Origin of the sequence: Sphaerisporangium krabiense, from assembly GCF_014200435.1 — a bacterium.
GTDB classification, from domain to species: Bacteria; Actinomycetota; Actinomycetes; order Streptosporangiales; family Streptosporangiaceae; genus Sphaerisporangium; species Sphaerisporangium krabiense.
Genome location: NZ_JACHBR010000002.1, coordinates 1 through 47,500 on the forward strand (window position 1 = coordinate 1; position 47,500 = coordinate 47,500).

Consider the following 47,500-nt stretch of genomic DNA (forward strand, 5'->3'; position numbering starts at 1 on the left):
CCGCCGCCGCCACCACCGGCTGCCCCGGTTCCGCCGGAAGATCCACTCCACGGTGGCCCACGAGCCACGGCTGTGCCGGAGGCGAGAAGCGACGGTGAACCCGTAGCGGGGCGTTGAGGGGCGCCCTCCACCGAGGACGCCGCATCGGTGGAGGATCACCGGCCGGGGAAGCGAGCCCTTTGGTGGGAGGCAGCTCATCGGTGAAGCGATAGGGGACCGCTGGAGGCGGAGATCCAGGTCGTGCAGCGGAGCGGGCCACGGCGGGGCCTGGCGGTCGCGGGGGCGGTGGCCAGGCCGCGACGTGGCCTGCGGTGATCGTGCGTCCGGAAGCCGCAGGTGGTCGGGCCGTCATCACCGTGGCGGGGACGGCGGCCATGGTGACCAAGGACACCACGGCGAGCGGGTTCGGAAAGCGTGGCACAGGAGCACACTGGGCTGGATCGGGTCGTCCGCGGCCGGCCGAGCGAGATTCTGTGCATAACCGTCCTCGGACACGGCGAGAGCGCGCATGTCAGTCGACCGGCCTGTGAAACGGACGTCGCGGGGTCAGGACGGGCGCGCATGGACGAGGGGCGGTGCCGGCGGCATGAGACGTGAGGGCTTGCGAACCGCGGCGGACGTGGTCGAGGAACTGGCGGCCGAGACAGGGCTCCACCTGCCCGCCGTCCAAGTGACAGGCGACGATCCGGTCCTTCCGTCCGCCTTCCGGATCGGAACGGCCGCAGCCGCCTCGATAGGCGCGGTGACGGCGGCCGTCGCTCTCGTCGTGGAGGAGCGTGCCGGACAGGCCGCCCGAACGGCTGCCGTCCACGAGGGCGGGATCGACATGGCGGCCACAGCGGGAGCCGCCGTGGAGGTAAGTGGTCCGGTAGGGCCGGTGGTCGTGGGGATGAGGGAAGCCGCGGTCGCGTTTCGCGACGAGCGGTATCTCCTGGTCGATGGAGAGGCCACGCCCATGTGGGCGCCGTTGTCGGGGGATTACCGCGCCGCCGACGGCTGGGTTCGCCTGCACTGCAACTTCGATCACCATCGGGACGCGGCGTTGCGGGCCCTCGGCCTTGCCCTCGGCTCAGGACGTGAGGATGTGGCGCAGGCGTGTGCCCGTCGTGCGGCGGCCGATGTGGAGCGGGTGGTGATCGACGAGGGAGGTTGCGCGGCGGCCATGCGCTCGCCCGCGGAATGGCGCGCCCACCCGCAGGCCCGCGCGATCGCCGGCACTCCGGTGGTGGGCGTGGCACGCCTGGACGACGGCTCGCCTCCGGGCCGGATCGATGACGGTTCCACAGCGGGCTCGCGGCCCCTTGCGGGGGTTCGGGTGCTGGATCTGACCAGGGTCATCGCGGGGCCGGTGGCGTCGCGGGCGCTCGCCGGGTACGGCGCCGAGGTGCTCAGGGTGGGTGCGGCGCATCTTCCGGAGGTGCCGGGGGCGGTGATCGGGACCGCGTTCGGCAAGAGGTCGTGCGAAGTCGATCTCCGTACGGCTGAGGGGGCCGCGGCGTTCCGTGAACTCGTCGCCGGGGCCGACGTGGTCGTACAGGCTTACCGGCCGGGGGCGCTGGCCGCGCTGGGGTTCGGCACGGCGGATATGGCGGCGATCAGGCCGGGGATCGTCTGTGTTGACATATCCGCCTATGGGGCTAACGGGCCGTGGGCGGGACGACGAGGGTTCGACAGCCTGGTGCAGATGGCCTGCGGCATCGCCTGGGAGGGCGGGGACGGCGAGCGCCCGGTCCCGCTGCCGGCGCAGGTCCTGGACCACGCCACAGGTTGGCTCGCCGCACTGGGCGCCCTGGCCGGGCTCCTGCGCCAGAGAGCCGAGGGGGGCTCCTGGCATGTGGAGCTGTCGCTCGCCCGGACCGCCCGGTGGCTGGACGGGCTGGGCCGCGTCGACGGCCGGGACGTCGTGGAGCCGGACCCGGCGGACTTCCTCGCGGAGATGGACGGGCCGGACGGAAGACTGACCTACGTCCGTCCTCCGGGTCGCATCGGCGACCTCAGACCCTTCTGGTCGTCGCCTCCGCCCCGCAGAGGCGAGCATCCACCGGCCTGGTGAGCCGGGGAGATCGGCCTGGTGACCTCGTGCTGAGGGTGATCTGGCCGGTGGCAGCCGGGGGCAAGGGGGCAAGTTCGGGCCTTCGCGCGAGCCGGGCGGTTCGAAGGCCCGGCGGCCGAGCGGGAGGCGTTGGTCGTGTGGGCGGCGGGTGGCCGGGATCCGGGTACACTTTTTGGTGGCTCGCCAGACGGGCCGACTTCGCACGCCCACAGGCGAATCGTCCTCTCGGTCCGGGTCAGCGACCCGGATAGGACGACTCAGGGCGTCAGGGCGGAGGCCGCAGGCTTCCGCGGACAACCGAGGCACGCGTCTTCACGGCGCTCTAACCAGGAGGACCATACACATGGCCCCCGTCGTCACCATGCGACAGATGCTCGAAAGCGGCGTTCACTTCGGGCACCAGACCCGTCGCTGGAACCCGAAGATGAAGCGCTTCATCCTCACGGAGCGCAACGGCATCTACATCATCGACCTGCAGAAGTCGCTGTCCTACATCGACCGCGCCTATGACTTCGTCAAGGAGACGGTCGCCCACGGCGGCACCATCCTGTTCATCGGCACCAAGAAGCAGGCCCAGGAGGCCATCGCCGAGCAGGCCGCGCGGGTCGGCATGCCGTACGTCAACCAGCGCTGGCTGGGCGGCATGCTCACCAACTTCTCGACCGTGCACAAGAGGCTCCAGCGCCTGAAGGAGCTGGAGGAGCTCGACTTCGACAACGTGGCAGGCTCCGGGCTCACCAAGAAGGAGCTCCTGATGCGCCGCCGCGAGAAGGACAAGCTGGAGCGCACGCTCGGCGGTATCCGCGACATGGCCCGCGTTCCCAGCGCGGTGTGGGTCGTCGACACCAAGAAGGAGCACATCGGGATCAGCGAGGCCCGCAAGCTCGGCATCCCGGTCGTCGCCATCCTCGACACCAACTGCGACCCCGACGAGGTCGACTACCCGATCCCGGGCAACGACGACGCGATCCGCGCCGTCGGCCTGCTGACCCGCGTGATCGCCGACGCCGTGGCCGACGGCCTGATGGCGCGCGCCGGCGCGACCCGCGGTGACGAGAAGCCGTCCGGCGCGGCCGCGGCCGAGCCGCTGGCCGAGTGGGAGCGCGAGCTGCTCGCGCGTTCGGACGAGGAAGCCACCGCTCAGGAGGCCGCGCCCGCCGCCGAGGCTCAGGAGGCCGCGCCCGCCGCCGAAGCCCAGGAGGAGGCTCCGGCTCAGGAGGCCGCCGCCGAGGCCGGCGCCGAGGCCACTTCCGAGACCGCCGAGGGCACCGAGCAGCAGGGCTGAGACGCGTACGGCCGCGCGGTGATCGCCGCGCGGCCGGTGAGGCTCTTTCCGGGTGGGCGTGCCTGAGGCGGCACGCCCACCCGATCCACGACGACACGACGATCCGACGAGGAAAAGACAATGGCTTCCGTGAACATGGCCGACGTCAAGCGGCTTCGTGAGCTCACCGCCGCCGGGATGATGGACTGCAAGAAGGCCCTGGAGGAGTCGGACGGCGACTTCGACAAGGCCGTCGACTACCTCCGCGTCAAGGGCGCCAAGGACGTCGGCAAGCGCGAGACGCGCACCGCCTCCAACGGCCTGGTGGCCGTCAAGCACGACGGCGACGCCCTCGCCGCCCTCCTCGAGCTGAACTGCGAGACCGACTTCGTCGCCAAGGGCGAGCGCTTCCAGGAGCTGGCCGCCGGCGTCGTCGCGCACATCCTCGCGAGCCGCCTGGCCGACGTGCCCGCGCTGCTGGACTCGGAGTTCGACGGCAAGAGCGTCAAGGAGCACCTCGACGAGGCCAACGCCGCGCTCGGCGAGAAGATCGAGGTCCGCCGCTTCGCCGTGCTGGAGGGTGGCTACATCGTCTCTTACATGCACAAGACCGACCCGCAGCTTCCTCCGGCCGTGGGCGTGCTGGTCCAGCTCGACACCCCGAACACCGACGTGGCCAAGGACATCGCCCAGCACACCGCCGCGATGGCCCCGCGCTACCTCAGCCCGAACGCCGTTCCCGCCGACGTGATCGAGAAGGAGCGCACGGTCTTCGAGCAGATGACCCGCGAGGAGGGCAAGCCGGAGGCCGCCATCGGGAAGATCGTGGACGGCCGCATCAACGGCTGGTACAAGGACTTCACCCTGGTCGAGCAGTCCTTCGTCAAGGACTCCAAGAAGACGGTCGGCAAGTACGCGGCCGAGGCGGGCGTGAAGGTGCTGGGCTTCGTCCGCTATAAGGTCGGTCAGGCATAGGCTTAGCCCCTAGAGGGAGCCGACCAGCTGAGAATCGTCACCGAGGAGGCCGCCGCCGTGCAGGAGAACCAACGACCCGCTGCGCCGGCGGCTTCGTCGTACAAGTCATACAGTTTTCCGCTTCGCTGGAAGCGTGTCATGCTGAAGCTGTCCGGTGAGGCGTTCGCGGGCGCCGAGCCACTGGGAATCGATCCCGTCGTGGTGGCCAAGCTGGCCGACTCGATCGCGGAGGCCGTGCGCGAGGGCGTCCAGGTCGCCGTGGTCGTCGGCGGGGGCAACATGTTCCGCGGCGCCGCGCTGTCGGAGCGCGGCATGGAACGCGCCCGCGCCGACTACATGGGCATGCTGGGCACGGTCATCAACTGCCTGGCCCTGCAGGACTTCCTGGAGAAGCGGGGCGTCGAGACCCGTGTCCAGACCGCCATCACGATGCAGCAGGTCGCCGAGCCCTTTCTGCCGCGGCGGGCCATCCGCCACCTGGAGAAGGGCCGTGTGGTGATCTTCGGTGCCGGCCTCGGCTCGCCGTTCTTCTCCACCGACACCTGCGCCGCCCAGCGCGCCCTGGAGATCAGCGCCGAGGCGCTGCTCAAGGGAACCCAGGTCGACGGGGTCTACGACTCCGATCCTCGGAAGAACCCCGACGCCGTCCGCTTCGACCAGCTCGACTACAGCGAGGTCCTCACGCGGGGCCTGGGCGTCATGGATGCCACGGCGATCAGCCTGTGCATGGACAACGGCCTGCCCATCGTGGTCTTCGACCTGATGGGCGAGGGCAATATTCTGCGGGCGGTCCGCGGTGAAAAGATCGGCACGCTGGTGAGTCCGGCAGGGAAATAGGGAGCCGCTGTGATCGACGAAACCCTCCTCGAAGCCGAGGAGAAAATGGACAAGGCGGTCGCGGTCGCCAAGGAGGACTTCGCGGCGATCCGCACCGGCAGGGTCAGCCCCTCCATGTTCAACAAGATCAATGTTGACTACTACGGGTCTCCCACTCCGGTGCAGCAACTGGCCTCGTTCCACGTTCCCGAGGCCCGCATGGTGATCATCCAGCCCTACGACAAGGGCTCGATGGCCGCGATCGAGAAGGCCATCCGCGACAGCGACCTCGGGGTGAACCCCGGCAACGACGGCGCGGTGATCCGCGTGGTGTTCCCCGAGCTTTCCGAGGAGCGCCGCAAGGAGTACATCAAGGTCGCCAGGAACAAGGCCGAGAGCAGCAGGGTCTCGGTGCGCAACATCCGCCGTCACGCCAAGGAGACCCTCGACAAGCTGGTCAAGGACGGCGAGTCGGGCGAGGACGAGGTCCGCCGCGCGGAGAAGGAGCTCGACGACCTCACCCAGAAGCACGTCGCCAAGATCGACGAACTGCTCAAGCACAAGGAAGCCGAGCTGCTCGAAGTCTGAGCGCGCGGCGGTCGCGGTCAGGTCGGGGCGCTGCCACTCCGGTGCTCGCCGTGGGTGGAGCGCCCTCGCCGCGTCAGGGCCCACCACGTCCCCTCCCCGCCGTCTCCGGCGGATCAGGCGAGGTGAGGCGCCCAGGCGCGGCCGGCGGTACGAGAGTGGGAACACAGTGGATGGTACGACGGCGGACGGCACCGGTCCGGCCCGAGGGCGTCGGTCCGGGGAACGTCCGCCCGTGACTCCCGAGCCCCGTCCAGCGGGCACGGACGCGTCCGCGGAGGGCGTCGTCCGCAGTGCGCTCGGCCCCGCGGAGGGGCCGGATCCCCGGCGGGCCAACGGGCGTCACGAGGGCGCCGAGCCGCCGGCGGGCGATGCCGCGCCGGGCGATCCGCGCGGCGTGCCGGGACGGGCCGAGGAACACGCCGAGGCCGGCGCCGCGCCGTCGGACGCCACGAGGAACGGGTCGGGCACGGTGGCCGGCCCGGCCAAGTCGGGGGGCATCCGCACCGGCCGCAACCTCCCGGCCGCGATCGGCGTGGGGCTGGTGCTCGGCGCCGCCGTCATCGGCACGCTCTACACCGTCAAGGCCCTTTTCCTGCTGGTCCTCGCCGCGGCCGTCGGCATCGGCGCGGTCGAGATGGTCCGCGCGCTGGCCGTCCGCGACATCCGGGTGCCGCTGGCGCCGCAGCTCGCCGGGCTGGCCGTCATGATCGCCGGAGCCTACTGGGGCGGCCCGATCTGGCTGCTCGGCGCGTTCACGCTGACCGTTCTGGTCCTGCTCACCACGCGGATGTTCCAGGGCGCGGAGGGGTATGTCAGGGACGCCTCCGCCGGCGTGCTGACCGCGGTGTACCCGTCGCTGATCGCGGGGTTCGTCCCGCTGATGCTGGCCAAGACGGACGGCCCCGACCGGGTGGTGCTGTTCGTCGCCGTCACGGTGTGCAGCGACATCGGCGGCTACTTCGCCGGCATCCTGTTCGGCAGGCACAAGATGTCGGTCATCAGCCCGAAGAAGACCTGGGAGGGCTTCGCCGGGTCGGTGCTGGCCTGCGTGCTGTGCGGCTCGCTCATGATGCGTTTCCTGCTCGACGGCCAGTACTGGCAGGGCGCGGTCATCGGCGTGGTGGCCGCCGTGTGCGCCACGCTCGGCGATCTGGTCGAGTCGGTCATCAAGCGCGATCTCGGCATCAAGGACATGGGTAGCGTGCTCCCGGGGCACGGCGGGCTGATGGACCGGCTGGACTCGCTGCTCGCGACGCTCGTCCCGGTGTGGCTGCTGCTGGCGGCCTTCCTGCCCGGCTGAACGCGCGGATCAGGGGATCCTGCCGGGCAGCGACAGCCCCAGCGCGTCGTGGCCGCGTTCCGCGGCGATCTGGAGCTCGTGGTCGGTCAGCGGGATCAGCCAGAGCCAGCGCACCTCGTCGCCCCCGAACGCGAACCCGGACATGTCCGGCAGCCCTGGCACGGTGTCCAGCATGAGGATCCCCGCGTAGTTCCGGCCGAGCGGGAAGCTGGACGCGTCGCCGTACCAGCGGGCGGTGTGGCCGTGCCCGAGCCAGGTGATCGAGTGCCACGGGTACCGCGCCAGCCACAGGAACAGCTGCGCCGCCTCGGCCGGTTCGTGCCGGGTCGCGACGGCCAGCTCGACGCGGGCGTAGGCGTCGGGCCGGTCGATGTACTGCTCGACGGTGGGCATGCGCTGGCAGCTCATCCCGACCGTGGACAGCACCGTGTACTCGTCGAGCGGCCGCTCGGTGATGCCCACGGTGGGGAGCGTCTCGCCGCCGATGTCCCAGTACCGCCCGGGCGGCCCGACCTTGGTGTCCAGGTGGCTCATCGCGAACTGCTGGAACGACCGCCACGCCCCGTCGCCGCGCCGCCATTCCCAGTACGAGCGCGCCTTGGCGATGCGCGGCGCGAGCCCTTCCAGCGCCTCCTCCAGCGACCAGGCGAACGGTGACTCGCCGATGGCGTCCCGGGCGTACCCGGGCATGCCCTGCTCCAGGTCGGCCCAGCCGGGAATGACCGCCAGGAGATCGCCGTTGCCGTACAGGGCGGCGCCGTCGCCCTCCTCGAACCAGAGCACCTCGAGCTCGTCGGACGTGAACGGCGGCGTGCCCTCGGGGACGCGCGTGTTCGCCCGGGGCATGACGGGGGCCTGGCCGCGGCCGAGCCGGTCGAGATCGACGGAGGAGGGCGCCTGTCCATGGTTGGCGAGCCATACGGCTCCGTGGATCCCGCCGCCGGCGCCGCGAAGGTAAGCTACCGAGGACGCCCCCTCGTACTCGACGGTCACCATGCGACTGCCATAGGGGCTGGTATCGGTGAGGACGACATCGGTGGTGCCCAACGCCTCTCCGCCTTTCCGGTGGACGTCTCCCGTGCGGCCGTGGTCGCAATAGATCACAACGAATGGCTGTCCAGTGCAGCTTCCGGCAAACTGTTAAGAGAAGGACATGTCCGCCGAGCTAACCTTTGTCGCGCCCAGACGTGCGAAACCAGCCCGTCATCTCGCCGACCTCACGATGGCCGAGCGGCGGGCGGCCGTCGCCGAGCTGGGGGAGAAGCCGTTCCGCGCCGAGCAGCTCTCCCGGCACTACTTCGAGCGGCTGACGACCGACGCCGCGCACATGACGGATCTTCCGGCGGCGTCGCGCGAACGCCTGCTGACGCACCTGATGCCCGGCCTGCTCACCTCGGTGCGCGAGATCACCTGTGACGGCGGCACGACCCGCAAGACCCTGTGGCGGCTGTTCGACGGCGCGCTGGTGGAGTCGGTGCTGATGCGCTACCCCGACCGGGTGACCATGTGCGTGTCGTCCCAGGCCGGGTGCGGCATGAACTGCCCGTTCTGCGCCACCGGCCAGGCCGGGCTGACCCGTAACATGTCGACGGCCGAGATCGTCGAGCAGGTCGTCGCCGGGGCCCGCGCGCTGGCCCGCGACGAGGTGCCCGGCGGGCCGGGGCGGGTCAGCAACATCGTCTTCATGGGCATGGGCGAGCCCCTGGCCAACTACAAGGCGGTCATCGGCGCGGTCCGGCGCATCACCGACCCCGCCCCCGAGGGCCTCGGCATCTCGGCGCGCGGCGTCACCGTCTCCACCGTCGGCCTCGTGCCCGCGATCGACAAGCTGGCCGCCGAGGGCCTGCCGGTGACGCTCGCCGTCTCCCTGCACGCCCCCGACGACGAGCTGCGCGACACGCTCGTGCCGGTCAACACCCGCTGGAAGGTGGCCGAGGTCCTGGACGCGGCCTGGCGGTACGCGGCCACCACCAAGCGCCGCGTGTCGATCGAGTACGCGCTGATCAAGGACATCAACGACCACGAGTGGCGGGCCGACCTGCTGGGCCGCCTGCTGAAGGGCCGGCTCGTCCACGTCAACCTGATCCCGCTCAACCCGACGCCGGGCTCCAAGTGGACGGCCTCCCGGCCCGAGGACGAGCGCGCGTTCGTGCGGCGCCTGGAGTCCCACGGCGTGGCGGTCACCGTCCGCGACACCCGCGGCCGGGAGATCGACGGCGCCTGCGGCCAGCTCGCCGCCGCCACCCCGGAGTAGCCCCGCGCGTCAGACCCGGCAGAGGATCTCGCCGTGCAGGACCGCGAACCAGCCGTCCTCGGCCGCGCCCCAGGCGCGCCAGGCGTCCGCGATGCGTTCCAGGTCGGCGCGGGTGGCCAGGCCGTGCGCGATGGCCTGGTCCGCCATGGCGGAGGAGGTGACGCGCTCGGCCCACAGCCCGCTCCACCAGGCGCGCTCCTCCGGGGTGGCGAAGCACCATGACGAGCCGGTCGCGGTGACGTCGGTGAACCCGGCCCGGCGCGCCCACGAGAGCAGCCGGCGGCCGGCGTCGGGTTCGCCGCCGTTGGCGCGCGCCACCCGGTGGTACAGCTCCTGCCACTCGTCCAGGCCGGGGGACGAGGGGTACCACGTGAACGTGGCGTAGTCGGAGTCCCGCGCGGCGACGATCCCGCCGGGGGCGCACACCCGGCGCATCGCGGCCAGCGCCTCCACCGGATCGGCCAGGTGCTGGAGCACCTGGTGGGCGTGCACGACGTCGAAGGACCCGTCGGCGTAGGGCAGCCGGTACACGTCGGCGACCTCGCAGCGCACGTCCGCGAGCCCCCGCTCCGACATCAGCTCCCCGGCTCGCGCCACGACGTCCTGCGCGGTGTCGATCGCCGTGACGGGCCCCGGCGCGACGATCGCGGCGAGGTCCGCCGTGATGGTCCCCGGCCCGCATCCGACGTCGAGCAGCGACATGCCGGACCGCAGGTGCGGCAGCAGGTACGCGGCCGAGTTGTCCGCCGTGCGCCAGGTGTGGGAGCGCAGTACGGACGCGTGATGACCATGGGTGTAAACGGCGGGCGACGACATGGCGACCAACCTCCTCGTGGGGTCAACTACGGGGAAGCCTATTCCGCTGTTCAGTATTTGAGCGAATATGTCTTGAAATGTAAGACGCGGGTAGGCGTAGTGGAGCCCGCAGAAGGAGGGTGGCGGAGGGCCCGGCTACGGCCTCGTGCGGCGCAGGCGCACGTAGACGAGCAGCGCCGCGGCGCACCAGGCGAGGGTGACGGCGGCGAGGCCCGGCAGCGAGGCGGTCAGGAAGGACGGCTCTCCCGCGGCGCGGATCCAGCTGATCAGCGGCACGGTCAGCCAGATCACGGGGGCCAGGCTGATCAGCAGCATCGCGACGTAGACGCCGAGCATGACGAGCGTCGAGGTCGCCTGGTCGCGCAGGATCGGGCGGCTGGACAGCGCGCCGAGCGCGAGCCCGGTGATCAGCGACAGCGCGTGCAGGGCCAGCCCGCCGAGCATGGCCGAACCCCCGGGCATCGCGGCGAAGCCGACGCCGAGCGGCACGAGCACCGCGATGGCGGCGAGCACGACGTTGACCGCGGCCGAGGCGAGCAGGCCGCTCGACACCTCGCGGCCGGGCCGTCCCACGGCCGTCACCGAGATCAGCCGCTGGACGTCCGGCTCGGTGTCGAGCAGGCCGCGCGTCGCCCAGGCGAAGACCGGGACGAGCAGCGCGGCCGAGTCGCCGTAGGAGGAGAGCTCGTGACCGGCCAGGACCCGCGTCGAGTACAGGATGATGAGGATGGCGAGCAGGCCCACGAACGGCTGGACGATCCGGTGCGACCGCAGGTACGCGTTGATCTTGAACCGGACGAGCGACAGGGTCGGCTTCATCACGCTGCTCCGGGGTGGGCGGGGGGTGTCATGGGCGGGTCAGGGGCCTGTCATGGACGCAGGCGCGCGTCGTAGCCGTCGGCGCGGAGCCTGCGCGCCACGGTCTCGGCCTCGCCGGCGTCGACGAGCACCTCGATGACCGTTTTGCCGGACACATCCCCGGACACATTCCCGGACGCGGCCGGCGCCTCCTCCGGCGGTGAGAGGGTCGCCGTCCCCGAGGCGCGCACGGCGTGCTCGCCGAGGCCCGCGGGGTGGGGGAGCGCGGCGTGCCCGCCGGGGCGCGGATCGGGGGAGGCCGTCGGAGGCGTCTCGTCGGCCGAAAGGACTCGGACGGCATTGTGCTCGACGGCCAGCCGGGTCAGCCCGGGATACTCCGCGAGGCCGCTCTGGTGGTCGCTGACCACCACGATGCCCCCGCCCGCCGCGACCTCCTCGATGATGCGCGGCAGCTCGGCGCGGGTCTGGGCGTCAAGGCCGGAGAACGGCTCGTCCATGACCAGCAGCCCCGGCGGGGCCAGCAGGGCCTGGGCCAGCCCCACCTTGTGGGCGCTGCCCTTGGACAGGTCGCCGAGCGGCACGTCCAGCAGCGGCGCCATGCCGAGGCGCTCCGCCCAGGGCGCGATCGCCGAGGCGGGAACGCCCCGGACCGCGGCCATCTGCGACAGATAGGCGCTGACCGTGAACGGCTGTTCGACGGGGAAGATCTCGGGGGCGTACCCGACGACCGGGGGACGGCCGGAGACCGTTCCGCGGGTGGGGCGCGTCGTGCCGGCCAGCAGACGCAGCAGCGTCGACTTCCCGGCGCCGTTGCGGCCCGTGACCTCGGCGACCGTGCCGGGGGGCAGGTCGAGACGCACGTCGTGCAGCACCCAGGGGGCGCGGCGGGCGTAGCGGAAGGAAAGGTTCGCAAGCCGCATAGATCACAGAGCTTACCCCGGTCGGCTTACTTTCTGGATTTCCAGCAGTCATGGCCGGAAAATGGGAAAGACGAGACGGATGCGGGGGCTGTGAACCGGGAGGACGCGGCTTGAACCGCTTTCCACGTGTGCTTGCGGTACGCACCGGATACGACCCGGATCAGGTCGACGCCCTGATCCGCCGTATCGAGGCGACTCTTGGCAGAGGAACGCTGGAGGGTCCGCCGGTGACACCCGACGAGATACGCATGGCGGGCTTCACGGTCAGGCGGGGCGGCTACAACGAGCTGGCGGTCGACTACGCGCTCGACGCCTTCCTGGTGGCCGTGGAGACGCTGCCCGCGCGCCCCGCCGCGCCGGCCGCGGAGCCCTGGCCGACGAGCGGGACGGTGCGTCCTGGGCCCCCTCAGGCCGCCCCCACGCCGCACGGCTTCCCGTACGCCGGGCCGATCGGCGCGAGGGCGGTGGACCCGGCCGAGGAGGACGCGCCCACCCTGCCCGGGATGCCGGCCCAGCGGGTCCCGCCGCCCGGGGCCGCCCCCGAAGGGCCGGCGACATGGCTGGAGGCGCAGGCCGCGCGGGTCGAGCGGGTGCTGTTCCGTGCGGGCAGGCTCGGCGCGGGGTACGACGAGGACCAGGTGGACGTCTTCCTCGACCGCGTGGTGGCGACGCTGCGCGGCACGACCGACCGGCCGCTCACCGGCGACCAGGTGCGGGCGGCGAGGTTCGACACCGTCATGTTCAGGCCCGGCTACGCCGTGGTCGAGGTGGACGCGTTCCTGGCCGAGGTCGCGGGCGTCCTCGACCGTCCGGCCGCGCAGGCTCAGCGCGTACCCCAGGAGTAGGTCTGTTTGCGAAGCTTGAGGTAGACGAACGTCTCGGTGGCGCGGACGGTGGGGATGGCGCGGATCTTGCCGAGGATCTCCAGCAGGTGCGAGTCGCCCTCGCAGACGACCTCGACCATGATGTCCAGCGACCCCGCCGTCAGCACCACGTAGTCGATCTCGGCGATGGACGACAGGTTGTCGGCGACGGTCTCCAGGTCGCCCTCGCACTTGATGCCGATCATCGCCTGGCGGGGGAAGCCGAGCGTGAGCGGGTCGGTGACCGCGACGATCTGCATCACCCCGGTGTCCAGGAGCCGCTGGACGCGCTGGCGCACGGCGGCCTCCGACAGGCCCACCGCCTTGCCGATCGCGGCGTACGGCTTGCGGCCGTCCTCCTGCAGTTCCTCGATGATGCGCTTGGAGATATCGTCCAGCACCACGGGAGCGGACCGGCCGTCCTGGTGGTTGTTGTCCCGTCGCGCTTTCGGCGGCGTGGTCATCTCCGTGCGTCCTCCCTGCCCGCGTCCCGCTACAGCGAGCCGGTTACGGGGCCGTTCCGGCGGTGTTGCCGTTCTGGTGCGACATGCTGTCAGCTTGGCGCGCCCTGTCAAGCGATTTCGTAGCAATTTGATATATTCGCGACGAAATCCCTTGTCGTGGCGACGGGCACCTGTCAGAGTCGCGACAACTCAGCCCACTACGAGGAGGTCAGGGCGTTGACCACCCGTCTGAAGAACTTCGTCAACGGCGAGCTCGTGGACGTCAGGAGCGGCCGCTTCTCCGATGTCGTCGACCCCAGCACCGGTGAGGCCTACCTTGAGGCGCCGGTGTCCGGTCAGGAGGACGTCGACGCGGCCTACGCCGCGGCGGTGGCCGCGTTCGAGTCGTGGGGACAGGCGACGCCGGGCGAGCGGGCCGGGTACCTGCTGAGGATCGCCGACGCCATCGAGGCGCGGGCGGACGAGCTGGTCGAGGCCGAGTGCCGGAACACCGGCAAGCCCCGGGCGCGCATGGCGGAGGACGAGATCCCGCCCGCGGCCGACCACTTCCGCTTCTTCGCCGGCGCCGCCCGCACGCTGGAGGGACCGACCTCGGCGGAGTTCCTCGCCGACCACACCTCGGTCATCCGCCACGAGCCGATCGGCGTCATCGGCCAGGTCACCCCGTGGAACTACCCGCTCATGATGGCGGTGTGGAAGATCGCCCCGGCGCTGGCCGCGGGCAACACGGTGGTGCTCAAGCCGTCCGACACCACGCCGGTCTCGACGCTGAAGATGGCCGAGATCATCGGCGGCGTCCTTCCCCCGGGCGTGTTCAACGTCGTCGCCGGCGACCGCGAGACCGGCGCGCTCGTCGTGGGCCACCCCGCGGCGTCCATGGTGGCGATCACCGGCTCGGTCGGCGCGGGCATGCAGGTCGCGAGGTCCGCGGCCGACGACGTCAAGCGCGTGCACCTGGAGCTCGGCGGCAAGGCCCCGGTCGTGGTCTTCGACGACGTCAAGGACATCGCCGCCGTCGCCGAGGCGATCGCGGGCGCGGGCTACTACAACGCCGGCCAGGACTGCACGGCGGCCTGCCGCGTCCTGGTCCACGAGAGCATCCACGAGCCGTTCGCGGCGGCGCTCGCCGAGGCGGCCGCGGCCACCAGGACCGGCCCCTACGGCGACGAGGACGCCTACTACGGCCCGCTGAACAACGCCGCCCAGCTCGCCCGCGTCGAGGGCTTCCTGGAGCGCACCCCGGGCCACGCGAAGGTCCTCGCCGGCGGCAAGCGCGTCGGAGACAAGGGCTACCTGTTCGAGCCGACCGTCGTGGACGGCCTGCGCCAGGACGACGAGATGATCCAGACCGAGGTGTTCGGCCCGGTCATCACCATCCAGACCTTCAGCGACGAGGCCGACGCCCTCGCCAAGGCGAACGACGTCAAGTACGGCCTGTCGGCGTCGGTGTGGACCTCCGACCACGGCCGGGCGATGCGCCTGTCGCGGCGGCTGGACTTCGGCGTGGTCTGGGTGAACACCCACATCCCGTTCGTGTCGGAGATGCCGCACGGCGGCTTCAAGCACTCCGGGTACGGCAAGGACCTGTCGGTCTTCAGCCTGCACGACTACAGCCGGGTCAAGCACGTCATGCACTACATCGGCGAATGACCGGCGCGTCGTCCACGGCAGCGGCGCGCGGGTGAGAACAGACAGGAACGGCCTGGTATGACCGATACCCAGGCGGGCAAGGAGACGGTCGCCCCGCGCGCCCCCGGCTCCTCCCCGGTGCCCGCCATCGAGCTCGACGGAGTCGTCAAGGAATACACCGCGCACGGTGAGGTGGTGCGGGCGGTCAAGGGCGTGAGCCTGTCGATCGCCCAGGGAGAGTTCTTCTCCATGCTCGGCCCGTCCGGCTGCGGCAAGACCACCACCATGCGCATGATCGCCGGGTTCGAGGAACCGTCCCGGGGAACCGTGCGGCTGCACGGGCAGGACGTCACCGACGTGCCGCCCAACAGGCGCGACGTGAACATGGTCTTCCAGTCCTACGCGCTGTTCCCTCACATGAACGTGTGGGAGAACGTCGCCTTCGGGTTGCGGCGCAAGCGCGTGCCGGAGGAGGAGATCAAGCGGCGCGTCGGCGAGATGCTGGAGATCGTCGACCTCGCCGGCCGCGAGAAGCGGCGGCCCCGGCAGATGTCGGGCGGCCAGCAGCAGCGCGTGGCCCTGGCCCGCGCCCTGGTGAACAACCCGCGGGCGCTGCTGCTGGACGAGCCGCTCGGCGCGCTGGACCTCAAGCTGCGCCAGGCGATGCAGATGGAGCTGAAGCGCATCCAGCGTGAGGTCGGCATCACCTTCGTCTACGTGACCCACGACCAGAACGAGGCGCTCACCATGAGCGACCGCATCGCCGTCATGAACGACGGCCTCGTCGAGCAGCTCGCGGGCCCGCGGGAGATCTACGAGCGGCCCGCGACCACCTTCGTCGCCGGGTTCATCGGGACCTCCAACCTGCTGAGCGGCACGGCCGCCGAGGTCAGCGGCGGCACCGCGGTCCTCAGGGTCGGGGACGGGCAGCGCGTGCTGGTCCCGGTCGACGGCGGCACCCGCGAGGGCGGAACGGTCGAGGTGACCGTCCGGCCGGAGAAGATCAGGATCACCCACGACGAGCCCGGGAGCGACGTCAGCGCCGTGCGGGGCGTGGTGTCGGAGGTCGTCTACCTCGGCACCTACAACAGCTACGCCGTGAACCTGGCGAGCGGCGCCGAGTTCACGGTCTTCGAGCAGAACGCCAGGGACAGCAGCATCACGGCGGAACGCGGCCAGACCGTGTGGCTGTCATGGCAGCCGCAGCACTCGTACGCGATCGGAAGTCGAGCGTCGCATGACCAGCCCTCCGCCTGACCCCGCCTTGCTCCGCGGGCTGACGCGGCCCCGCCTCGGCGGCCCGACCCGGCGGCAGGTCTTCCGCGCGGCGGGCCTGTCCGCCGCGGCCCTCGCCCTGTCCGCCTGCAGCATCCCCGGCCGCAAGGCCGCCGCCACGCCGCAGAAGGACGCCGTCGCGTCCTACTGGGCGGGCAAGAAGCGGAACGGCGTGCTGCGCTGGGCGAACTGGCCGTTGTACATCGACAAGGACGGCAAGCGCTATCCGACCATAGAGGCGTTCACCAAGGACACCGGCATCCAGGTCACCTACCAGGAGGCCATCCAGGAGATGCCCACCTGGTTCGGCAAGATCCAGCCGCAGCTCGGCGCAGGTCAGGACATCGGGTTCGACCTGATGGTGATGACCAACAGCCTGCAGCTCACCAAGGCGATGGAGCTCGGCTACCTCGCTCCGATCGACCACTCCAAACTGCCGAACTTCGCGGCCAACGTGGGCGCGAAGTTCAAGAACCCGGCGTACGACCCGGGCAACGCCTTCACGGTGCCCTGGCAGTCGGGCCTGACCGGCATCGCCTACAACCCCAAGTACGTCGACGGGGAGATCACCAGCATCGAGGAGCTGTGGAACCCCAAGTACAAGGGCAAGGTCGGCATGATGTCCGACTCCCAGGAGCTCGGGAACTTCGGGATGTTCGCCGTCGGCGTCGATCCGGACAAGTCCGGTAAGGCGGACTGGGAGAAGGCCGGGAAGAGGCTCCAGGAGCAGCGCGACGCCGGGCTCGTCCGCAAGTACTACGAGAACGACTACGTGGACGCGCTGGCCCGCGGCGACGTCTGGCTGACCATGGCCTGGTCGGGCGACATCTACCAGCAGATCGCCGAGGGCCGGGACCTGAAGTTCGTCGTCCCCCGCGAGGGCGGCTCGATCTGGACCGACAACATGTGCATCCCCATGACGGCGCGCAACCCGGTCGACGCCCTGGCCCTGATGGACTACGTGTACCGGCCGAAGATCGCCGCCGCGCTCGCCGAGTACATCACCTACATCACCCCCGTGCCCTCGACGCAGGCCATCGTCAGGGAGGAGGCGGCCGCGGCCACCGGCGAGGACAAGGAGGCGCTGGAGCTGATGGCGAACAGCCCGCTGATCTACCCCTCCGACGCCGACCTCGCCAGGACCCGGTCGTTCAAGACCCTCTCGGACGCCGAGGAGAAGGTCTACGAAGGCATCTTCCAGCCGATCTCCCAGGGCTAGGACCATGAGACGCAAGATCGTTCCCTACCTGCTCATCCTTCCCGGCGGGCTGTGGCTGCTCATCTTCCTGGTGGTGCCGCTGGTCTACATGGCCTCGGTCTCCACCATGACGGGCGACGTCGTCAACGGCTTCCTGCAGACCTTCCACTTCGCCAACTACGGCCAGGCGCTGGCCGCGTACAAGACGCAGTTCCTGCGCTCGGTGGGCTACGGCCTGGCCGGCACGATACTGACGATCGTGCTCGCTTATCCCATGGCGTACTGGATCGCGTTCAAGGGCGGCGCGCGCAAGTCGACCTACCTGCTGCTGGTGCTGCTGCCGTTCTTCGTGTCGTTCGTGCTGCGCACGGTCTCGTGGAAGTTCCTGCTCGCCGACGACGGCATCCTGCTGGGGCCGCTCAAGGACCTCGGGGTGCTGCCGCAGGACTTCCACATCCTGGCGACCACCGTGGCGGTGATCGGCGGCCTGACCTACAACTACCTGCCCTTCATGGTGCTGCCGATCTACGTCGCGCTGGAGCGCGTGGACCCGCGCGTCGTGGAGGCGTCCCAGGACCTGTACGCCACGCGGGCCCAGTCGTTCGCCAAGATCGTGTTCCCGCTCTCCCTGCCCGGGGTCTTCGCGGGGGTCCTGATGACGTTCGTGCCCATGACCTCCGACTACGTCAACGCGTCGATCCTCGGCGGCCCGGCGAACACCATGATCGGCAACATCATCCAGACCGAGTACCTCGTGAACAACGACTACCCGGCCGGCGCGGCGCTGTCCTTCACGCTGATGGCCGTGATGCTCATCGGCATCTTCGTCTACGCCAAGGCGCTCGGCACCGAGAACGTCCTGGAGGCGGCGGCGCGATGAGCGGACCTGTGAGCCCGGCGCTCCCCACGCGGGCCGCCGCGGGAGAAGCCACGGAACAAGCCACGCCCGGCGCCCCGCGCCGGCCACGTGCCCGGTGGGGCGACCGCCTGCTGTTCGGCTACACCTGGCTGATCCTGCTGTGGCTGTTCGCCCCGATCCTGGTCATGATCGCGTTCGGCTTCAACGACACCAGGAGCAAGTCCAACGTCACCTGGCAGGGCTTCACACTCAAGTGGTGGGGACGGCTGGGGGAGTACCCGGACCTGACCACCGCGGTGCTGAACTCCATCGGCATCGGCCTGCTCGCCACGCTGATCACCACGGTCCTCGGCACGCTGCTCGGCATCGCCCTCGGCCGGTACCGGTTCCGCGGGCAGGGGCCGACCAACCTGATCATGTTCGCGGCGATCTCCTCGCCCGAGCTGGTCATGGGCGCCTCGCTGCTGTCGCTGTTCGTCAGCCTCGGCGTGCAGACCGGGTACGCGACGATCGTGCTGGCGCACGTGCTGTTCTCGGTGTCGTTCGTCGCGGTGACCGTGCGGGCGCGCGTGGTCGGCATGGACGGGTCGATCGAGGAGGCCGCGCGCGACCTCGGCGCCTCCACCTGGGTCACCTTCTGGCGGGTCACGTTCCCGATGATCCTGCCGGGCGTGGTCTCCGGCGCGCTGCTGGCCTTCGCGCTGTCGATCGACGACTTCGTCATCACGCAGTTCACCAGCGGCGCGACCATCACCTTCCCCCTGTGGATCTACGGGGCCGTCCGCATCGGCGTGCCCCCGCAGGTCAACATCCTCGGCACCCTCATCTTCGCGGTGGGCGTGGTCATCGCGGTCGTCAACACGGTGACCTCGCGCCGCCGCGTCTAAAGACGGGAAACACCCGCCTGGCACCGGGAACACGGCGTTCCCGGCCCAGGGAAAAAACAACGCGTTTCGTTGGGACGTGAAATGTGTGGATCCGCTGAAAGCACTGGCTGACGCGGAGCGTAAGCCGTACTGGTTGGACAGTCCGGACAAACCAGAGCCGCTGCCGCGGCTCTTCGGGGACACCACCGCCGACCTTGCCGTGGTCGGCGGCGGCTTCTCGGGCCTGTGGGCGGCTCTGATGGCCAAGGAGCGCGACCCCTCCCTCGACGTGGTCCTGCTGGAAGGCAGGCGCGTCGGCTGGGCCGCCTCGGGCCGCAACGGCGGCTTCTGCGCCGCCAGCCTCACCCACGGGATCGGCAACGGCCTGAGCCGCTGGCCCCGCGAGATCGCGACGCTCGTCCGCCTCGGCGCGGAGAACCTCGACGAGATCGAGCGGGCGGTGGCGAAGTACTCCATCGACTGCGGCTTCGAGCGCACCGGCGAGCTGCACGTGGCCACCGAGCCGTGGCAGCTCGACGAGATGGCCGAGGAGGCCGGGCTCGCCCGCGAGCTCGGCATGGACACCCGGCTCCTGGACGCCGCGGAGGTCCGTGCCGAGGTCGACTCGCCCACCTATCTCGGCGGGCAGTGGGACCGCGACGGCTGCGCCATGCTCGACCCCGCCCGCCTGGCGTGGGGCCTGCGCGAGGCGTGCCTGTCGCTCGGCGTCCGCGTCCACGAGCGCACCCCGGTCCGCTCGCTGCGCGACGACGGGACGGCGCTGGAGCTGGTCACCCCGCACGGCGTGGTGCGGGCCGGGAAGGTCGCGCTCGGCACGGGCGTGTTCCCGCCGCTGCTCGGGCGGCTGCGCAACTTCCTGGTGCCGGTGTACGACTACGCGCTGATGACCGAGCCGCTCACCGCCGGCCAGCTCGCCTCGGTGGGCTGGAGCAACCGGCAGGGCATCGGCGACAGCGGCAACCAGTTCCACTACTACCGGCTGACCGAGGACGACCGCGTGCTGTGGGGCGGGTACGACGCGGTGTACTTCAACGGCGGGAAGATCAGGCCGGAGTACGACCAGCGGGACGAGACCTTCGCCACGCTGGCCGGCCACTTCTACGCCACCTTCCCCCAGCTCGAAGGGGTGCGGTTCACGCACCGCTGGGGCGGGGTGATCGACACCTGCAGCCGCTTCAGCGCCTTCTACGGCACGGCGCACAAGGGGCGCCTGGCCTACGCGGCCGGGTACACCGGCCTCGGCGTCGGCGCCACCCGGTTCGGCGCGAACGTGATGCTGGACCTGCTCTCGGGCCGGCCGACCGAGCGCACCGAGCTGCAGATGGTGCGCGAGAAGCCGGTGCCGTTCCCGCCCGAGCCGATCCGGTCGGGCGTCATCCAGCTCACCCGGTGGTCGATCGCGCAGGCGGACGCCCACCAGGGGCGGCGCAACCTCTGGCTGCGCACGCTGGACCGGCTGGGGCTCGGCTTCGACTCCTGAGCCCGGGGCCCGCACGGCGCCGCCCGTGCGGGCCCCGGCGCGTCGAACATCACACTTCGAGACTTCTCCCCGACGTGCATCCAGCTGCTTTCTGGGCAGAGGGCCCCGGGAAACACCCCTGGACAAACGGGAGAAGGACGATGGAATGACGGGTCTCACGGAGTCGATCGCCGTAGGCGTCGAAGAGGAGTTCCACGTCGTTGACCTTGAGACCCGGCACCTCGTGCCACGCGCGGGCAACCTGCTCGGGCGGCTGCCGGACGACCGCTTCACCCAGGAGCTGCACCGGTCGGTCGTCGAGTCCAACAGCCGCCCCTACGTGCGACTGGAGGACCTCGGCCACGACCTGGCCGCGCTGCGGCGCACGGTCGTCGAGGCGGCCGACCCCCTCGGGCTCGGCATCGTCGCGGCGGGCACGGTGCCGCTGGTGGACCCGTCCGCGCTGAAGATCTCGCCGGACGCCCGCTACGAGCAGATGCTGGAGGACTACCAGCTCCTCACCCGCGAGCAGCTCATCTGCGGCGCGCAGGTGCACGTGGACGTCGCCGACCGCGACGTCGCCGTCGAGGTCGCCCACCGGGTGGCCCGCGCCCTGCCGCCCCTGCTCGCGCTCAGCGCCAGCTCGCCGTTCTGGAACGGCGCCGACAGCGGGTACGCCAGCTACCGGACGCTGGTGTGGCAGCGCTGGCCCACCACCGGCCCGGTCCGCCGCTTCTCCTCCGCCGCCGAGTACGACCGGATGGTCGACGACCTGGTGCGCTCCGGAGTGATCATGGACCCTGGGATGATCTACTTCGACGTCCGGCCCTCCGCGCACGTCCCCACGGTCGAGCTGCGCATGTGCGACGCCTGCCCCCGGGTCGAGGACGTCGTCCTGCTCGCGGGCCTGTTCCGCGCGGTCGTGCTGCGCGAGCTGCGCGCGGTCGAGAACGAGGAGCCCTTCGACGGGGACGGCCTGGAGATGGTGCGGGCCGCGACCTGGCGCTCGGCCCGCTCGGGCCTGGAGGGCGTCCTGATCGACCCCGAGGAGGGCACGCCGATGCCCGCCGCCGAGGTGGTCAGGCGGTCGATCGCCGGGTTGCGTCCCGAGCTGGAGGCCGGCGGCGACTGGGAACTGGTGTCGGAGCTGGCCGAGGAGTCCCTGGCCCGGGGGAGCTCGGCCGCCCGCCAGCGCCGCGTCATGCGCGGCGGCGGCACCCTGGCCGACGTCGTGGACCACCTCGTCGCCGAGACCCGCGCCGCCGGTCGTTCGGCCGGGTTCGGCGCCCCGGTCGCCGACGCGGTGACCGTCCTGCTCAAGGGCTACGAGGCCGACCGCGACGAGGCCGTGATCGAGGGCACCGTGCGCCGGCCCTACCAGCCGGTGTTCACCGCGCTCGACCGGCTCGGCGCGGACGGGCTGCGCGAGCGCGCGACCGCCCGCGACGACCGGATGCGCGAGATGGGCATGACGTTCCGCCTCGAACGGTCCCCGGAGGGCGAGGAGCGGATGCCCCTGGACCTGGTGCCGAGGCTCGTCGCCGCCGACGACTGGGCCAAGATCCGCGAAGGCATGCCGCAGCGGGTCCGCGCCCTGGAGGCGTTCCTGCGCGACGCCTACGGCAGGCGTGAGGCGATCAAGGACCGGGTGCTGCCCGCCTGGGTCGTGGACGAGTCCCCGGGCAACCGGCCCGCCGGGCGCCGCGTCCGCGGCGGCGTGGTCCGCTGCTCGGTCGCGGGCCTGGACCTGGCCCGCGACGGCGCGGGACGCTGGGTCGTCCTGGAGGACAACCTGCGCGTTCCCTCCGGCATCGCCTACGCGGTCGCCAACCGCCGCGTCGCCGCCCACGCCCTCCCCGAGCTGGACCGCTCGGGCGTCCACGACCCCGAGGGCACCGCCGGCCTGCTGCGCCAGACCCTGCTGCACGCCTCCCCGCACGGCGACCGCCTCGCCGTCGTGACCTCCGGCCCCGCCGACCCCGCCCACTACGAGCACGCCACGCTCGCCGCGGAGATGGGCGTGGTGCTGGCCGAGCCCGGCGACCTTGAGGTCAGGGACGGCGCCGTGTACGCCAAGGGCGAGCGGGTGGACGTGCTGTACCGCAGGATCACCGACGACGACCTGCTGGACGGCCCCCTCGGCGACGCCCTGCTCCAGGCGATGGAGGACGGCGCCGTCACGCTGGCCAACGCGCCGGGCAACGGCCTCGCCGACGACAAGAGCCTGTACCGCTACGTGCCCCGGCTCATCGACTACTACCTGGGAGAACGCCCATTGCTTTCCAACGTCCCCACCTACCTGTGCCGCGACCCCGAAGACCGTGAGCAGGTGCTCGACCGGCTCGGCGAGCTGGTGGTCAAACCGGTGGACGGCTACGGCGGGAAGGGCGTGGTCATCGGGGAGGACGCCTCGTCCCGCGACCTGGACACTCTGCGCGCCGACATCCTCGCCGACCCCGGGCAGTGGGTGGCCCAGGAGACCGTCGGCCTGTCCACCCACCCGACCTTCGACGGCGAGCGCATGCGCCCGCACGTGGTGGACCTGCGCGCCTTCGTCTTCACCGGGAGCCGCGCCGTCGTCCCGCGGGCGGCGCTGACCCGCGTCGCCCCCTACGGCAGCATGATCGTCAACTCCTCCCAGGGCGGCGGCGCCAAGGACACCTGGCTCGCCAAGGAGGCCGGCTGATGTGCGGCCTCAGCGGCGAGATCCGCTTCGACGGCCGCGCCGCCGACGCCGCCGCGGTCGAGCGCATGACGGCGGCCATGGCGGCCAGGGGACCCGACGGCACCGGCCTGTGGTCCCTCGGCCCCGTCGCCCTGGGCCACCGCCGCCTGAAGATCATCGACCTGTCGGAGCGCGGCGCCCAGCCCATAACCGACCCCGAGGCCGGGCTGACGGCCGTGTTCAACGGCTGCCTCTACAACTACCGGGAGCTGCGCGAGGTCCTGCTCGCCGAGGGCCACCGGTTCCACTCCACCTCCGACACCGAGGTCCTGCTCAAGGCGTACCGCCACTGGGGCCCCCGGTGCGTGGCGAGGTTCGCGGGCATGTTCGCCTTCGCCGTCGCCGAGCGCGACACCGGGCGGCTGGTGCTCGGCCGCGACCGGCTCGGCATCAAACCCCTCTACGTCACCCGGGACGCGGCGCGCCTGCGCTTCGCCTCCACCCTGCCCGCGCTGCTGGCCGGCGGCGGCGTGGCCACCGACATCGACCGGGTGGCCCTGCACCACTACATGACGTTCCACTCGGTGGTCCCGCCGCCCCGCACGATCCTGACCGGGGTGGAGAAGCTCCCGCCCGCCACCGTCCGCACGATCGAGGCCGACGGCGCGACCCGCGACGAGCGCTACTGGAGCCCGCCGTTCGCCCGCCCCCGCGACGACACGCCCCTCGCCGGGCAGCTCGACATGCTCCAGACGACGCCGGGGCCGTTCACCGCCGACGACTGGCGCGACGCGGTGCGCGAGGCCCTGCGCGTGGCCGTGCGGCGGCGCATGGTCGCCGACGTCCCCGTCGGGGTCCTGCTGTCCGGCGGCCTGGACTCCAGCCTGATCGTCGCCCTGCTCGCCGAGGAGGGGCAGCGGGACCTTGCCACCTTCAGCGTCGGCTTCCACGCCGCCGGAGGGGAGTCCGGGGACGAGTTCGCCTACTCCGACCTGGTGGCCGGGCACTTCGGCACCGCGCACCACAAGATCATGGTGGACGACGCCCGCCTGCTGCCCGCGCTCGGCGACGCGGTCGCGGCCATGAGCGAGCCCATGGTCAGCCACGACTGCGTCGCCTTCCACCTGCTGTCGCAGGAGGTGTCCCGGCACGTCAAGGTCGTCCAGTCCGGCCAGGGCGCCGACGAGGTGTTCGCCGGCTACGACTGGTACCCGCCGCTCGCGGACGTGCCCCGCGACGGGGCCGCCGAGGCGTACGCCGGGGTGTTCTTCGACCGGCCGCACGAGGACCTGGGCGAGATCCTTGAGCCTGAGTACCTGCTCGGCCACGACGCGAGCGCGGCGTTCGTCCGGGACCACCTGGCCGCGCCGGGGGCCGACACCGCGCTGGACGCCGTGCTGCGCCTGGACACCGGCGTCATGCTCCCCGACGACCCGGTCAAGCGGGTCGACAACATGACCATGGCCTTCGGCCTGGAGGCCCGCACGCCGTTCCTGGACCACGAGCTGGTCGAGCTGGCCGCCATGTGCCCGCCCGAGCTCAAGCTCGCCTCCGGGGGCAAGGGCGTCCTGAAGGCGGCGGCGCGCGGGCTCGTCCCCGACGCGGTCATCGACCGGCCCAAGGGGTACTTCCCGGTGCCCGCGATCCGCCACATCCACGGGCCGTTCCTGGAGATGGTCCGCGACGCGCTGACCGCCCCCGAGGCCCGCGCCCGGGGGTTGTTCCGCCCGGCGATGGTGGAGAAGCTGCTCGCCGCGCCCGACGAACACAGGACCACGCTCGGCGCCAACGCCCTGTGGCAGCTCGGGCTGCTGGAGCTGTGGCTGCAAGCACGAGGAGTACGGCCGTAGACGTCGCATGGACCTGCGGGTCACCCACCCTGTCCCCGGACGGCGCCGCCGTCGCCTACGTCAGCGACCGGGACGGCGTCCCACGCGTCTGGGTCCAGCCCCTGCGCGACGGCGCCGTCCCCCGGGTGCTCGACACCGGCCCCGAGCCGGTCGCCGACGTCCTGTGGTCGCCGGACGGCGCGTGGCTGGCCGTCAAGATCGCGCCCGGCGGCGGTGAGCACACCCAGGTCTGGGCCGTGCGCCCGGACGGGTCCGGCCTCCGCCTGCTCGCCGGGCCGTTGGACGGCCGGGGCTCGGCCGCGTTCGTCCGCTGGACCGGGCACGGCGCCACCCTCCTCCTCGCCGAGCTCGGCCCCTCGGGCACGGCCGAGGCCGTCCTCGCCGACCCGGCGCTCGGCCACCGCGACACGATCGCCAAGGCGCCGCTGCTGTGGCCGGTCGCCGTCAGCCGTGACCACGGCCGCGCCCTGCTGCGCCACGGCCCGCGCGGCGGGCGGTTCATGACCGTCGCCGACCTGCGCGCCGGAGGCGAGCGCCCGCTGCTGCCGCCCACCACCGACCTCGGCGCGCTGTCCCCGGACGGGGAGATCGCCTACGTCCGCTCCGACGCGGGCCGCGACCGGCTCGCCCTGGTCGCGGTGCCCGATGGGGAGGCCCCGCGCGTGGTGGCCGAGCGGCCCGACGCCGACCTCGACCGGTTCTCGGTCAGCCTGGACGGCCGGGTGGCGCTGCTGGCCTGGAACGTCGCCGGACGCTCGGAGCTGGACGTCGTCTCGTTGCCCACCGGCGCCGTCCGCGCCCTGCCCCGGCCGCCAGCCGACGTGGTCACCTCCGTCCGCGTGTCCTACGACGGCACGCGCGCCGTCCTGGCCGCCCAGTCGCCGGACACGCCCTCGCACGTCCTGCTGTGCGACCTCGCCACCGGCGGCTACCGGCGCCTGGCCGGTGACGAACCGCTCGCCGGCGGGGCCGCGGCCGAGCTGGTGCGGTTCACCGCCCGGGACGGCCTGGAGCTGACCGGCTGGCTGCACCGCGCCGGCCCCGGCCCCGGGCCGTGCCTCATCTACCTGCACGGCGGCCCGGAGAGCCAGGAACGCCCGGGCTTCAACCCGCTGTTCCACCGGCTCGTCGCGGCCGGCGTCAGCGTCTTCGCGCCGAACGTCCGCGGGTCCTCCGGCTTCGGGCGAGCCTTCCTGCACGCCGACGACCACGCCCTGCGCTTTCACGCCATCGACGACGTCGCCGACTGCGCCGCCCACATGGTGCGCGCGGGCGTCGCCGACCCGGCACGCCTGGCCTGCATGGGCCGCTCCTACGGCGGCTACCTCACGCTCGCCGCGCTGGTCACCTACCCGGAGCTGTTCCGGGCGGGCGTGGACGTCTGCGGCATGGCCGACTTCGCGACCTTCTACGCGCACACCGAGCCCTGGATCGCCGCCGCCGCCGTCGGCGAGTACGGCGACCCGGTGGCCGACCGCGAGCTGCTGCGGGCCCTGTCGCCCCTGCACTCCTTCGACCGGCTCCGCGCGCCGCTGCTGGTCGTCCACGGCGCCCAGGACACCAACGTCCCGGTCCACGAGGCCGAGCAGGTCGTGGCCGCCGCGACCGCCCGCGGCGTCCCCTGCCGGTACCTGCTGTTCGAGGACGAGGGCCACGAGACCGTCAGGATCGCCAACAAGGTCGTCTTCTGGGACGCCGTCACGGGCTGGCTCGGCGAATGGCTCACGGCATGAGCGCGTCCGGACGCCCGGCGGGCCGTCTATCGTGGCGCAGGTGTCCACGCGCGAGCTCGTCGTCCTCGGTACCTCAAGCCAGACGCCCACCCGGCACCGCAACCACAACGGCTACCTGCTGCGGTGGGACGGCGCCGGGCTGCTGTTCGACCCCGGCGAGGGCACCCAGCGGCAGATGATCCTCGCGGGCGTCGCCGCCACCGACGTCAACCGCATCCTGATCACCCACTTCCACGGCGACCACTGCCTCGGGGTGCCCGGCGTGATCCAGCGCGCCAGCCTGGACCGCGTGCCCCACCCGGTGTACGCGCACTTCCCGGCCTCCGGCGCGGAGTACTTCGCCCGGCTGCGGCACGCCAGCGCCTACCACGAGACCGCCACCGTGATCGCCCAGCCGGTGCGCGGCCCCGGCGTGATCGCGCGGGCCCGCTTCGGCCGCCTGGAGGCGCTGCCGCTGGACCACCCCGTCGAGGCGTACGGCTACCGCCTGGTCGAACCGGACGGACGGCGCATGCTGCCCGAGCGGCTCGCGGCGCACGGCATCGCCGGTCCCCGGGTCGGCGAGCTGCAACAGGCCGGGCGGCTGCGCGTGGGCGGGCGCACGGTCACGATCGAGGAGGTCAGCGAGCCGCGGCGCGGGCAGCGGTTCGCGTTCGTCATGGACACCCGGCTCTGCGACGGCGTCTACGCCCTCGCCGACGGCGCCGACCTGCTGGTCATCGAGTCGACGTTCCTGGAGGAGGACGCCCGCCTGGCCCACGAGTTCGGCCACCTGACCGCGGCGCAGGCCGGTCGTGTGGCCGGGGAGTGCGGCGTGCGGCGTCTGGTGCTCACCCACTTCTCCCAGCGCTACACCGACCCCTCCGCCTTCGCCGCCGAGGCCCGGCGCCACTACGCAGGCGAGATCGTGGTCGCCGAGGATTTGACGCGCGTCCCCGTGCCGCCCCGGCGCCGTCTCGCGGCCGAGACCTGAGCCGCGACCCGGTGACGGAGGCCGCGCGGGCGTCTCAGCGCGATCGGACCGCCGGGCGTACCGGTACGGTCCCGGCCGGGCCGCACCACCGCTCCAGCGCCGCGCGGACCGCGCCGGCCTGCCCGTCCGCGCCGGCGTCATCGCAGGCCCAGGCGATGTAGGCGTCCGGCCGCACCAGCACGGCCCTCCGCGTCGCGCCGCCGGCGACCGCGTGGTCGACGCGATCCTCCCATCCGGCGGTCACGGCGTCCGGGGCCACGGCGTCCGGCGGCGTCACGAGCAGGAACCGTCCGGGACGGAGCGCGTGGTAGAGCGTTCGCGGGGAGCCGCCCGCCAGCGGGATGTCCGGGGCGCGCCGGCCGGCGAGGGGATGGGCTCCCGGCGGCGCCGGGTAGGCGAGGTCGATGCCCGAGACGGCGCCGGCCATGCGCCGCGCGACCGGGCCGACGCGGGCGGCGGCCCGCAGCGCGGCGTCGCGTGCCGCGCGCAGGACGCGTGGGCGCAGCAGGGCGCAGCGCAGGATCACGCCGCTGGTGCGCAGCACCCGCCGTCCGACCGGATACCGCTCGGCGTGGTAGCTGTCGAGCAGCCCTTCCGGCGCCCAGCCGCGCACGGCGGCGGTGAGCTTCCAGGCGAGGTTGACCGCGTCCTGCAGTCCGGTGTTCATGCCCATGCCGCCCGCCGGGGAGTGCGCGTGCGCGGCGTCGCCGGCGAGGAAGACCCGGCCCACGCGGTAGCGGGGCACCTGCCGCTCGTCGCTGTGGAACCGCGAGAGCCAGCGCGGGCCGTGCATCCCGAAGTCCGTGCCCAGCACCCGCCGCGTGATCGCCCGCACCTCCCGCAGCTCCACCGGCGCGGTATCGGCCCGCCGGCGGGCGCGGTCCCAGGCGATCACCCGGTACCAGCCGTCGCCGAACGGCACGACGAAGACGAACCCGTCGGCGGTGGCCCTGGCGGTCACGATGTCCGGGGGCGGTTCGGCGAGCCGCACGTCGCAGAGCATCACCGACCGCACCACCGCGCGGCCGGGGAACGGCAGGCCGAGCTCGCGCCGCACGGTGCTGCGCACGCCGTCCGCGCCGACGACGTACCGCGCGCGCAAAGTGCGCTCGTCACGGCCGCTCTCGCGCACCGTCAGGTCCACGCCGTCGCGGTCCTGGCTCAGGCGGATCAGCTCGGTGCCGGACAGGATCCCGGCGCCGAGATCGCGGGCACGCGCGCCGAGCACGCGTTCGGTCTCGTACTGCGGAACGCCCAGCATGTACGGGAACCGGCTCGGCAGGCGGAAGAACTGGAGCCCGAACGGCGCGAGCCGGGGGATCGGCAGGCCGCGGGCGATCAGGTCGCGGGCGACCCCGCGGGCGTCGAGCAGCTCCAGGGTGCGCGCGTGGACGCCGAAGGCCCGGCTCAGGTCCGACTCCGCGTCCCGGCGTTCGACCACGGCGCAGGAGATCCCGGCGGCGGCCAGGTCACCGGCCAGCATCAGCCCGGTGGGCCCGCCGCCGACGATGAGCACGTCGGCGTCGGCACGCATCAGAGACCCATTATATTTCGGACCGAAAAAGGGGCTCGGCGCGGCCCGCGGACCAGTTTTCGAGCCGCACGCGAGAGGGCGTTCATGAGCCGCATGCGAAAGGCCCGGAACCTTTCGGCTCCGGGCCTTCGACCTGGTAGCGGGGGCAGGATTTGAACCTGCGACCTCTGGGTTATGAGCCCAGCGAGCTACCGAGCTGCTCCACCCCGCGTCGCTTTCTCTACTCTACCGTCTGCCGGGGAGTGGCCGCGCCCGTTCGCCGATTCCGGGGCCCGGCCGATCGGCCCGCGCTCTCGGCGGCGCCGGTTCACCGGACCCCCGGCCGCCCGATCAGCGCCGTCAGGGCGGAGGAGTACTCCAGGCCGGTGCCCGCGACGAACGGCGTCCGGTCGGGCCGGTCGCCGGCCATCCACGGGAACTGCCCGGGGAAGTGCTCGGTGAAGATCGGATGGTCCCCGGGGATGGGCCAGCCGTCGACGTCCTGGCCGGCGTGCTGGACGATCCACACCGGCACGGGCGCGCGCACGGCCAGCAGGCCCCGCTGCAAGGACAGGCGCTCGTCGGACGCCCACTCCTCGCGGCGCACGTGGCGCAGGTCCACGGCGAGGTAGCGCCGCCGCCGGTCCCCGGCGAGCATGGGCCACTCGCTGCGCAGGAACTCGTAGGCGACCAGCGCGTCGCGCAGCTCCCCCGGTCTCGGCTCGGGCAGCCGCCGGAACAGGGCCATGTCGAGGGCGGTCTGTTCGGCGCCGTACCCCCACGGCAGCCGCACGGCGGGCTCGGCGCCCCCCGACAGCGCCTGCAGCTCGCGGAAGACTTCGCGGTAGGCGTCCCAGCCGTCCGGGTGCCCGCCGGGCGCGGGGCCGGGGAAGTGCGCGTCGCCCAGCAGGAACTCGGTGACGAACCGGTTGGTCAGGTCGGCGTCGGCGAGCAGCGTGTTGATCACCCGCAGCGCCGCGCCGGCCCGCAGGATCGCCGTCTGCCACTCCGGCCTGCTCCCCGGCGTCCACACGCGCACGCGCGTCGGCGCGGGACGCCGCGCGGGCGCGTCCGCGGGGGGAGGGGGCGGCGGGTCGTCCCCGCCGGAGGAGTGGACGGCGTCGAGCGCGCCGAGGTCGCGCGGGTCCAGGTCCAGCACCCAGCGCTCGGCGAGGAAGTCGGAGCGCTCGACCAGGTAGCGGGTCAGCTCGTCCTCCCGCAGGCACCAGGCCGACCGCTCGTAGCCGGGGGAGCGCACCCGCACGATCGCGGCCGTCGCGCCGAACAGCCCCCACACCATGCCGGTGTTGGTCTCCCAGGACGGCACGTAGGTGGCGTCGATGGCGCAGCGGCCGGACGACCACAGGTCGGTCATGCTCAACGCGGACTTGGTGTCGCTGGACCGGTGGCTGATGCCGATCACGCGGCGCGGCCAGTCGGGCTTGAGCGCGTTGAACGCGAAGCAGGCCAGGTCGCGCGGCCGCACGTGGGTCCACTCCTCACCGGCGGCGTCCTCCAGCCACGCCATCGCCCGCAGGGTGAGCAGCCAGCGCCGCGCGACCGCCACGGCCGTCATGCCGAGCCGCCGGTCCTCCGAGGCCGCGGTGCTCAGCAGGCCCTCCACCACCGCCGGGCGGCGCATGAGGCGCGCGGCCACCCGCAGCGCCTCGCGCAGGTCGCCGAGGCCGATGTCGCGGCTCAGCCACGTCCAGTGCTCGCGCCAGCCCTCGCCCTGGCCGATCCTCACCCCGGCCGCGTCCGGGAACGCCAGCCGCCCGTCCGGCGCGGTCCGCATGTTGTACAGCAGGTCCAGGTACTTCTCGGAGAACTGGTTCGCCGCCGCCCACGACGCCGGCAGCTTGATCCTGCGCGGGGTCTCCAGCCGGGCGGCGGTGGCCGCGGCCACCGCGCCCGGGTCGGGGTCGGCGCTCAGCAGGACGTCGCGGATCAGCGGCCCGACCGCGCAGCCCAGCCAGGCGCGGACGTGCTGCGCCCGCGCCCGGCCCGCCGCGTCCCGGCCGCCGGGCTCGGCCTGCCCGCGCAGGAACGCCGACTCCGCGCCGCCGGGAACGTTCCCGGGGACCTCCCGCGCCGGCGCCTGCGGACGCGTCCTCTGCGCCGCCGAGGCGAAGGCGGCCACGACGCCGGTGACGTCCGGCGCCGTCCACTCGTCGATGCCGTCCGGCGGCGCCCAGCACGGCGTGATCATCCCGGCCCCCGTGATGCGGGCGCCCCGCGCCAGCCAGGGGTCGGACGTCCAGTCCGTCGGGTAGGCGACGGACTGGTTGCGCGGTTCGCGCATCGTGTCACGCGTGTCGGCCCACGCCTCGGCGACCGGTCCCCGGCCGGGGCGCAGCCCGAGCGCGGCGGCGAGCCAGGTGAAGGAGGCGGAGCTTTCGTTCCGCTCCCGTTCGCTCGCGCGAGAACGGACCATGGGCGCAATTATGGGCGGTATCTCCGTGTGCGGTGGCCGACGCGGCGCGAAACGCCGGTCCGCGCGTCGCCCCGGCCCGCCCGCCGTTGCCGTCCCGGCCGCCGCGGCGGGGTTACGATGGCCGTGCCACGCAGGGGATTCGACTCGGACGGTGGGGTTCATGCGCATCGGATTGCTGCTCGGCGAGCCTTCGGGCCCGGACGCGATCGCCGAACTGGAACGACGCGTCACCGCCGCGGCGGCGGACGGGTTCGCGACGGTCTGGCTCTCCAACGTCTTCGGGCTCGACGCCCTGACCGCCCTCGCCGTCGCCGGACGCCGCGTCCCCGGCATCGAGCTCGGCACGGGGGTCGTGCCGACCTACCCGCGCCACCCCATCACCCTCGCCCAGCAGGCCCTCACCACCGACCTCGCGCTGGACGGCCGCCTCGTGCTCGGCGTCGGCCTGAGCCACCGGGTCGTCATGGAGGACATGTACGGCTACGACTTCGGCCGGCCCGCCCGCCACATGCGCGAGTACCTTGACGTGCTGCTGCCCCTGCTGCGCGGCGAGCGCGCCGACGTGGACGGCGAGACGCTCACGGCGCACATGGAGCTGACCACGCCCCGGGCCGGCGCCGTGCCCGTGCTGCTCGCCGCGCTCGGGCCCCGCATGCTGCGCCTGGCCGGAGAGGTCGCCGACGGCACCATCCTGTGGATGACCGGCCCCAAGACCGTCGCCGGCCACATCGTCCCGGCGATCACCGAGGCCGCCCGCGCGGCGGGCCGGCCGTCCCCCCGCGTGGTGTGCGCGCTGCCGGTCGCGGTCACCGGGGACGAGGCGGGTGTGCGGGCACGCGCCGACCAGGACCTGTCCTTCTACGGGGAGCTCCCGTCCTACCGCGCCATGCTCGACCACGAGGGCGCGGCCGGTCCCGGCGACGTGGCGATCGTCGGCGACGAGGAGCAGGTCCGCGCCCGGATCCAGGCGCTGGCCGACAGCGGGGTCACCGACTTCGCCGCCGCGCCGATCGGCAAGGGCGAGGACGCCGTGCGCACCCGCGAGCTGCTGGCCTCCCTCGTCGCCTAGCGTCCTCGGGCGGCGGTCGCGCCGGTCAGGCGAGGGTGACGGCGCCGCCGGTGCCGTCCACGGTGATCGTGTCGCCGGTGGAGATGCGCGCGGTCGCGCCGGGCACGCCGACGACGGCGGGGATGCCGTACTCGCGGGCCACCACCGCGCCGTGGGAGTTCGCCCCGCCCATCTCCATGACGAGGCCGCCCGCCGTCAGGAACAGCGGCGTCCACCCGGGGTCGGTCGACGGCGCGACCAGGATCTCGCCGGGCGCCAGGCGCGCCCCCACCGGGTCCAGCACGACCCGCGCCACGCCGGTGACCGCGCCCGGCGAGGCGGGCGTGCCGGTCAGCGCGCCCTCGGCGGGCGGCGCGGTCCCGACGGCCTCGGGCTCGGTCCCGTCGGACAGGAGCACCCGCGGCACGTGCCTGCGCCGCAGCTCGCGCTCGTACTCCGCGCGCCGCCGCGCCACGAGCTCCCGCTGATCCGCCCCCGCGAGCGCCGCCCGCGCCTCGTCGAGGCCCAGCATGAACACGTCGTCCGGCGCGCCGATCGTCCCCGCGGCGGCCAGTTCGCGGCCCACCGCCGCCAGGTGCGCGCGCAGCCCGGCGAAGGCGACGATCAGGTTGTACTTCGGCATCTCGCGGTACCCCGCCAGCGCCCGCGCCCGTCCCAGGGCGAAGCGGACGACCGCCCCCCGCACCGGCCCGGCCCTGCGGGCGAGGCGGGCCGCCATCGCCTCGGCCTCCCGGGCGCCCCGGGCGAACTGCGTGTCGGGCGCCAGCGCGGGATCGTCGAGCCGCAGGTAGTTGGCGAGCACGCCGAGCACGTGGGCGGGGTCCTCCGACCAGCGCGGCAGCCCGAGGTCGATCTCGGCGACGGCCCGGTGGCCGTACCGGGCCAGGAACGCGCCGAGTTCCTCGCGCAGCACGGGCGGCAGCGGCTCCGGCGGCGGGATCGCGCCGGCGAGCGCGCGGACCGACGCCTCGTCGGCGCGGATCCTGCGCGCGGCGCGCCACAGCTCCAGGTCCATCTCGGTCGTGACGTTGTTCGGCAGCCCGCGCAGCACGGTCTGCAGCTCGCCGGGCCTCGTCCTGCCGCGCAGCAGGCGCGCGGCGAGCCCCAGCATCAGGAACCCGGCCACCGGCCCCGGCACGATGGACGGGATCACCGGGACGATGCCGGAGCGCAGGCAGCGCTCCACGTGGTCCAGGCGCTGCGCGGCGGTCGCCCCGCCGGGCAGGGCCAGCCGGCGGCGCAGCCTCTCACCGGCCGCGGCGATGTGCCGGGCGGCGGCCTCCGGACGTGCCAGGGCCTGCGCCACGCGCCCGGGGACGCGGTGGGCGAGGGCGAGCCGGACGAGCCGCAGCACGGCCGGCAGGGGAGAGCGCCGCACGACGCCGAAGCGCGGGTCGGCGGCCACGCCGCGCAGCACCACCGCCGAGCGGGCCTCCATGACGTCCAGCATCCGCGGGAGCACCGCGCGGCCGAGTGGGTGGCGCAGGGCCGCGGTCACGTCCACGAACAGCCGCATGCCCGGGGTCGCCGGCCGGCGGACGGACGCCGGGTCCAGCCCGTACAGCCCGGCGGCCGAGGGGATCATCGCCTGGAACGCCGACAGGCCCATGGGGGTGATCGGCCGCTGCAGGCCCTGGGCCAGGCTGCCGCAGAAGTACACCCGGGGGTCGTCGGCGGTGGGCGGGGGCGGCGGGTAGAGGGTGGTGATGGGCCGGGCCTGGGTGAGCCACGGCCTTCCCGAGCCGTCGATCGCCCACTCGGTGTCCTGCGGCGCGCCGTAGTGCGCCTCGACCCGGGCGCCGAGCTCCGCCAGCGCCAGGACCTGGGCGTCCTCCAGGCAGACGGTGTCGTCCCGCGCGCCAGGGACCTGCGTGGTGCCGCCGCCGGGCAGGGGGCGCACGGCCACCGGCTTGTCGCCGGGACGGCGTTCGGTGATCTTCCCGCCGGGGCCGACCACGAACCGGTCGGGGGTCACGGCCCCGGAGACCACGGCCTCGCCGAGGCCGGGCGCGGCGTCGATCACCGTCTCGCGGCGGCGGCCGGTCACGGGGTTCGCGGTGAACATCACCCCGGCGACCTCCGCCTCGACCATGCGCTGGACGACGACGGCCAGATGGACGGCACGGTGGTCGACGCCGTTCGCCGCGCGGTAGGCGACGGCGCGGTCGGTCCACAGCGAGGCCCAGCACCGCCGCACGGCCTCCAGGACCGCCTCTGGGCCGGTCACGTTGAGGTAGGTGTCCTGCTGCCCGGCGAAGCTCGCGTCCGGCAGGTCCTCGGCGGTGGCGGAGGACCGCACGGCCACCGGGCCTCCCGCGGCGGCCGCCCCCTCGCGTACGGCCGCCGCGACGTCCTCGGGGACGGGCGCGGCGAGCACGAGGGCGCGGGCCCGCGCGGCCAGGCCGGCGAGCGCGGCGGAGTCGTCGGGAGCGGCGCCGGCGAGGGCGCCGAGCACCTCCTCCAGGCCTGCGGTCGCGGTCACGCGGCGGTAGGCGCGGGTCGTCACGCAGACGCCGGGCGGCACCGGGAACCCGGCACGGGTCAGGACGCCGAGGTTGGCCGCCTTGCCGCCGACCAGCGGCAGCATCTCCGCCGTGATGTCCTGAAATTTCATGATCAGCGGCTCGGCGGTGGACTCGGTGCCGCGCCGGTCGTCCTGGGACTTGAGCATGAGGCCGTCTCCCTGCGGCGTGCGCCGGGGGGCCTCGTGGGCTCCCCGGCTTCGCGATGTGTGACTCCACCATAAACTCATCGCTTGTTGAAATCCACGCCGATGAATCACCGCGAGGTGACGATCCCGTTGACGGCTCTGTGGACTACCCCTGACGGGGCGCCCCCGCCTCGGCGAGGGCCTCGCGCGGACCGTCCTCGCGGAGGGGGGCCGAGCGGCGGCGGCGCAGGTGGCGGACGACCTCGGTGGTCACGGCGATCGCCATCGCGACGCCGAAGCCGAGCAGCAGCCCCTTCACCGGGTCGTTCTCGAACGCCATGCCCCCGAAGTAGCCGATCAGCGCCGAGTACACCGCCCAGGAGCCCGCGGCCAGCCCGTCGAAGAAGGAGAAGGAGCGCAGCGGGTGCCGCACGGCCCCCATCGTCAGCGTCACGGCCGTGCGCCCGCCCGGGATGTAGCGGGCGATCACCAGCACCATGCCGCCGCGCTCGGCCAGGGCCTTGGACGCCCACGCGAACGCCGCGCCGGCCCGCCTGCCGCGCCGCAGCCGCCCGATCGAGGACCGTCCGATGAGATAGGAGACGTGGTCGCCCGCGAAGGCGCCGAGGGCCGACACGAGGATCACCAGCGCCAGGTTGGGCCGTCCGGTGGCGGCGAACACCCCCGCGGTGATCACGGCCGTCTCGCTCGGCACCGCGGGGAAGAACCCGTCGATCGCGGCGAGCGCGAACAGGGCCAGGTAGACCCAGGGCGAGGTCATGACGTCGTTCAGCAGGTCGAGCAGCGCGTGGGACATGATCCCTACGCTAGGAAGGCCACCCGTCCGCCCGCGTCCTCCAGAAGTCTCGTGAGATCCCTGACTTTCGTCGGGGTCGGTCCCTGGTGCGCCGGTAGGGGAGCGGGCGCCTAGCCTGCGGTGATCGCGCGCGGGTGCGGCATGTCGGCGTGCAGACGGCCGAGGACGCGGCGGAAGGCGTAGACCGAGACGGCGATGGCCACGCCGCTGATCGCCGCGACCACTCCGGTGCGCACCAGCAGGTAGGTGCCGACGGACTGGTGCAGGAGCAGCCAGATGCTGACCGCGGAGTTGGTCAGCAGCACGAACGCCCACAGCAGCGTGATGCGCGCGAAGAACCGCCGCATGCGCTCGTGGCGCAGCACGGCCGAGGGCAGGTGGATGTAGTCGAGCGTGAGCTTCTGGACCAGCGGCCTGTTGAGCCGCACGGAGGCCAGGAACGCCATGCTGATGCAGATCGTGCCGAGCTCGGGTTGCACCAGGTACACCACGGGGCTCCCCGTCCACCAGCCCACCGCCGCCCGCGCCGTGATGGCGATCGCCGCGAGCAGCATGGTGGCGGGCACGGGACGCCTGCGGACCACCCGCCAGAGCACGCCGGCGTACACCCAGGCCACGGCCGCGATCAGCGCGCCGTCGAAGCCGAGCACGGCCAGAGCGGTGTAGAAGACGGCGAGGGGGGCGACGACCCCCTCCAGCAGTTTGGGCACGGCCTGCCTGAGCAGCGCGGTGATCCTGGGAAGGGTGAAGGTCGGGTGGCTCATGGTGCTCCCACGGATGGCGGCTGACAACCGACGCTAAAGCTTCGGCGCCTACCCCGGGAGTCGATTGGCAAAACTGGCAGTTAATGGTGAATCGCTGTCATTGGCGGCTGACCATGCCTAATGCCACCTATTTCGGTCATAAGACGAAAAAGATCAGTGAAATGGATCATCGGGGCCACGCGGGCTTATGTCGAAGGGCCGCGAGGTGGTTGAACTTTGGATAACGGTTCGGGAACGGGGGGTTTCCGGACGAGGTTCGGGCCGCGAGCATTGAAGACATGGCAGTGCTCTCACGCACGCATGTTCGGTCGGCTGCGTGCGTGGCCGATGTCGCCGTCGAGTTGACCCGATGGCCCGACCTGGTCGTCAGCCGTACACGCAAATCCATCAGATTCCACGCGGGAGGCCGCGAGATCATCCGCATGTCGGGCGATCACACCGCGGAGCTCCTTCTGACCACCCCCGTCATCGACCGATGGGCCAAGGTCCTCGCCGGGTCGCACCGCGTCACCGAGGGGCACAACGCCGGATGGATCCGGGTAGAGATCGAGGACCGCACGGACGCCCAGATGTTCCTTTCGCTGGTCAGCGTGGCCTTGAAGGCCAACGAGGAACGCGAGCCCGGCCACCGCTGAGGCGGTGGCCGGCCCGCCGGGCGCTCAGCCCAGGCTCGTCGTGGCGAGCTTGGCCCCGAATCCGACGAAGAGTACGCCCACCCCCGAGGTCAGCCCCGCCGACAGCCTCCTGCGCCGCCGGAACTGGTTCGCGAGATACACGCCGCCGAAAATCAGCGTGGAGAGATACAGCATGCTGAACAGCTGACATATCGCGCCCAGGATCAGGAACGACACCACGGGCGCCCCGTAGTGCGGATCCACGAACTGCACGAAGAACGAGATGAAGAACAGGATGGCCTTCGGGTTCAGCAGGCTGATCGTGAGGGCCTTCCTGAACGGGTCGGCGAGGTCGGCCACCGGCGCGACCTCCCGCACCCGCTCGGCGCCGCCGCGCCGGTTCCCGAGCGCCGAGCGGATCATCCCGAGGCCGATCCAGGCGAGGTACCCCGCGCCGGCGTACTTGACGGCGTTGAACAGCGGCGGCGTCGACTGCAGCAGCGAGGCGACGCCCGCCGCCGAGAGGACCATCAGGACGGTGTCGCCGGCGAAGACCCCGGCGGCCGCGCGATATCCGGCGCGGACGCCGCGCTGGGCGCCGGTGGTGAGCACATAGAGGGAATTGGGGCCGGGGAGAAGGATGATCAGGAAAGCCCCGATCACGTAGGTCCAGATATTGGTGATGCCGAAGAACATGCGGCCTAGCTCCGTAGTCACGAGGGATGTATCACGTTATACACGGACGCATCCCGCTCCCTCGGCGCAGGCCGCGTCCTCCTCCCCGTCGGCCCCCGGCCGCCTCACAAATACCAGAGGCCCCCGTGCGCCTGCTGGTATCCGAGCGTGCGGTACACCGCGTTCACCAGGGACTGCCCCCGCTCGTTCACCCCGAGCCCCGAGCCCTGCAGGTTCATCGAGTAGCCGAACGACAGGCGCGGCACCGGGTCGGCGAAGCCGAGCGAGCCGCCCATGCCGGAGTGCCCGAACGCGTCCTCCGACAGCAGCACCCCCTCGCCGTCGGGACCGGGCAGGTGCCGGTTGTCGCTGCCCTTCATGAAGCCCAGCGTCCAGCGCGTCGGCACGAGCAGCGCCGCGTCCACCTGGGTGGCCGCCGCGACCGAGCCCATCATCGCGAGCTGGTCAGGGGACACCAGCCCGCCGCCCACGGCCAGCGGCCGGTACATGCCCGCCAGCCCCCGGCCGTTGGTGATCCCGCCGACCGCCCCGATCTCGGCGGCGTGCGCGGCCCGCGAGTCCGACTCTCCCGGCGTGAGCACGTAGCCGCCGGTGTTGCCGATCACCAGCGCCTGGAGCGAGGCGGGGTCGGTGAACGCCCGCTGGTAGAAGGTCGGCAGGGACGCGCCGGGCGCGGGCGGGGGAGCCGGGACGGTCGGGGCGACGCGCCGTTCGAACTCCTCGGGAAGCCCGATCCAGAAGTCCAGGCCGAGCGGTCCCGCGATCTCGTCGCGGAAGAACGTGCCGAGCCCGCGCCCGCTGACGCGGCGGACCACCTCGCCGACCAGGAAGCCGAACGTCAGCGCGTGGTACCCCTGCCGGGTGCCCGGTTCCCAGAACGGCTCCTCTCCGGCCAGACGCTCGGCCATGGCGGCGGCGTCGTATAACGCGCCCTCGGGCAGCGGCGCGCGCAGCGCGGGTAAGCCGGCCGTATGCGTCAGCAGGTGCCGGACGAGCACGCCCTCCTTGCCCTTGGCGCCGAACTCCGGCCAGTACTTGACGACGGGCGCGTTGACGTCCAGCTCGCCCCGTGAGGCGAGGACGTGGGCGCACAGCGCCGTGGCGCCCTTCGTGCACGACCACACGTGGCCGATCGTGTCCTGTTTCCATTCCGTGCCGGTCGTGGGATCGGCGGTGCCGCCCCACAGGTCGACCACGGTGTCGCCGTCTATGGTGACGCACACGGAGGCTCCTATCTCTCCGCGTTCCTCGAAATTCCGCTCGAATTCCTCGTGGACCTCGGCATACCGAGGGTCACAGGTGCCGTGAATCGCCATGTAAGCGACTGAACCACTCGTGATCCGCCGCGTCCATCGATCCGTCGTGTCTCACGGCCCATTTGACGGTCTGTACGCCGGGGCGTGGAAGGCCGTCCGGACGGCCGGGGGTGACCGGGGGGTGAGAGGAAGCGGCCACCGCCCCGGACGGGATCTTCGGTCAGGGTTCGTAAAGGACCGTATCTCTCCAGGCGAGCGGCTAGACCAGCCGGTCAGGCTTGTCAGACCCGGTCTGCCATCGTGCAAACCGTGGTGTTTGGGTCTTGTGGCGGCGCTTTCCCGGGGCTACGATCGCGACAACTCTTAGGAAACTTTCCTAAAAGAAGCGACCAACGGAGGCGTCAGTGCCCCGCCCTCCACCCCCCGAATCCCACTGTTGAGCTGCGCATACACGATGGCGTAAGCCGCCGTGCTCGCCACCGCCCTCTCGCGTCCCGACAACGGACGCGTGCGCCCCGCTCTACCCGCCATGGGAGCGATCATGCGACGCACCTTCCCCTTGTTAATACTCACCGCCGTGGTGAGCCTGCTCGTCGCGGTCTTCGCGCCGTTCAGCGCGCAGGCCGCCTCCGTGACGGCCACGTTCGCCAAGGTCGCCACCACGAGCGGGAGCTTCGAAGGGAAGTACACGGTCACCAACGGCACGTCCGCCGCCATCAGCGGCTGGACCGTCGAGTTCGACCTGCCGTCCGGCACCACGGTCGGCGCCTACTGGGACGGCCTGCTCACCCAGTCGAACGGCCACTACAGCGTCAAGAACCGCGAGTACAACGGCTCCCTGCCGCCCGGGGCGAGCGCGACCTTCGGCTTCGTCGGCATCGGTACCGGCGCGCCCCTCAACTGCAAGGTCAACGGCGCCGCCTGCGGAGGCACCGGCCCCGACCCCTCGCCCACTCCCACGCCCCCCACCTCGCCGAGCCCCTCGCCGACCACCACGCCCCCGCCCACCGGCACCGTCCTCGTCGCGCCCTACATCGACATCACGATGACGACGCCCTCGCTGGTCGCCGCGTCCAACGCCACCGGCGTGAAGAACTTCACCCTGGCGTTCGCGCTGGGCGACAGCAGTGGGTGCAACCCCGCATGGGGCGGCACGATCCCGCTCGGCGACACGCGCATCATCAACGACGTCCGCGCCCTCCAGGCCAAGGGCGGCCAGGTCATCGTCGCCACCGGCGGCGCCGTCGGGCCGTACCTGGAGCACACCTGCGGCACCACCGCGCAGCTCCTCGCGGCCTACAAGAAGGTGCTCGACACCGTCGGCACCAACTACCTGGACGTGGACGTCGAGGCCTCCATCGACACCGGCAAGGTCAACGCGGCGCTCAAGCAGCTCCAGGACGAACGCGGCACGGTGATCAGCTACACGCTGCGCATCCAGGGACAGGACTACGGCCTGGACCCGTTCTCGGTGCAGATCCTCGGCGACGCGGCGGCCAAGGGACTGAACGTCCTGGTCAACCCGATGCTGATGGACTTCGGCTACTCGGGCAACTGGGGCGACGCGATGGTCTCGGCCGCCGGCGCGACGCTCGGGCAGATGCGGGCGATCTGGCCCTCCAAGACCGACGCCCAGCTCAAGAGAATGCTCGGCCTCACCCCGATGATCGGCAAGAACGACACCGGGCAGACCACCACCCAGGCGGACGCCCGCAAGCTGCTCTCCTACGCCCAGTCCAACCACGTCGGCCGCATCGGCTTCTGGTCGGTGGGCCGGGACAACGGAGGCTGCCCCAACGGGCAGGTCTCGCCGACCTGCAGCGGCATCAGCCAGTCGCCCTACGAGTTCACCAACCTCTTCAAGGGCTTCGCCGGCTGACCAAGGACCGCCGGTACGGCACGCGCCGGCCGTACCGGCTCACCCCCCACCTCGCAACAACGGCGCGTGGAAACGGCCCGGGCCGGCTTGTGAAAGACCGAGCCGGCTCGGGCGGACCAAAGCCGGGACCGCCTCCCGGCCGCGGCATAGGCCGTACGGCCCGCGCACGCCCGACCCCCCACGGGGTGTGCGGGCCGTACACCACCACCCCCAGACACCCCGCGCCCCGGCCCGCCCCGGGGTGCGGGGCTTTGACCTCGCCCCACACCCCCCGGAGGTCACCATGAGACCGCGCCTCGCGCTCCGGCTCGCCGCCACGGCCGCCGCGGCACTCGCCGTCGCCGCCGCGATCGCCGTCCCCGGACCGGCCTACGCCGACACCGCCGTCTTCGCCAGGACGACCAGCTGGTCCGGCGGCTACAACGGCCAGTTCACGATCACCAACACCGGCCCCACCACGCTCAACGGCTGGACGGTCGTCTTCGACCTGCCGTCCGGGACCACGGCGGGAGCGTTCTGGGACGCGCTGATGACCCGCGACGGCTCGCGCTACACGTTCAAGAACCGCGAGTACAACGGCACGCTGGCGCCCGGGGCCTCGGCCACCTTCGGCTGGGTGGCCACCGGCACCGGCGACCCGACCGGCTGCACGCTGAACGGCGCCGGCTGCGCCGGCGGGCCGACCCCCACCGCCACCCCCACCCCCACGCCGACCGTCACTCCCACTCCCACGCCGTCCTCCACCCCTCCGGGCGGCGGCCAGGGAACGCTGGCCCACGCTCCCTACATCGACATGGGGGCATGGCCCACGCCCAGCATCACCGCGATGAGGTCGGCGTCGGGGCTGAAGAACTTCACCCTGGCCTTCATCACGGCCTCGGCCTGCAAGGCGATGTGGTTCAACGCCTACGACCCGCGCCAGGCCTGGGCCAAGGACGAGATCGACGCCGTCAGGGCCGCCGGAGGCGATGTGAAGATCTCCTTCGGCGGCGCGAGCGGCGTCGAGCTCGCCCAGGCGTGCACCGACGACAACGCGCTGTTCACCGAGTACGACGCGGTCGTCAAGGCCTATGACCTGAAGTACATCGACCTGGACATCGAGGGCACGGCCACCGCCGACCCCGTCTCGGTCGACCGCAGGTCGCGGGCGCTCCTGCGCCTGCAGCGGGCGCACCCGGGCCTCAAGGTCTCGCTCACCCTGCCCGTGCTCCCTGAGGGTCTCACCGCCGACGGGCTGAGCGTGGTGAGGTCCGCGCGCGACGCCGGGGTCGACGTCGACGTCGTCAACGTCATGGCCATGGACTACTACCGGTCCATCGACTACGGGGACGCCGCCGTTCAAGCAGCACAAAGCACCTTCAACCAACTCAAGTCCCTCTACCCCGGCAAGTCGGATGCCCAGGTCTGGCGGATGGTCGGCGTCACGCCGATGCTCGGCCAGAACGACGACCGCCGGATCTACGACCAGGCCGACGCCCGGCAGCTCGTGGCGTTCGCCAAGACCAAGAACCTGGGCGAGCTGTCCTTCTGGGAGATGACGCGCGACCGCAACGCCTGTACCGGGGCGCTGTACTCGTGCACCAACATCCCCCAATCGCCGTACGAATTCTCCAAGATCTTCGCGGGGTACAACGGATGACCTTCCTGTCACGCTTGCCGGGCCTCTTTCGCGCCGAGGCCGCCGCTCCACCCTCCGGCGGCTCGCCGTCCACCCGCCGCCGGTCCCGCCTCACGGCGGCCGTGGCGGCGGCGGGCATCGCCATCGGCCTCGCGGTGGTGCCCGCCACCGCGGCCATGGCCGCCAACATCCTGCCCAACCCCGGCTTCGAGAGCGGCCTCAACGGCTGGACCTGCGCGTCCGGCGCGCGGACGGTAACGACTCCGGTCCACGGAGGCACCGGCGCGCTCGAGGCCACCCCCGCCGGCGCCGACTTCGCCCGGTGCTCGCAGGTGGTCAAGGTGAAGCCGTCCTCGACCTACAGCCTGTCCGGATGGGTCAGGGGAGGCTACGTCTTCCTCGGCGCGCTCGGCACCGGCACCACCGACGTCAGCACGTGGGGCTCGCCCGGCGCCAACTGGGCCCAGCTCACCACGTCCTTCACCACCGGATCCGCCACGAACTCGGTGACGGTCTACGTCAACGGCTGGTACGGGACCGGCGCCTACAACGCCGACGACATCGTCCTCGACGGGCCCGACCCCGGCGGCAACCCGACCACCCCGCCGGCCACCCCCACGGGGCTCGCCATCACCGCCAAGACGGCCACCAGCATCGCGCTGAGCTGGAACGCCTCCCAGGGCGCCACCTCCTACAGCGTCTACCAGAACGGAACCCGGGTCGGCACGCCCGCCGGGACCACGTTCGTCGCCACGGGCCTCACCCCCGACACCGCCTACCGCTTCGCGGTCAGCGCGTCCAACGCCGCCGGCGAGTCCGCCAAGAGCGCCGAGGTGACCGCGACCCCGACCACCGACCCGGTGCCGCCCGCCACGCCCTCGGGCCTGACCGTGGGCGCCACCACGACCACCAGCGTCTTGCTGTCGTGGTCGGCGTCCCAGAACGCCACCTCCTACAACGTCTACCAGGACGGGGTGAAGGTCGCCTCGCCCACCGGCACCGCGTACACGGCCACGGGCCTGACCACCGGCAGGACCTACCGCTTCGCGGTGAGCGCCGTCAACGCGATCGGCGAGTCCGGCAAGTCGGCCGAGGTGTCGGCCACCCCGTCGGACATGCCGCCCCCGGGCAAGCGGCTGCTCGTCGGCTACCTGCACGCCTCGTTCGCCAACGGCTCCGGCTACATGAAGATGAGCGACGTCCCCGACAGCTGGGACATCATCCAGCTCGCCTTCGGTGAGCCCACCTCCGTCACCTCCGGCGACATCCGGTTCAGCCAGTGCCCGGTCGCCGAGTGCCCGAACGTCGAGAGCGAGGCCGACTTCATCGCCGGCATCCGCGCCAAGCAGGCCAAGGGCAAGAAGGTGCTCATCTCGATCGGCGGCCAGAACGGCCAGGTGCAGCTCACCTCGACCGCCGCGCGCGACAAGTTCGTCAGCTCCGTCAGCGCGATCATCGACAAGTACGGACTCGACGGCCTCGACATCGACTTCGAGGGCCACTCGCTGGTGCTGGACGCCGGGGACAACGACTTCAAGAACCCGACCTCGCCGGTCATCGTCAACCTGATCTCGGCGCTGAAGTCGCTGAAGGCCAAGTACGGCTCCAAGTTCACGCTCACCATGGCGCCCGAGACGTTCTTCGTCCAGCTCGGCTACCAGTTCTACGGCGGCGGGACCACCGGAGCCGACCGCAGGGCCGGCGCCTACCTGCCGGTCATCTACGCGATGCGCAACGACCTGACGCTGCTCCACGTGCAGGACTACAATTCGGGTCCGATCACCGGACTGGACAACCAGTACCACACCATGGGCACCTCGGACTTCCACATCGCCATGACCGACATGCTGCTCGCGGGCTTCCCGGTCGCGGGCAACACCGCGAACATGTTCCCCGCGCTGCGCCCGGACCAGGTCGCCATCGGCCTGCCCGCCGCCACGTACGCCGGCAACGGCTTCACCTCGGTGGCCGAGGTCCAGAAGGCGTTCGACTGCCTGGCGAAGGGCACCAACTGCGGCAGCTACAAGCCGCGCGGCGTCTACCCGGGGCTGCGGGGCCTGATGACCTGGTCCATCAACTGGGACAAGTACAACTCATTCGAGTTCTCCACCAACCACCGTCGCTACCTGAACGCCCTGCCATGACGCACACCGGCCACTCGATCGCCACCCATTGGAGTCCAAACACTTCTTTGTGTGAGCATCCCTGGATAGATGGTGGCAATTTTCGTACCCGAGTGGTCGGTTTGGTCTGCCTTCCGGCAGGCTAGTGGGCGTCATGGACTACGCAATCCTCACGGGGTTCGTCCTCGTCTCAGGTGTCGTGCTGGCGATCGTCGCGCAATGGAAGGGCTGGAAGCCGTCCCTGGCCGTCGCTCTGGCGGTCGGGATCGGCGTCCGCGTCCTCATCATGGCGCTGTCGGCGGTCGACACCTGGCAACCGGTCGACTTCGTGAACAGCTTCAAACCGGCGGGCGAGGCCATCCTCGCCCACCGGGATCCTGTGCTGGAGAGCAACGGCGGCTGGCACTTCCTGCCCACGATTCCGTACATGTACGGATTACTCCTGTGGATGAACATCCCCTGGGAGATCGCCGGCCGCCTCGTCACCGTCATCGCCGACATCATCCTCATCCCGCTGGTCGGCAAGCTCGCCGGCGGGAAGGACACCGGCCTGCGCGCCTTCCAGTACGCCTGCAACCCCCTGGCCGTGCTGGTCGCCTCCGTGCACGGCCAGGTGGAGCCGGTCTCCCTGGTCTTCGGCGTCGCCGCCTTCGTCGTCGCCCGCAACGCCAGAACGTCCAGGCCCGTCCGTAACGCGATCATCGCCGGACTTCTCATGGGCCTCGCCCTCTGCGCCAAGAGCTGGCCGATCTGGCTCGTCCCCGGCATGCTGCTCTTCCTGCCCGACCTGCGCGCCCGCGTGTACGGCTTCTTCGCCACGGGCGTCGCCCCCATCTTCTTCCTCGTCACGCTCCCCATCGGCGCGGGCACCTCGCTGGCCCAGCTCCCTCAGGTGATCAAGACCATCGGCGACGTCCGCCCGATCATCGGCGAATGGGGCTGGACGGCCGTCGCGGTGGGCGGCGACTGGACCCTCGACGCCGACCTCGCCCGCTACGGCCAGTGGATGATCTACGGCACGCTGCTCGTCGTCCTGTACCTCTGGCGCCGCGCCGACCCCGTCGACCTGACCACCGCGCTGCTGCTGGCCTTCATGGTCGTCACCCCGCGCCTCGGCGCGCAGTACCTCATGTGGTTCATGCCGTTCCTCGTGGCCCGGCCCACCCGCTTCGCCTGGCCCGCCATCATCGGCACCTCCACCTGGGCGGCGGTCGGATACCTGTACCTCACGCAGTTCAACAACGACCGGTGGTGGACCCTCCACTCGCCATGGGCCATCAGCTCCGTGGTGCTGCTCCCCATCCTGGTCGCCGCCATGCCGTGGGGCCGGCGCCGCGCCACCGAGATGGCCCACGTGTCCAGCGCCGTGCCGGTCTCCCCGGTGGGAGTCTCCCGCTGACCCCTTACGCGTCAGCCCGGCCCCTCCACGGCTACGCGGCCCGCGGCTCCAGCAGCCGTCCCATCGGCACCCCGGCCAGGCGCCGCACGTCCCTCGCCATGTGCGCCTGGTCGGCATAGCCGCTCGCCGCGGCCACGTCGGCCAGCCGCGCGCCCGACCGCGCGAGCCTCAGCGCCCGCTGGAAGCGCACCACCCGCTGCAGCGTCTTCGGCCCGTACCCGAACGCGCGCACGCAGCGCCGGTTCAACTGCCGCTCGCTGAGGCCGAGATCCCAGGCCACGTCCGCCACGGCCCTTCCCCGGCGCAGCGCGCCCGCGATCGCTCCGGCCCCCGCGTCCGGATCGGGCGTCCCGCGCGACAGTGTCGCCACCGCCCGCTGCAGGTCCTCAGGACCGCGCACCTCGACACCCGGCAGGTCGGCCACCGGAACCCGCCGGTCGCACAACCACGCGACCGGAACCCCGAAGAGCCCGCCCACACCGCCCGGCTTGAACCGCAGGCCCGTGAACCGCTCACCCGGGGCGAGCTCGGCCAGGTACGGCCCCGTGTCCGGCCCCGCGACATGCGGGCCGTCCGGAGCCCAGATCAGATCCACGCACCCGTCCGGCACCACCCGCTGCACCAGCGGAGCATCGGCCTCCTGTGTCCACAGGCACGCCACCCGCTCCGCCAGCGCGGCATGCGGCGGGGACTCCACGTACATGCGCCCAGCCTAAGAGGTGGCTCACTTCCGCGGGATCTCGCCGGACACCAGCGCGCCCGTCCACTTCGCCGCCGGATCGCTGTCGATGAGCACCGCGCGCACCAGCAACGTCAGCGGGATCGCCAGCAACGCCCCGAGCGCCCCCAGCACCCACGCCCAGATGATCAGCGACAGGAACGTGGCCGTCGTCGTCAGCCCCACCGCGTCGCCGAGGAACTTCGGCTGGATGAACGACTGCACCACGACGTTGATCAGGATGTAGGCGACGACGACCAGCACGAGGCCACGGAACCCGCCGGTGAGCA

Annotated in this window: 38 protein-coding genes and 1 tRNA gene (1 of these 39 cut by a window edge); 24 read left to right on the forward strand and 15 right to left on the reverse strand. The window is 72.1% G+C overall.

Going from position 1 to position 47,500, the window contains the following annotated elements; all coding sequences use genetic code 11:
- The first annotated feature begins 586 nt into the window (after positions 1-586).
- From BJ981_RS28120 to BJ981_RS28145, 6 genes are all read left to right on the forward strand, one after another.
- On the forward strand, positions 587-2,053 hold the full coding sequence (locus BJ981_RS28120; protein ID WP_184616464.1) for a CoA transferase: 1,467 nt from the start codon (positions 587-589) through the stop codon (positions 2,051-2,053).
- 343 nt (positions 2,054-2,396) lie between these two features.
- Positions 2,397-3,338: a 30S ribosomal protein S2 gene (gene rpsB / locus BJ981_RS28125; RefSeq protein ID WP_184616465.1), complete on the forward strand. Its 942-nt coding sequence runs from the start codon at positions 2,397-2,399 to the stop codon at positions 3,336-3,338.
- A gap of 120 nt (positions 3,339-3,458) precedes the next feature.
- Entirely contained in the window at positions 3,459-4,292 is an 834-nt protein-coding gene (gene tsf / locus BJ981_RS28130; RefSeq protein WP_184616466.1) for a translation elongation factor Ts, read from the forward strand.
- A 138-nt stretch (positions 4,293-4,430) separates the two neighbouring features.
- A complete protein-coding gene (gene pyrH / locus BJ981_RS28135) occupies positions 4,431-5,129 on the forward strand; it encodes a UMP kinase (protein ID WP_221315393.1) in 699 nt (232 codons plus the stop codon).
- 9 nt (positions 5,130-5,138) lie between these two features.
- Positions 5,139-5,696: a ribosome recycling factor gene (gene frr / locus BJ981_RS28140; RefSeq protein ID WP_184616468.1), complete on the forward strand. Its 558-nt coding sequence runs from the start codon at positions 5,139-5,141 to the stop codon at positions 5,694-5,696.
- Between the two features lie 232 nt (positions 5,697-5,928).
- Positions 5,929-6,996, forward strand: coding sequence for a phosphatidate cytidylyltransferase (locus tag BJ981_RS28145; RefSeq protein WP_239139187.1), 1,068 nt, complete (start codon positions 5,929-5,931; stop codon positions 6,994-6,996).
- A 9-nt stretch (positions 6,997-7,005) separates the two neighbouring features.
- On the opposite strand, the gene BJ981_RS28150 is transcribed toward BJ981_RS28145, so the two are convergent.
- Positions 7,006-8,043, reverse strand: coding sequence for a suppressor of fused domain protein (locus BJ981_RS28150; RefSeq protein ID WP_239139188.1), 1,038 nt, complete (start codon positions 8,041-8,043; stop codon positions 7,006-7,008).
- A gap of 106 nt (positions 8,044-8,149) precedes the next feature.
- Here BJ981_RS28150 and rlmN point away from each other — a divergent pair, with 106 nt between their 5' ends.
- Positions 8,150-9,250 carry a dual-specificity RNA methyltransferase RlmN gene (gene rlmN, locus BJ981_RS28155; protein ID WP_184616469.1) on the forward strand — a complete coding sequence of 367 codons (1,101 nt, stop codon included), beginning with the start codon at positions 8,150-8,152 and terminating at the stop codon, positions 9,248-9,250.
- A gap of 9 nt (positions 9,251-9,259) precedes the next feature.
- Here the strand turns inward: rlmN and BJ981_RS28160 are convergent, their stop codons facing one another.
- From BJ981_RS28160 to BJ981_RS28170, 3 genes are all read right to left on the reverse strand, one after another.
- Positions 9,260-10,066, reverse strand: coding sequence for a methyltransferase domain-containing protein (locus BJ981_RS28160; RefSeq protein ID WP_184616470.1), 807 nt, complete (start codon positions 10,064-10,066; stop codon positions 9,260-9,262).
- A 135-nt stretch (positions 10,067-10,201) separates the two neighbouring features.
- Positions 10,202-10,885, reverse strand: coding sequence for a hypothetical protein (locus BJ981_RS28165; RefSeq protein WP_184616471.1), 684 nt, complete (start codon positions 10,883-10,885; stop codon positions 10,202-10,204).
- Between the two features lie 50 nt (positions 10,886-10,935).
- The gene (locus BJ981_RS28170) at positions 10,936-11,805 is read right to left on the reverse strand and encodes an ABC transporter ATP-binding protein (RefSeq protein ID WP_184616472.1); all 870 of its coding nucleotides are present in this window, start codon (positions 11,803-11,805) and stop codon (positions 10,936-10,938) included.
- Between the two features lie 227 nt (positions 11,806-12,032).
- On the opposite strand from BJ981_RS28170, the gene BJ981_RS39450 reads away from it, so the two are divergent.
- On the forward strand, positions 12,033-12,650 hold the full coding sequence (locus BJ981_RS39450) for a DivIVA domain-containing protein (RefSeq protein WP_184616473.1): 618 nt from the start codon (positions 12,033-12,035) through the stop codon (positions 12,648-12,650).
- Here the strand turns inward: BJ981_RS39450 and BJ981_RS28180 are convergent.
- Complete coding sequence (locus BJ981_RS28180; protein WP_184616474.1) at positions 12,629-13,132, reverse strand: Lrp/AsnC family transcriptional regulator; 504 nt, start codon at positions 13,130-13,132, stop codon at positions 12,629-12,631. The genes BJ981_RS39450 and BJ981_RS28180 overlap by 22 nt on opposite strands.
- A gap of 216 nt (positions 13,133-13,348) precedes the next feature.
- Here BJ981_RS28180 and BJ981_RS28185 point away from each other — a divergent pair, with 216 nt between their 5' ends.
- From BJ981_RS28185 to BJ981_RS28230, 10 genes are all read left to right on the forward strand, one after another.
- The gene (locus tag BJ981_RS28185; RefSeq protein ID WP_184616475.1) at positions 13,349-14,782 is read left to right on the forward strand and encodes a gamma-aminobutyraldehyde dehydrogenase; all 1,434 of its coding nucleotides are present in this window, start codon (positions 13,349-13,351) and stop codon (positions 14,780-14,782) included.
- 57 nt (positions 14,783-14,839) lie between these two features.
- Entirely contained in the window at positions 14,840-16,018 is a 1,179-nt protein-coding gene (locus BJ981_RS28190; RefSeq protein WP_184616476.1) for an ABC transporter ATP-binding protein, read from the forward strand.
- A complete protein-coding gene (locus BJ981_RS28195) occupies positions 15,999-17,255 on the forward strand; it encodes an ABC transporter substrate-binding protein (RefSeq protein WP_184616477.1) in 1,257 nt (418 codons plus the stop codon). The genes BJ981_RS28190 and BJ981_RS28195 overlap by 20 nt, the downstream gene beginning before the upstream one ends.
- Positions 17,256-17,259: 4 nt before the next feature.
- The gene (locus BJ981_RS28200) at positions 17,260-18,114 is read left to right on the forward strand and encodes an ABC transporter permease (RefSeq protein WP_184616478.1); all 855 of its coding nucleotides are present in this window, start codon (positions 17,260-17,262) and stop codon (positions 18,112-18,114) included.
- Entirely contained in the window at positions 18,111-18,980 is an 870-nt protein-coding gene (locus BJ981_RS28205) for an ABC transporter permease (RefSeq protein WP_184616479.1), read from the forward strand. Before BJ981_RS28200 ends, BJ981_RS28205 begins: the two co-directional genes overlap by 4 nt.
- Positions 18,981-19,065: 85 nt before the next feature.
- Entirely contained in the window at positions 19,066-20,460 is a 1,395-nt protein-coding gene (locus tag BJ981_RS28210) for an NAD(P)/FAD-dependent oxidoreductase (RefSeq protein ID WP_184616480.1), read from the forward strand.
- Positions 20,461-20,605: 145 nt separating this feature from the next.
- Positions 20,606-23,125: a carboxylate--amine ligase/circularly permuted type 2 ATP-grasp protein gene (locus BJ981_RS28215; RefSeq protein ID WP_184616481.1), complete on the forward strand. Its 2,520-nt coding sequence runs from the start codon at positions 20,606-20,608 to the stop codon at positions 23,123-23,125.
- A complete protein-coding gene (locus tag BJ981_RS28220; RefSeq protein WP_184616482.1) occupies positions 23,125-24,954 on the forward strand; it encodes an N-acetylglutaminylglutamine amidotransferase in 1,830 nt (609 codons plus the stop codon). The genes BJ981_RS28215 and BJ981_RS28220 overlap by 1 nt, the downstream gene beginning before the upstream one ends.
- Positions 24,924-26,687, forward strand: a complete 1,764-nt coding sequence (locus BJ981_RS28225) for a S9 family peptidase (protein WP_184616483.1) — start codon at positions 24,924-24,926, stop codon at positions 26,685-26,687. The genes BJ981_RS28220 and BJ981_RS28225 overlap by 31 nt, the downstream gene beginning before the upstream one ends.
- Positions 26,688-26,727: 40 nt before the next feature.
- Positions 26,728-27,660, forward strand: coding sequence for a ribonuclease Z (locus tag BJ981_RS28230; RefSeq protein ID WP_184616484.1), 933 nt, complete (start codon positions 26,728-26,730; stop codon positions 27,658-27,660).
- A 34-nt stretch (positions 27,661-27,694) separates the two neighbouring features.
- Here the strand turns inward: BJ981_RS28230 and BJ981_RS28235 are convergent, their stop codons facing one another.
- The 3 genes from BJ981_RS28235 to BJ981_RS28245 form a co-directional block, all read right to left on the reverse strand.
- Positions 27,695-29,194, reverse strand: coding sequence for an FAD-dependent monooxygenase (locus BJ981_RS28235; RefSeq protein WP_184616485.1), 1,500 nt, complete (start codon positions 29,192-29,194; stop codon positions 27,695-27,697).
- Positions 29,195-29,328: 134 nt separating this feature from the next.
- Positions 29,329-29,405 (reverse strand) — tRNA-Met (locus tag BJ981_RS28240).
- Between the two features lie 96 nt (positions 29,406-29,501).
- Complete coding sequence (locus tag BJ981_RS28245) at positions 29,502-31,607, reverse strand: hypothetical protein (RefSeq protein ID WP_184616486.1); 2,106 nt, start codon at positions 31,605-31,607, stop codon at positions 29,502-29,504.
- Positions 31,608-31,767: 160 nt separating this feature from the next.
- Between BJ981_RS28245 and BJ981_RS28250 the strand changes: the two genes are divergently transcribed.
- Positions 31,768-32,676, forward strand: coding sequence for an LLM class F420-dependent oxidoreductase (locus BJ981_RS28250; RefSeq protein WP_184616487.1), 909 nt, complete (start codon positions 31,768-31,770; stop codon positions 32,674-32,676).
- 25 nt (positions 32,677-32,701) lie between these two features.
- On the opposite strand, the gene BJ981_RS28255 is transcribed toward BJ981_RS28250, so the two are convergent.
- The 3 genes from BJ981_RS28255 to BJ981_RS28265 all read right to left on the reverse strand — a co-directional run bounded on the left by BJ981_RS28255 (position 32,702) and on the right by BJ981_RS28265 (position 36,907).
- Positions 32,702-35,347, reverse strand: a complete 2,646-nt coding sequence (locus BJ981_RS28255) for a PEP/pyruvate-binding domain-containing protein (RefSeq protein WP_184616488.1) — start codon at positions 35,345-35,347, stop codon at positions 32,702-32,704.
- A 145-nt stretch (positions 35,348-35,492) separates the two neighbouring features.
- Positions 35,493-36,143 (reverse strand): DedA family protein, encoded by a 651-nt coding sequence (locus tag BJ981_RS28260; RefSeq protein WP_184616489.1) that lies wholly within the window; start codon positions 36,141-36,143, stop codon positions 35,493-35,495.
- Between the two features lie 110 nt (positions 36,144-36,253).
- Positions 36,254-36,907 (reverse strand): VC0807 family protein, encoded by a 654-nt coding sequence (locus tag BJ981_RS28265; protein WP_184616490.1) that lies wholly within the window; start codon positions 36,905-36,907, stop codon positions 36,254-36,256.
- A 320-nt stretch (positions 36,908-37,227) separates the two neighbouring features.
- Between BJ981_RS28265 and BJ981_RS28270 the strand changes: the two genes are divergently transcribed.
- Positions 37,228-37,542, forward strand: coding sequence for a luciferase domain-containing protein (locus tag BJ981_RS28270; RefSeq protein WP_184616491.1), 315 nt, complete (start codon positions 37,228-37,230; stop codon positions 37,540-37,542).
- A gap of 24 nt (positions 37,543-37,566) precedes the next feature.
- Here BJ981_RS28270 and leuE read toward each other — a convergent pair whose 3' ends face one another.
- Entirely contained in the window at positions 37,567-38,217 is a 651-nt protein-coding gene (gene leuE / locus BJ981_RS28275; RefSeq protein ID WP_184617618.1) for a leucine efflux protein LeuE, read from the reverse strand.
- Between the two features lie 104 nt (positions 38,218-38,321).
- Positions 38,322-39,533 carry a serine hydrolase domain-containing protein gene (locus tag BJ981_RS28280; protein ID WP_184616492.1) on the reverse strand — a complete coding sequence of 404 codons (1,212 nt, stop codon included), beginning with the start codon at positions 39,531-39,533 and terminating at the stop codon, positions 38,322-38,324.
- Positions 39,534-40,014: 481 nt separating this feature from the next.
- Between BJ981_RS28280 and BJ981_RS28285 the strand changes: the two genes are divergently transcribed.
- The 4 genes from BJ981_RS28285 to BJ981_RS28300 all read left to right on the forward strand — a co-directional run bounded on the left by BJ981_RS28285 (position 40,015) and on the right by BJ981_RS28300 (position 46,492).
- Complete coding sequence (locus BJ981_RS28285; protein ID WP_204070206.1) at positions 40,015-41,352, forward strand: cellulose binding domain-containing protein; 1,338 nt, start codon at positions 40,015-40,017, stop codon at positions 41,350-41,352.
- A 283-nt stretch (positions 41,353-41,635) separates the two neighbouring features.
- Positions 41,636-42,991, forward strand: coding sequence for a cellulose binding domain-containing protein (locus tag BJ981_RS28290; protein ID WP_184616494.1), 1,356 nt, complete (start codon positions 41,636-41,638; stop codon positions 42,989-42,991).
- 14 nt (positions 42,992-43,005) lie between these two features.
- A complete protein-coding gene (locus tag BJ981_RS28295; protein ID WP_239139190.1) occupies positions 43,006-45,114 on the forward strand; it encodes a glycoside hydrolase family 18 protein in 2,109 nt (702 codons plus the stop codon).
- A 133-nt stretch (positions 45,115-45,247) separates the two neighbouring features.
- The gene (locus BJ981_RS28300) at positions 45,248-46,492 is read left to right on the forward strand and encodes a glycosyltransferase family protein (RefSeq protein WP_184616495.1); all 1,245 of its coding nucleotides are present in this window, start codon (positions 45,248-45,250) and stop codon (positions 46,490-46,492) included.
- A 31-nt stretch (positions 46,493-46,523) separates the two neighbouring features.
- Here BJ981_RS28300 and BJ981_RS28305 read toward each other — a convergent pair whose 3' ends face one another.
- Both BJ981_RS28305 and BJ981_RS28310 read right to left on the reverse strand, forming a co-directional pair.
- Positions 46,524-47,195 (reverse strand): helix-turn-helix transcriptional regulator, encoded by a 672-nt coding sequence (locus tag BJ981_RS28305; RefSeq protein WP_184616496.1) that lies wholly within the window; start codon positions 47,193-47,195, stop codon positions 46,524-46,526.
- Positions 47,196-47,216: 21 nt separating this feature from the next.
- Positions 47,217-47,500 carry the end of an AI-2E family transporter gene (locus BJ981_RS28310; RefSeq protein ID WP_239139191.1) on the reverse strand. It continues 754 nt past the right edge of the window, so the window shows 284 of its 1,038 coding nt (coding positions 755-1,038); its start codon lies beyond the right edge, outside the window; the stop codon is at positions 47,217-47,219.

Coding starts and splice junctions, on each gene's coding strand:
- BJ981_RS28120 (WP_184616464.1), top strand. CDS start 587: ATGAGACGTGAGGGCTTGCGAACCGCGGCGGACGTGGTCGAGGAACTG.
- rpsB (WP_184616465.1), top strand. CDS start 2,397: ATGGCCCCCGTCGTCACCATGCGACAGATGCTCGAAAGCGGCGTTCAC.
- tsf (WP_184616466.1), top strand. CDS start 3,459: ATGGCTTCCGTGAACATGGCCGACGTCAAGCGGCTTCGTGAGCTCACC.
- pyrH (WP_221315393.1), top strand. CDS start 4,431: ATGCTGAAGCTGTCCGGTGAGGCGTTCGCGGGCGCCGAGCCACTGGGA.
- rlmN (WP_184616469.1), top strand. CDS start 8,150: ATGTCCGCCGAGCTAACCTTTGTCGCGCCCAGACGTGCGAAACCAGCC.
- BJ981_RS28160 (WP_184616470.1), bottom strand. CDS start 10,066: ATGTCGTCGCCCGCCGTTTACACCCATGGTCATCACGCGTCCGTACTG.
- BJ981_RS28165 (WP_184616471.1), bottom strand. CDS start 10,885: ATGAAGCCGACCCTGTCGCTCGTCCGGTTCAAGATCAACGCGTACCTG.
- BJ981_RS28170 (WP_184616472.1), bottom strand. CDS start 11,805: ATGCGGCTTGCGAACCTTTCCTTCCGCTACGCCCGCCGCGCCCCCTGG.
- BJ981_RS28180 (WP_184616474.1), bottom strand. CDS start 13,132: ATGACCACGCCGCCGAAAGCGCGACGGGACAACAACCACCAGGACGGC.
- BJ981_RS28190 (WP_184616476.1), top strand. CDS start 14,840: ATGACCGATACCCAGGCGGGCAAGGAGACGGTCGCCCCGCGCGCCCCC.
- BJ981_RS28195 (WP_184616477.1), top strand. CDS start 15,999: ATGACCAGCCCTCCGCCTGACCCCGCCTTGCTCCGCGGGCTGACGCGG.
- BJ981_RS28200 (WP_184616478.1), top strand. CDS start 17,260: ATGAGACGCAAGATCGTTCCCTACCTGCTCATCCTTCCCGGCGGGCTG.
- BJ981_RS28205 (WP_184616479.1), top strand. CDS start 18,111: ATGAGCGGACCTGTGAGCCCGGCGCTCCCCACGCGGGCCGCCGCGGGA.
- BJ981_RS28215 (WP_184616481.1), top strand. CDS start 20,606: ATGACGGGTCTCACGGAGTCGATCGCCGTAGGCGTCGAAGAGGAGTTC.
- BJ981_RS28220 (WP_184616482.1), top strand. CDS start 23,125: ATGTGCGGCCTCAGCGGCGAGATCCGCTTCGACGGCCGCGCCGCCGAC.
- BJ981_RS28235 (WP_184616485.1), bottom strand. CDS start 29,194: ATGCGTGCCGACGCCGACGTGCTCATCGTCGGCGGCGGGCCCACCGGG.
- BJ981_RS28245 (WP_184616486.1), bottom strand. CDS start 31,607: ATGGTCCGTTCTCGCGCGAGCGAACGGGAGCGGAACGAAAGCTCCGCC.
- BJ981_RS28250 (WP_184616487.1), top strand. CDS start 31,768: ATGCGCATCGGATTGCTGCTCGGCGAGCCTTCGGGCCCGGACGCGATC.
- BJ981_RS28255 (WP_184616488.1), bottom strand. CDS start 35,347: ATGCTCAAGTCCCAGGACGACCGGCGCGGCACCGAGTCCACCGCCGAG.
- BJ981_RS28260 (WP_184616489.1), bottom strand. CDS start 36,143: ATGTCCCACGCGCTGCTCGACCTGCTGAACGACGTCATGACCTCGCCC.
- BJ981_RS28265 (WP_184616490.1), bottom strand. CDS start 36,907: ATGAGCCACCCGACCTTCACCCTTCCCAGGATCACCGCGCTGCTCAGG.
- leuE (WP_184617618.1), bottom strand. CDS start 38,217: ATGTTCTTCGGCATCACCAATATCTGGACCTACGTGATCGGGGCTTTC.
- BJ981_RS28280 (WP_184616492.1), bottom strand. CDS start 39,533: ATGGCGATTCACGGCACCTGTGACCCTCGGTATGCCGAGGTCCACGAG.
- BJ981_RS28285 (WP_204070206.1), top strand. CDS start 40,015: ATGCGACGCACCTTCCCCTTGTTAATACTCACCGCCGTGGTGAGCCTG.
- BJ981_RS28290 (WP_184616494.1), top strand. CDS start 41,636: ATGAGACCGCGCCTCGCGCTCCGGCTCGCCGCCACGGCCGCCGCGGCA.
- BJ981_RS28300 (WP_184616495.1), top strand. CDS start 45,248: ATGGACTACGCAATCCTCACGGGGTTCGTCCTCGTCTCAGGTGTCGTG.
- BJ981_RS28305 (WP_184616496.1), bottom strand. CDS start 47,195: ATGTACGTGGAGTCCCCGCCGCATGCCGCGCTGGCGGAGCGGGTGGCG.